Annotated in this window: 47 protein-coding genes, 1 pseudogene and 1 riboswitch (1 of these 49 running past the window's edge); of the genes and pseudogenes, 18 read left to right on the plus strand and 30 right to left on the minus strand. The window is 68.8% G+C overall.

Going from position 1 to position 57,104, the window contains the following annotated elements:
• The 6 genes from BM436_RS17315 to BM436_RS17340 form a co-directional block, all read right to left on the minus strand.
• Window positions 1-285, minus strand: a 285-nt coding sequence (locus BM436_RS17315) for a contractile injection system protein, VgrG/Pvc8 family (RefSeq protein ID WP_259741435.1), incomplete at its 3' end; no start/stop codon positions are given.
• A 267-nt stretch (window positions 286-552) separates the two neighbouring features.
• Window positions 553-765, minus strand: a complete 213-nt coding sequence (locus BM436_RS17320) for a hypothetical protein (protein WP_093556784.1) — start codon at window positions 763-765, stop codon at window positions 553-555.
• A gap of 39 nt (window positions 766-804) precedes the next feature.
• Entirely contained in the window at window positions 805-2,517 is a 1,713-nt protein-coding gene (locus tag BM436_RS17325) for a tetratricopeptide repeat-containing response regulator (RefSeq protein ID WP_229490436.1), read from the minus strand.
• 8 nt (window positions 2,518-2,525) lie between these two features.
• Entirely contained in the window at window positions 2,526-3,239 is a 714-nt protein-coding gene (locus BM436_RS17330; protein WP_093556785.1) for a sensor histidine kinase, read from the minus strand.
• Between the two features lie 45 nt (window positions 3,240-3,284).
• Window positions 3,285-5,276: an FAD-dependent 5-carboxymethylaminomethyl-2-thiouridine(34) oxidoreductase MnmC1 gene (gene mnmC1, locus BM436_RS17335; protein WP_093556786.1), complete on the minus strand. Its 1,992-nt coding sequence runs from the start codon at window positions 5,274-5,276 to the stop codon at window positions 3,285-3,287.
• Window positions 5,273-5,848 carry a DNA-3-methyladenine glycosylase I gene (locus tag BM436_RS17340; protein ID WP_093556787.1) on the minus strand — a complete coding sequence of 192 codons (576 nt, stop codon included), beginning with the start codon at window positions 5,846-5,848 and terminating at the stop codon, window positions 5,273-5,275. Before BM436_RS17340 ends, mnmC1 begins: the two co-directional genes overlap by 4 nt.
• A gap of 75 nt (window positions 5,849-5,923) precedes the next feature.
• On the opposite strand from BM436_RS17340, the gene BM436_RS17345 reads away from it, so the two are divergent.
• Window positions 5,924-6,388: an OsmC family protein gene (locus BM436_RS17345; RefSeq protein WP_093556788.1), complete on the plus strand. Its 465-nt coding sequence runs from the start codon at window positions 5,924-5,926 to the stop codon at window positions 6,386-6,388.
• A 196-nt stretch (window positions 6,389-6,584) separates the two neighbouring features.
• On the opposite strand, the gene BM436_RS17350 is transcribed toward BM436_RS17345, so the two are convergent.
• The 3 genes from BM436_RS17350 to BM436_RS17360 all read right to left on the minus strand — a co-directional run bounded on the left by BM436_RS17350 (window position 6,585) and on the right by BM436_RS17360 (window position 11,187).
• Window positions 6,585-9,395, minus strand: a complete 2,811-nt coding sequence (locus BM436_RS17350; RefSeq protein ID WP_093556789.1) for a sensor domain-containing diguanylate cyclase — start codon at window positions 9,393-9,395, stop codon at window positions 6,585-6,587.
• A gap of 70 nt (window positions 9,396-9,465) precedes the next feature.
• A complete protein-coding gene (locus tag BM436_RS17355) occupies window positions 9,466-10,410 on the minus strand; it encodes an AEC family transporter (RefSeq protein WP_093556790.1) in 945 nt (314 codons plus the stop codon).
• Between the two features lie 63 nt (window positions 10,411-10,473).
• On the minus strand, window positions 10,474-11,187 hold the full coding sequence (locus BM436_RS17360; protein ID WP_093556791.1) for a DUF4142 domain-containing protein: 714 nt from the start codon (window positions 11,185-11,187) through the stop codon (window positions 10,474-10,476).
• A 186-nt stretch (window positions 11,188-11,373) separates the two neighbouring features.
• Between BM436_RS17360 and BM436_RS17365 the strand changes: the two genes are divergently transcribed.
• From BM436_RS17365 to BM436_RS17375, 3 genes are read left to right on the plus strand one after another with little or no spacing between them, the layout of a single operon-like run.
• Window positions 11,374-11,727, plus strand: coding sequence for a COG4315 family predicted lipoprotein (locus BM436_RS17365; protein ID WP_093556792.1), 354 nt, complete (start codon window positions 11,374-11,376; stop codon window positions 11,725-11,727).
• Window positions 11,728-11,748: 21 nt separating this feature from the next.
• Complete coding sequence (locus tag BM436_RS17370) at window positions 11,749-12,246, plus strand: RNA polymerase sigma factor (RefSeq protein WP_093556793.1); 498 nt, start codon at window positions 11,749-11,751, stop codon at window positions 12,244-12,246.
• Window positions 12,243-13,016, plus strand: coding sequence for an anti-sigma factor family protein (locus BM436_RS17375; RefSeq protein ID WP_093556794.1), 774 nt, complete (start codon window positions 12,243-12,245; stop codon window positions 13,014-13,016). The genes BM436_RS17370 and BM436_RS17375 overlap by 4 nt, the downstream gene beginning before the upstream one ends.
• Before the next feature lie 46 nt (window positions 13,017-13,062).
• Here BM436_RS17375 and BM436_RS17380 read toward each other — a convergent pair whose 3' ends face one another.
• Complete coding sequence (locus tag BM436_RS17380) at window positions 13,063-13,560, minus strand: winged helix-turn-helix transcriptional regulator (protein ID WP_093556795.1); 498 nt, start codon at window positions 13,558-13,560, stop codon at window positions 13,063-13,065.
• Window positions 13,561-13,883: 323 nt separating this feature from the next.
• On the opposite strand from BM436_RS17380, the gene BM436_RS17385 reads away from it, so the two are divergent.
• Window positions 13,884-14,675 (plus strand): response regulator transcription factor, encoded by a 792-nt coding sequence (locus BM436_RS17385; RefSeq protein ID WP_093556796.1) that lies wholly within the window; start codon window positions 13,884-13,886, stop codon window positions 14,673-14,675.
• 34 nt (window positions 14,676-14,709) lie between these two features.
• Here BM436_RS17385 and pnuC read toward each other — a convergent pair whose 3' ends face one another.
• Entirely contained in the window at window positions 14,710-15,279 is a 570-nt protein-coding gene (gene pnuC, locus BM436_RS17390; protein WP_093556797.1) for a nicotinamide riboside transporter PnuC, read from the minus strand.
• A 167-nt stretch (window positions 15,280-15,446) separates the two neighbouring features.
• Here pnuC and BM436_RS17395 point away from each other — a divergent pair, with 167 nt between their 5' ends.
• The 4 genes and pseudogenes from BM436_RS17395 to BM436_RS17405 all read left to right on the plus strand — a co-directional run bounded on the left by BM436_RS17395 (window position 15,447) and on the right by BM436_RS17405 (window position 21,415).
• Complete coding sequence (locus BM436_RS17395) at window positions 15,447-16,478, plus strand: hypothetical protein (RefSeq protein ID WP_093556798.1); 1,032 nt, start codon at window positions 15,447-15,449, stop codon at window positions 16,476-16,478.
• Window positions 16,479-16,536: 58 nt separating this feature from the next.
• Window positions 16,537-20,019: a tetratricopeptide repeat protein gene (locus BM436_RS17400; protein ID WP_093556799.1), complete on the plus strand. Its 3,483-nt coding sequence runs from the start codon at window positions 16,537-16,539 to the stop codon at window positions 20,017-20,019.
• Window positions 20,010-20,320 (plus strand): annotated as a pseudogene (locus BM436_RS37895) (BlaI/MecI/CopY family transcriptional regulator); the annotation flags it as partial. The gene BM436_RS17400 and the pseudogene BM436_RS37895, both read left to right, overlap by 10 nt.
• Window positions 20,303-21,415 (plus strand): M56 family metallopeptidase, encoded by a 1,113-nt coding sequence (locus tag BM436_RS17405; RefSeq protein ID WP_229490448.1) that lies wholly within the window; start codon window positions 20,303-20,305, stop codon window positions 21,413-21,415. The pseudogene BM436_RS37895 and the gene BM436_RS17405, both read left to right, overlap by 18 nt.
• Before the next feature lie 20 nt (window positions 21,416-21,435).
• On the opposite strand, the gene BM436_RS17410 is transcribed toward BM436_RS17405, so the two are convergent.
• The 3 genes from BM436_RS17410 to BM436_RS17420 all read right to left on the minus strand — a co-directional run bounded on the left by BM436_RS17410 (window position 21,436) and on the right by BM436_RS17420 (window position 23,604).
• Window positions 21,436-21,723, minus strand: a complete 288-nt coding sequence (locus tag BM436_RS17410) for a HigA family addiction module antitoxin (RefSeq protein WP_093556800.1) — start codon at window positions 21,721-21,723, stop codon at window positions 21,436-21,438.
• Window positions 21,724-21,735: 12 nt separating this feature from the next.
• Window positions 21,736-22,014 carry a type II toxin-antitoxin system RelE/ParE family toxin gene (locus tag BM436_RS17415; RefSeq protein ID WP_093556924.1) on the minus strand — a complete coding sequence of 93 codons (279 nt, stop codon included), beginning with the start codon at window positions 22,012-22,014 and terminating at the stop codon, window positions 21,736-21,738.
• An 84-nt stretch (window positions 22,015-22,098) separates the two neighbouring features.
• The gene (locus BM436_RS17420; RefSeq protein WP_093556801.1) at window positions 22,099-23,604 is read right to left on the minus strand and encodes a tetratricopeptide repeat protein; all 1,506 of its coding nucleotides are present in this window, start codon (window positions 23,602-23,604) and stop codon (window positions 22,099-22,101) included.
• 104 nt (window positions 23,605-23,708) lie between these two features.
• Between BM436_RS17420 and BM436_RS17425 the strand changes: the two genes are divergently transcribed.
• From BM436_RS17425 to BM436_RS17435, 3 genes are read left to right on the plus strand one after another with little or no spacing between them, the layout of a single operon-like run.
• Window positions 23,709-24,947: an SDR family oxidoreductase gene (locus BM436_RS17425; RefSeq protein WP_093556802.1), complete on the plus strand. Its 1,239-nt coding sequence runs from the start codon at window positions 23,709-23,711 to the stop codon at window positions 24,945-24,947.
• Between the two features lies 1 nt (window position 24,948).
• Complete coding sequence (locus BM436_RS17430) at window positions 24,949-25,413, plus strand: DUF2269 family protein (protein WP_093556803.1); 465 nt, start codon at window positions 24,949-24,951, stop codon at window positions 25,411-25,413.
• Between the two features lie 37 nt (window positions 25,414-25,450).
• On the plus strand, window positions 25,451-25,837 hold the full coding sequence (locus tag BM436_RS17435; RefSeq protein WP_093556804.1) for a hypothetical protein: 387 nt from the start codon (window positions 25,451-25,453) through the stop codon (window positions 25,835-25,837).
• A gap of 18 nt (window positions 25,838-25,855) precedes the next feature.
• Here the strand turns inward: BM436_RS17435 and BM436_RS17440 are convergent, their stop codons facing one another.
• Window positions 25,856-27,547, minus strand: a complete 1,692-nt coding sequence (locus tag BM436_RS17440) for a magnesium transporter CorA family protein (RefSeq protein ID WP_371859648.1) — start codon at window positions 27,545-27,547, stop codon at window positions 25,856-25,858.
• Window positions 27,548-27,708: 161 nt separating this feature from the next.
• Between BM436_RS17440 and BM436_RS17445 the strand changes: the two genes are divergently transcribed.
• Window positions 27,709-29,073, plus strand: coding sequence for a family 43 glycosylhydrolase (locus BM436_RS17445; protein WP_093556805.1), 1,365 nt, complete (start codon window positions 27,709-27,711; stop codon window positions 29,071-29,073).
• A 162-nt stretch (window positions 29,074-29,235) separates the two neighbouring features.
• Window positions 29,236-30,921 (plus strand): serine hydrolase domain-containing protein, encoded by a 1,686-nt coding sequence (locus tag BM436_RS17450; RefSeq protein ID WP_177307293.1) that lies wholly within the window; start codon window positions 29,236-29,238, stop codon window positions 30,919-30,921.
• A 10-nt stretch (window positions 30,922-30,931) separates the two neighbouring features.
• Here BM436_RS17450 and BM436_RS17455 read toward each other — a convergent pair whose 3' ends face one another.
• From BM436_RS17455 to BM436_RS17465, 3 genes are read right to left on the minus strand one after another with little or no spacing between them, the layout of a single operon-like run.
• Window positions 30,932-32,668 (minus strand): glycoside hydrolase family 9 protein, encoded by a 1,737-nt coding sequence (locus BM436_RS17455; RefSeq protein WP_218164879.1) that lies wholly within the window; start codon window positions 32,666-32,668, stop codon window positions 30,932-30,934.
• Window positions 32,665-33,999, minus strand: a complete 1,335-nt coding sequence (locus tag BM436_RS17460) for an MFS transporter (RefSeq protein WP_093556807.1) — start codon at window positions 33,997-33,999, stop codon at window positions 32,665-32,667. The genes BM436_RS17455 and BM436_RS17460 overlap by 4 nt, the downstream gene beginning before the upstream one ends.
• Before the next feature lie 45 nt (window positions 34,000-34,044).
• A complete protein-coding gene (locus tag BM436_RS17465; RefSeq protein ID WP_093556808.1) occupies window positions 34,045-35,361 on the minus strand; it encodes a GH1 family beta-glucosidase in 1,317 nt (438 codons plus the stop codon).
• A gap of 269 nt (window positions 35,362-35,630) precedes the next feature.
• Here BM436_RS17465 and BM436_RS17470 point away from each other — a divergent pair, with 269 nt between their 5' ends.
• Both BM436_RS17470 and BM436_RS17475 read left to right on the plus strand, forming a co-directional pair.
• Window positions 35,631-36,644, plus strand: coding sequence for a LacI family DNA-binding transcriptional regulator (locus BM436_RS17470; protein WP_093556809.1), 1,014 nt, complete (start codon window positions 35,631-35,633; stop codon window positions 36,642-36,644).
• Between the two features lie 80 nt (window positions 36,645-36,724).
• Entirely contained in the window at window positions 36,725-39,733 is a 3,009-nt protein-coding gene (locus BM436_RS17475) for a DUF4214 domain-containing protein (protein WP_093556810.1), read from the plus strand.
• Window positions 39,734-39,762: 29 nt separating this feature from the next.
• Here BM436_RS17475 and BM436_RS17480 read toward each other — a convergent pair whose 3' ends face one another.
• From BM436_RS17480 to BM436_RS17495, 4 genes are all read right to left on the minus strand, one after another.
• Complete coding sequence (locus BM436_RS17480; protein ID WP_229490438.1) at window positions 39,763-40,137, minus strand: hypothetical protein; 375 nt, start codon at window positions 40,135-40,137, stop codon at window positions 39,763-39,765.
• A gap of 122 nt (window positions 40,138-40,259) precedes the next feature.
• Window positions 40,260-40,601, minus strand: a complete 342-nt coding sequence (locus BM436_RS17485) for a hypothetical protein (RefSeq protein WP_229490440.1) — start codon at window positions 40,599-40,601, stop codon at window positions 40,260-40,262.
• Window positions 40,598-41,071 carry a MotA/TolQ/ExbB proton channel family protein gene (locus BM436_RS17490; protein ID WP_093556812.1) on the minus strand — a complete coding sequence of 158 codons (474 nt, stop codon included), beginning with the start codon at window positions 41,069-41,071 and terminating at the stop codon, window positions 40,598-40,600. The genes BM436_RS17485 and BM436_RS17490 overlap by 4 nt, the downstream gene beginning before the upstream one ends.
• Window positions 41,068-45,429 (minus strand): cobaltochelatase subunit CobN, encoded by a 4,362-nt coding sequence (locus BM436_RS17495; protein WP_093556813.1) that lies wholly within the window; start codon window positions 45,427-45,429, stop codon window positions 41,068-41,070. The genes BM436_RS17490 and BM436_RS17495 overlap by 4 nt, the downstream gene beginning before the upstream one ends.
• A gap of 171 nt (window positions 45,430-45,600) precedes the next feature.
• Window positions 45,601-45,818: riboswitch (cobalamin riboswitch) on the minus strand.
• 131 nt (window positions 45,819-45,949) lie between these two features.
• On the opposite strand from BM436_RS17495, the gene BM436_RS17500 reads away from it, so the two are divergent.
• A complete protein-coding gene (locus tag BM436_RS17500; RefSeq protein ID WP_093556814.1) occupies window positions 45,950-47,239 on the plus strand; it encodes a type II toxin-antitoxin system HipA family toxin in 1,290 nt (429 codons plus the stop codon).
• Entirely contained in the window at window positions 47,240-47,536 is a 297-nt protein-coding gene (locus BM436_RS17505) for a helix-turn-helix domain-containing protein (RefSeq protein WP_093556815.1), read from the plus strand. It begins immediately after the preceding gene.
• Between the two features lie 41 nt (window positions 47,537-47,577).
• Here BM436_RS17505 and BM436_RS17510 read toward each other — a convergent pair whose 3' ends face one another.
• The 8 genes from BM436_RS17510 to BM436_RS17545 all read right to left on the minus strand — a co-directional run.
• Complete coding sequence (locus BM436_RS17510; protein WP_093556816.1) at window positions 47,578-48,357, minus strand: enoyl-CoA hydratase; 780 nt, start codon at window positions 48,355-48,357, stop codon at window positions 47,578-47,580.
• 77 nt (window positions 48,358-48,434) lie between these two features.
• Window positions 48,435-49,631: an acetyl-CoA C-acyltransferase gene (locus BM436_RS17515; RefSeq protein WP_093556817.1), complete on the minus strand. Its 1,197-nt coding sequence runs from the start codon at window positions 49,629-49,631 to the stop codon at window positions 48,435-48,437.
• Window positions 49,632-49,645: 14 nt separating this feature from the next.
• Window positions 49,646-52,045 (minus strand): 3-hydroxyacyl-CoA dehydrogenase/enoyl-CoA hydratase family protein, encoded by a 2,400-nt coding sequence (locus tag BM436_RS17520; RefSeq protein WP_093556818.1) that lies wholly within the window; start codon window positions 52,043-52,045, stop codon window positions 49,646-49,648.
• A 13-nt stretch (window positions 52,046-52,058) separates the two neighbouring features.
• On the minus strand, window positions 52,059-53,849 hold the full coding sequence (locus tag BM436_RS17525; protein ID WP_093556819.1) for an acyl-CoA dehydrogenase C-terminal domain-containing protein: 1,791 nt from the start codon (window positions 53,847-53,849) through the stop codon (window positions 52,059-52,061).
• An 87-nt stretch (window positions 53,850-53,936) separates the two neighbouring features.
• Window positions 53,937-54,527 carry a TetR/AcrR family transcriptional regulator gene (locus tag BM436_RS17530; protein WP_093556820.1) on the minus strand — a complete coding sequence of 197 codons (591 nt, stop codon included), beginning with the start codon at window positions 54,525-54,527 and terminating at the stop codon, window positions 53,937-53,939.
• A 287-nt stretch (window positions 54,528-54,814) separates the two neighbouring features.
• Entirely contained in the window at window positions 54,815-55,195 is a 381-nt protein-coding gene (locus BM436_RS17535) for an RNA-binding S4 domain-containing protein (RefSeq protein WP_093556821.1), read from the minus strand.
• Window positions 55,192-56,355 carry a cardiolipin synthase ClsB gene (clsB, locus tag BM436_RS17540; RefSeq protein WP_093556822.1) on the minus strand — a complete coding sequence of 388 codons (1,164 nt, stop codon included), beginning with the start codon at window positions 56,353-56,355 and terminating at the stop codon, window positions 55,192-55,194. The genes BM436_RS17535 and clsB overlap by 4 nt, the downstream gene beginning before the upstream one ends.
• A gap of 7 nt (window positions 56,356-56,362) precedes the next feature.
• Window positions 56,363-57,104, minus strand: the 3' portion of a protein-coding gene (locus BM436_RS17545) for an endonuclease/exonuclease/phosphatase family protein (RefSeq protein ID WP_093556823.1). The gene runs 68 nt beyond the window's last position; the window shows 742 of its 810 coding nt (coding positions 69-810); the start codon falls outside the window, past its right edge — the gene reads right to left on this strand; it ends in the stop codon at window positions 56,363-56,365.

The following is a 57,104-nucleotide window of genomic DNA, read 5'->3' on the forward strand; positions in this document are numbered from 1 at the left end:
GCCGTTGAAGTGGCGCAGCGTGCCGTCGTCGCGCACCAGCGAGACCGTCACCATCCGCGCCATCATGGCCTTGAGCGGGATGCGCGCGTCGTCCGACAGCACGCCGACCTCGAAGCGGAAGTCACGCGACATCGATTCCTCCGCGTCCAGCGTGTCGACCAGCATGACCGTCCCTTTAGGGCCGTCTCCCCGCGGGAAGGCCATGCGCAGCAGCCGGTTGCCCTGGCTCTCCAGGCCCAGGATGGATAGCGCCTCCAAGCCGGTGATCGTCCTGCCTGCGTCCATGGCTGCCCCCTTGGATTCCGTACAGCAAATCGTATCGAGTGCCCATTATTGAGGTTTTGCACGCTGGCAAGTTGCGTCGAATCAACAAGCAGCACCGGGCGGCGCTGTGCGCGGAACCGCCGGCAACGCGGCGGCCCGCACGCTGGAGGCGCAAGGTTGGGCGCGAAGGCGCGGGCGCAGGTGGGGAGCCTGCGCGGGGACGGCGAGATAACGACTTCCGCCGCTTAACTTGACGGCATTGGGGAGCGCCGCCGTGTTGCGCCGGCGTCAGGCCAGCCGCTGTATGCGGATCGCCTCGATCTGCCCGTCCTTCCGCTGCACCTTCACTATCTGGATCAATTCCTCGTCCGCCAGCGCCTTGGCGCTGTCGTACGCCGACTGGAAACTCTCGATGGTGTCGCCCTTGGCCGCCACCGGCCGTATCCAGGCCGCCGCGCCAACCTTCATTTTATCGTAGACCTCTTTCGCGATATCGCGCATGTGTCGCCCTCCTTTTTGTGATTTTAAAAACGACATCAACTACTCTTCGGTGTCAGCCTCGGCCTCGTCTTCGTCCTCGTTGTTGCCTTCCGCCTCGTCGTGCGCATGGCGCGACGGCATCAGCATGGCCAGCTGTTCGATCAGTTGAGCGAACCGTTGCTGGCCCGGCGCAATGCGGTCCACGTGCATCAGGACCCCATTGGCCTCGTCCATCAGCGGCTGGGAAAAGCCGTTCTTCTGCATGAACGAAATCAGTATCTGCGCCGAGTTGAAAAGGATGCGCATATTGTTCGGCAGCGCCTCGCGCGCCGTGCGCATCCAGTCCACCGCCTCGGACAGCTTGCCGGTCTTCCACAGCAGCACGCCCTTGTTCATCATGTCGGCCGCCTCCTTGCGCGAGGACTGGATCAGCTCCGCGCCCTCCTCGCTCATGCGCGCCTTGTCGAAGATGCCCTGCACCTCCTCCAGCAGCACCATGTTGTCGTGGTTGTTGCGGATCACGTAGCACAGCAGCTCCACCGGCGCGTCCTTGACGCCGACCGCGAACAGCAGCGTCGCCATCTCCATGCAGGTGGGCGTGTCGGGCCGCTCGGGGTCGTCGTTCAGCATTTCCTCCAGCTCGTCGCCGGACTTGCGCGCGCGCCGGTAGTCGCCGCTCTCGTGGTAGACCAGGCCCTCGGTGATCTTCGAGCGCAGCTGCACCATTTCGCCGGTGAACTCGCGCTGCGCGATGGTCAGCACCTGCAAGGCCTCCTTCGGATCGTTCTTCTGCCCGCACACGCGGGCCAGGCCGAAATAGGCGTCCACCGTCTTGAGCACCGAGTACTCGCCGATCTGGATGCACTTGCGGAAGGCGCGCTCGGCCAGCGGGATGTTGCCCAGCTTGAGCGCCATGTTGCCCAGGTTGCGCTGGCGCGTGACCGAGTTGGGCGACAGCTTGGCCGCCTTCTCCAGCACGTCGCAGGCCTCCTCCAGCTTGCCCATCAGCTGGTAGGCGTTGGCCAGCTGGTCGTAGGCGTCGATGTAGAAGCGGTTCTCGCCGATCACGCCCTGGAACATCTGGCGCGCCGTCTCGTGGTCGCCGTTGTTCATGCGGATCTTGGCCAAGCCGGTGCGGGCCCAGTTGTATTCGCGCTCGTCCAGCACCCGCTCGTAGACCTTGCGCGCCTTTTCCGGCTCGCCGGCCTTCAGCAGCAGCGTGGCCTTCATGCGCAGCAGGTCCACCTCGTGCAGCTTGTTGACGGCGATCTGCTCGTCGCACAGGCGCGCCGCGCGCAGGTAGTCCTTCTCCATGAAGGCCTGGTCGATCTCGGCGAAGATCTGCTTCTTCTGCCACGCGCGGTTCAGGCGCGTGAGCAGCACGCCCTCGGTGATCGGCTTGATGATGTAGGCGTCCGGCTGGTGCTCGGCGGCGCCCATCACGGACTCCACGCTCTTCTCGGCCGACACCATCAGCCACACGCTGCTGGGCGTGAGCAGGTTGCGGATGCGGCATTCCTCCAGCACCTGCTGGCCGTTCTTGCCCTCGCCCAGGTTGTAGTCGCACAGCACCACGTCGTACTGGGTCTTGCCCAGCATGATCATGGCCTCGCCGCCGCTGGCGGCCTGGTCGAAGTGCTTGGCGCCGATGTTGCGCAGCGTCTCGCGCAGCAGCTGGCGGATGCCGACGAAGTCGTCGACGATCAGGTAGCGCTTCTCGGTCCAGTCGATGGCGGCGACTTCGACGGCGGCGGGCTTGGCGAACATCTGCATGCCGCGCCTCAGGGCAAAGTCAGCACGAAGCAGCCGCCGCCCAGCGGGCCGCCGTTTTCCAGCCGGATCGCGCCGCCGCGCTGGCGGTGCTTGTGCATTTTCGCCACTTCGCTGGCGAAATACAGGCCCAGGCCGCTGCTGTTGGTCATGAAGTCGACGCCGCTGGTGGCGCCGTTCATGGCCGACACGCCGGCCTGCACCATCGCCTCCGGGAAGCCGGCGCCGTTGTCCTCGACCCGCACCTCCAGGTAGCCGTCCTTTTCCGCCACGGCGACGCGTATCGTGTCGTGCGTGTAGCGCACCGCGTTGTTGATCGCGTGCGCCAGCATGCCGATGATCAGGTCCTCGTCGAAGGTCCAGATCAGGTCGTCGGAGAACTCGGTTTGCAGCGTGATGCCCTTGGAGGCCAGCAGCACCTTCGACTGGCCGGCCACCTGCTGCACCAGCTCGGAGACGCGCTGCGGATGGGGGTCGAAGGGATAGGACGGCTTGCCGACCTGCTTGTACAGGGCCAGCAACTGCATCAGGTTGTCGTTGAGGCGCTTGGTCTGGTACAGCATCTGCGCCATGCGCGGATAAGCGGGGTGGTTGGCGTCCTGTTCATCCGCGTTGCCCAGCAGGCTCTCCAGCGTGCCGCTGAGGACGCTGATCGAGTTCTTCATGTCATGCGCGGTCGATGCCAGGAACAGAAACAGCTCGGGTGAACCCGCTTGGTCTTCCATAGGGTGTGTCTCCACGGGGCAATAAATACCGACCATCCATTATACCTATGCACGCTCTTTCCGGCGGGACTTGAGCAGGAAACGCGCGGGATCCAGCGCCGCCGCCAGCGTGGCCTCCAGCGGCGGCGGCTCGTTTTCCAGCCGCGCCGCCAGCAGCTCGGCGGCCAGCGGCGCCCAGATCAGGCCGCGCGAGGCGTAGCCCAGCAGGCAGTGCAGGCCGGGGTGGCGCGGCACGTCGCGCAGGCGCTCCACGCGGGAGGCGTGGGCGTGGTCGGGCAGCGCGCCCACCAGGGGCAGGCGGTCCGGCGCCATGCAGCGGAAGCCCACGCGGCCGGCCAGCGGCGGCTCGTCCGGCAGCGCGCCGGGCAGGATTTCCCGGGCGCGCTCGATGTTCTCGCGCTGGCTGGCGGGGCGCAGGGCCGGGTCGGTGTCGCTGTCGTAGGTGGCGCCGACGCTGGCGACGCCCTGCACGGGCGGCGTCATGTAGGCTTCGCGGCAGACCACCAGCGGCAGGCGGGGGAATTGTCGCTCGTCCAGGTGGGTGACCTGGCCGCGCATGGTGTAGAGCGGCAGATCGGCGCTTTGCGCGATCGCGCGCGCGCCGGCGCCGTTGGCCAGGATCAGCGTGGGAGCCGAGGCCAGCAGGGCGCCGCCGGCGGTGCGCACTTGCCACAGCCCGTTGTCGCGTTCCAGCAGCAGCGCCTCGGCGTTGTAAATGCGCGTCAGTTGCGTGCCGCAAGCGTCCAGCATGGCGCGGCAGATCGACGCCGGGTTGGCCCAGCCGCCCTGGCCGAACAGCCAGCCGCCATGGGGCGTGGGCGCGCCCAGCAGGCCGGCGGCCTCCGGCGCGTCCAGCCAGCGGACGTATTCGGGCGGGTAGTTCCAGGCCGCGACGATCTGGCGTTGCAGCTCGGCGTGGTCGGCGTCGCGGGCGAGTTGCAGGACGCCGCAGGCATGGCCGGCGATGGGCTGGGCAGGCGCGCCGCCCGGGCGGTCCGGATCGCGCGATGGGCCGGGGCCAGTTGGTTGGCCTTGGCTGGCACCCGCGTCGCCCGCGTCTCCGGCGCCGAGCGGGGCCGTCGGCAGCAGGCCGCCCAGGCTAGCCCAGTGGCGCATCGCGTACAGGTAGGCGGCGCGGCTGAGGCGCGTGGGGATGTTGTCGTCTTTCGACAGCAGTGGCATGAAGATGCCGGCGCGGTTGCCGGACGCTTCCTGCGCGGCTGCGGCGTGGCGCTCGATCAGCGTGACGCGCCAGCCGCGCGCGGCCAGACGCTCGCACGCGGCCGATCCCGCCATGCCGGCGCCGATGACGATGGCCTCCCTAAGCGGCTCCGGCGCGCGGGGCGGCTGCGGCTTGCGGCTGGTGAAGATGGCGTTGACCTCGTGCGCGCCGGGCTGAATCGCGGACGCAAGCGTGGCCGCAGGCGAGGACGCGGGCGTGGCCGCAGGTGTGGACGCGGACGTGGCCGTCGGCGTCGGCGTCGGCATGGGCGTGGCCGTCGGCGTCGGCGTTGGCGTTGGCGTTGGCGTTGGCGTTGGCGTCGGCGTCGGCGTCGGCGTTGGCGTTGGCGTTGGCGTTGGCGTTGGCGTTGGCGCGGCCGAGGTTGGAGGCTGCCACTCGAAACCGGCGGAACGCAGCGCTTTCAAATCCGCCTCGGACGCGCCGAGCAGCCGCAAGGTGGCGCCGGGCAGCGCCAGCTTCGCGAGCGCGCGCATGGGCGCGATGGGCCGCGGCAGATGGAAGGCGTCCACCCGCGCCTCAATCTGCGGCAGGGTCTCCTCGATGTCGCCCACCAGCAGATCCAGGGTGACGCGCCCATCGTCCAGCGCCAGACGGTGGAAGCCGGGCACGTTGACGGGCCAGACCGCGCGCAGGCCGGCGTCGGCGATGGCGGCGGCGTCCGGCAGCGCGGGCAGCAGCGCCAGGTAGTGCAAGGCGTGCGCCTGGTCCGGGCGGGCGGTCCAGGCCGCGCGGGTGGCCAGGAAATGCCCGCCGTCGCCGAAGGCGGTGTCGAGCAGGACGAAGCGGCGCGTCACGGCAGCTGGCACTCGGCGTGGCGGAAGCAGGCCGCGTCGTGGTCGTTGACCATGCCGATGCCCTGCATGTAGGCGTAGACGATGGTCGAACCCACGAATTTGAAGCCGCGCTTGGCCAGGTCCTTGGAGATGCGGTCCGACAGCGCCGTCTTGGCCATGCGGTCCTCTTGGCTGGCGATGTCGTTGACGATGGGCTTGCCGTCGACGTAGTCCCACAATAGCCGGTCCAGGCTGCCACCCTCGGCGCGCAGGCGCAGATAGGCCTGCGCGTTGGTGATGGCCGCCGCCACCTTGAGCCGGTTGCGCACGATGCCGGGATTGGCCAGCAGCTCGGCCACCTTGTCCGGGCCGTAGGCGGCGATCTTCTCCGCGTCCCAGTTGTCGAAGGCGGCGCGGTATCCGTCCCGCTTGTTCAGGATGGTCTCCCAGCTCAGTCCAGCCTGCGCGCCCTCCAGGTTCAGCATCTCGAACAGGCGCAGCTCGTCGTGGCAAGGCAGGCCCCACTCCTCGTCGTGGTAGGCGACGTAGCGCGGATTGGCGGGATTGGCCCAGTTGCAGCGGTGTATGGTCATGGCTATGCGGGAAGTGCGGCGGAGGCGAGCAGTCTACATTAAGATAGCGGCTCCAATACAGCCTGGGGGACCGTCATGGAATTCGAAGCGAAACTGGAATGGCAGCGCAACGGCCAGAACTTCCTCGACCAGCGCTACAGCCGCGCGCATGAATGGATATTCGACGGCGGCCTGCGGGTGCCGGCGTCCTCGTCGCCGCTGTCGGTGCCGCTGCCGATGTCGAACGCCGACAACGTCGACCCCGAGGAGGCGCTGGTGGCGGCCGCCTCCAGCTGCCACATGCTGTTCTTCCTGTCGCTGGCGGCCAGGCGCGGCCACGTGGTGGAAAGCTATAGCGACCACGCCATCGGCCTGCTGGAAAAAGACGGCGCCGGCCGCATGGCGATGACCAGCATCACGCTGCGCCCGGCCATCGTGTTCGCCGGCGCCGACTGGCCGGACGAGGACGAGATCGCCGCCATCCACCACGAGGCGCACGACAAGTGCTACATCGCCAACTCCCTGAAGGCCGAGATCGCCATCGAGCCCCCCGTTTCCTGACGCCAAAAAGCGCCCAGGGCTATTATTCCCACCCGGAAAAAATCGCCCAGGGCCATTTACGGCCCGCGGCGCCAGTTCCACAGCCCGCCCCCTATGGCGCGGCTAGTCCGCACGGGGTATTGCGGCGGCAAATAGCCCTGGGCGCTTTTTGCCGCGGGGGAAAATAGGCCCTGGGCGCTTGGGGACGGGCAGGCCGCTAGGCGAGGTCGCTGGAGAGGCCGACGCGGCGGCGCTCGCCGCGCAGCATGGGGGGATGGACCAGGTTGGTGACGACCCGGACCTCGCCGCCGGCGACGGTCCGCTCCAGTTGCTGCGTCATGCGCTGGAACAGGCCCTCGGCGCGCGTGGTCTCGGTGCCGTACAGCGCGGCCCAGGCGTTGCGCCCGGAGTGCTTGGCGATGTACAGTCCCAGGTCGGCCAGCTCGACCACCTGCGACCAGCTCAGCAACCGCGGCTGCAGCGGCAGGAAGGGGAAGCAGGCGAATCCGATCGAGCAGGTCTTGCTCAGGGTGGTGCCGTCCGGCAGCTGGAAGTCGCGGTTGGCCACCGCGCGCCGCACGCGCTCGGCCACCACCTTGGCCTCCTCGCGGTCGGTGGCGCGCGCCAGCACCAGGAACTCCTCGCCGCCCCACCGTATCAGGTGGTCGGACTCGCGGAACACCTCGCGCAGCCGCTCCTGCACCTGCACCAGCACGGCGTCGCCGGCGGCGTGGCCGTAGCGGTCGTTCACTTCCTTGAAGTGGTCCAGGTCGACCATGAAGAACACCAGGTCCTTGTCGGTGCAGGCGTCGCGATCGGCGTCCTGCAGCATCGGGTAGTCGTAGCGGCGCAGCGCCATGGCGACGTCGCCGTCCACGTGCTGCAGGAAGAAGCGGCGGTTGCGCAGCCCGGTCAGCTGGTCGGTGAGGCTGACCTCCTCCAGCGCCTTGTAGGCGCGCTCGAGCTCGACGTTCTTTTCCAGCAGCTGCGCCTGCGTCGCGGCGACCTGGCGGTAGGCGCTGGCGTTGTCGAGCGCGATGGCGCCATAGGCGCACAGGGTGCGGAAGATCAGCAGTTCCCGTTCGCCGTAGGCGTGCGCGTGCAGCGATTGCACCGTCATCGCGCCCAGCACGCGCTCGCCCACGCGCAGCGGGGCGAACAGCAGGCTCAGGGTCTGCAGCGTGCCGGGGATCAGGGCCGGCGTGTCGCCGTCCTCCTCCAGCTCGATCATGATCTCGCGCCGCTCGCGCACGCAGCGCGACGAATTGGCCTTGGGATCGTCCAGCGCGAAGCGCGTCGCCGGCAGCATGAAGCCGGCCTCCACGCCGAAGGCGCAGCGCAGCGTGCCGCCGTCCGGCTCCAGCAGGAAGATGGAGAAATGGGTGGCGTCCAGCAGGCCGTGCACGTGCCGGTCCAGCGCGCGGAACACGGCGGCGGCGTCCAGGTGGGCGGTGATCTCCTGGCCGATCGCGCTCAGGTGGGCCAGCGTGGCGTTGGTGCTCTGCAGCACCTCGGCGCGCTCGGCCTCGGCGGCCGCCAGCTGGCGGTGGTGCTCGCCCTCGGTCTGCGCGCGCTCGGTCTGGTATTGCACCTGCATGGCGATGGCGCGGTTGGTGGCCTCCTGGCTGTGCGTCTGGTCGCGCACGGCGCAGGCCTGCAGCGCGATCGCGTAGGCCCTGGCGTGGTCGCCCGTGGCGGCGTATTCGCGCGCGGCCGCGTCCAGCAGCGCGGCCGGCACCGGGTAGCCGTCCAGGGTGGCGGCCACCGTCATCGCCTGCTGCAGGTAGTGCAGCACCGGGTTCGGCGCCGCCATGTCCGGCGGCGCCGGCAGCGCGTGGCGCGAGTGGATCTGCGCCAGCACGCGCAGCGCGGCGATCTGGTTGTAGACGTCGTCGACGTCGCGCGCCAGCCGCAGCGCCGACAGCGCCGCCGCCAGCGCCTCCTCGGCGCGGTCCTGCTGCGACAGCGCGTGCGCCTGGCCGCGCCGCGCGCCGCTCTTGAAGTCGCTCTGTCCCAGCTGTTCGCCGCGCTCGCGCAGCAGCGTGAAGCTGCGCAGCGCCCCCGCCGCGTCGCCCAGGTCCAGGCACAGGTCGCCCTGGTATTCCAGCGCCACCGCGTAGGCGCGCGAACCGGACAGCGGCTCCAGCGTGCGCAGCGCCTCCGCCAGCAATTCCTTGGCCGCCTCGCGCTGGCCCAGGTGGCGCAGGGTTTCCGAGGTCTGCATCAGGCACAGGCCCACGCTCATCGGCCAGCCGGTGGGACGCGCCAGCGCCAGGGCGCGCTGCATCCATTCCAGCGCGGCGTCGTGCGCGTTCAGGCTGGTGAAGCCGTTGCCGATGTTGGTGGCGATGTTGATGGCGCGGCGCAGCTGGCCGGTGGCCATGGCCGCCTCGAAGGCCAGCATCAGCTGGCCGACGGCGCGGCCGAAGTCGGCCGCCTGGAAGGCGCTGACGCCGTGGTAGTCGGCCACCCAGCCGGCCACCGCCGGATGGGCGTCGGCGACATCGCCGAAGCGCTGGCCCCAGCGGGCGTTGGCCTCCTGCAGGTTGCGGAACACGCAGAACAGCGCGGCGGCGGCGTCGATCACGTCGGCGCGCACCAGGTCGCCACCGGCGCGCGCGTCGGCCGAGGCGATCGCCAGTTCGCCGTCGCTGACGGCGGAGTCGCCGCGGTCGGTGGCGATCCACGCCTGCAGCCAGTGCGCGTCGGCGCGGCCGAGCGCGTCGCCCTGGCGCTCGAACGCCAGCAGCGCCTGCGCCGCCAGCGCCTGCGCCTGGTCGAGCCGGCCGGCCAGCCATTGCGCCTCGGCCTCGATCAGCGCGAAGCGGGCGGCCAGCGGCGGGCCGTCCTCCCCGGGCGGGGCCGGCGGCATCAGGGCGGCCGCCTCCAGGCCCAGGGCGCGCGCGCGCGCGACGTCGCGCTGGCGCAGATGCCAGGCGAGCTCCGCCAGCCGCGCCAGCCGTGCAGCGCCTTGCAAAGAAGGCAACTCCAGGTCCCAACGCGCCAGCGCTTCATCGAGCGCGAACATTTCCAAAACCACATCCCTCAAGGCTTATTGCCGCAGCGCACTAATCGGCGCCCACGCATTATTCCACAGTTCAGCGGAATACTGCGACCGCCGCCGAGAATGTAAAAAAAGATAAACTAGTTGACACCAGGATAATCCTCGCGATGCGCCCGGTGTTGGCGCCGAAGCGTTCGGACAGCAGCGCCACGTTGCTGGCGCTGGGCAGGCAGGCCACCAGCACGATGACGGTCAAGGCGTCGCGCTCGAGCGGCAGGCCGAGCATGATGGCGCCGTGGCCCACGGTCCACATCAGCAGCGGATGCAGCACCAGCTTCTTCAGCGCCACCGGCACGTACTCGCGCAGCGGGGTCGGGTCCGCCGTGCTCATCTGGGACCGGGCCAGCACGGCGCCGATGGTGAACAGGGCCACCGGCGACGCGGCGTCGGCCAGCAGGCCCACCGTCTGCAGCATCGGTTTGGGCAGGGCCAGGCCGGCCGCCGACGTGATCGCGCCCAGCGCGATGGCCCAGGGCATGGGATTGGTCAGCACGCCCTTGAGGGCGCTGACCAGCGCCCTGCGCCAGTTGCCCACGCCCAGCCGCGACAGCGCGATGCACAGCGAGCTGGTGATCACCATGTCGACCACGATGGACAGGATCACCGGCCCCGACGAGCGCGGTCCGACCAGCGCCAGCAGCAGCGGCACGCCCATGAAACCGTTGTTGGGAAAGGCCGCCACCAGCGCGCCGAAGGCGGCGTTGTTCCAGTCGATGCGGTGGCTCAGCGTGGCGGCGGTGGTGATGGCCACCATCAGCAGCGCGACGCCCAGGTAGACGGTCAGCACGCCCACGTCCAGCAGCTGGGTGATGGGGGTGCCGGCGCCGAAGCGGTACAGCATGCACGGCAGCGCGAAAAACAGCACGAAGCTGTTCAGGCCGGGAATGGCCGACAGCGGCAGCATCTTGCGCCGCACGGCCACGTAGCCGCACAGGACCAGCGCGAAGAAGGGGAAGGTGACGGAAAGGATGGCGAGCATGGGCAACCATTGTACCCATGGCGCCGCCGCGCGTGCGGGCCGCGTCCGCCATCCCCCGCTTGCCTATTGCTTGACGGGCGACTTGCCGACCGGGTTTTGCGGATTGTCCGGATGGTCGGTGTTGCCGCTGGTCTTGTCGGCGGACGCCTTGGGCTTGGGCGTCTTGGCCGAGCTGGTGCCGGCGCCGCTGCCGCCGGTCGCGCTGGTTGCGCCCGAGGCGCCGCTGGTGTCCATCGCGTTGTCGGGAGTGGCGGCGGTGCGCGGGGCGCCGCTCTGCAGCGTGGCGGTCAAGGTCTCCACATGGCCCAGGTGCTGCGCCACGGTCGGCTCCAGCTTGGCGGCCAGCGCCTTCACGTCGGCGTCCTTGGCGTCGGTCTGCACCTTTTGCACGAAGGCGTGGGTGGCCTTGTGCGCCTTGGCGCCGGCCTCGGCGGTGTAAGTGCGGTCGAAGGCGTCGCCGGACAGGCGGTTCAGTTTCTTGGCCAGCGCCTTTTGCTTGGCGTCCGGCTCGGTCGGCAGCGTCACGTTCTTGCTCTGCGCCACGGCCTGCACCTCCTGCAGCCCCTTGCCATGGTCGTCGATCATTTTCTGGGCGAAGGCTTTCACCTCGTTGTTCTGCGACTTCTGCAGCGCGATCTTGCCGGCCTCGATCTCCGCCATGTTGGCTTGCGCCATCTGCGCCAGCATGCGCTGGTCGGCCTTGGCCAGCGTCTCCGCCTGGGCGCCCATGGCCCCCAGCATGGCCGCGATGGCGATCGCGAGTTTTGCCTTGTTCATATGGATCTCCTGTGTTGGTTGAACGTCACTACCAGGTCCCTGCTTTTGATCTATTCTTCTAATGTGCACAAAATTCTACGCGGGATGGAATAAAGGGGCCGCAGCTTACGTATACGCAATGGCAAGTCCCCCAAACCAACGGAATCAATCCAACCGTATTCAATCCAACCGTATATAGGAGCCGCCATGAGAATCTTCGCCACCGCCGCCGCCGTCCTGTCGCTCACCCTCGCCGGCAGCGCCCACGCGCAGCTGAAAAAAGTCGACGGCGTGCTGGTCGACGCCGCCGGCATGACCGTCTACACCTTCGACAAGGACAGCGCCGGCAAAAGCGCCTGCAGCGGCCCGTGCATCCAGAACTGGCCCGCCGTGCCGGCGCCGGACAAGGTGAGCGAACCGTATTCGGTGGTCACGCGCGACGACGGAAGCAAGCAGCTGGCCTACAAGGGCAAGCCGCTGTACCTGTTCGCCAAGGACGCCAAACCCGGCGAGCGCACCGGCGACAACTTCAAGGACGTGTGGCACGTCGTGAAGGACTAAACCGGAACCGAGGAGCGCATCGTGCAAGACGACGGCAACAGCCTGGTGGCGTGCATCCCCCGCTTGCGGCGCTACGCGCGCGCGCTGCTGGGCGACCGCGCCAGCGCCGACGACCTGGTGCAGGACACCATGGAGCGCGGCTGGCGCAAGCTGTCGTCTTGGCACCGGGACAGCGACATGCGGCCTTGGCTGTTCGGCATCATGCACAACCTGCATGTGGACCGGCTGCGCCAGCCGTCGCTGCAGACCGAGGAGCTGGGCGCCGAGCCGCAGCAGTCCACGCCGCACACGGACCGCCTGGAGATCCGCGACATGCAGGCCGCGCTGCAGCAGCTGCCGGCCGAGCAGCGCGAGGTGCTGCTGCTGGTGGCGCTGGAGGAGATGACGTACCAGGAGGTGGCCGCCGTGCTGCAGATCCCGCCCGGCACCGTGATGTCGCGCCTGTCGCGCGCGCGGGAGCGGCTGCGGCTGCTGATGCTGGGCCAGGCCCCGGTCACGACCTTGAAGGTGGTGAAATGAACCCCGTGACGGAAGCCGAGCTGCAGGCCTGGGTCGACGGCCGCCTGGCGCCGGCGCGCTGCGCCGACGTCGACAACTACCTGGAGCACCATCCGCAGGAGGCCGAGCGGCTGCACGCCTACCGCCGCCAGAACGTGGCGCTGCGCGCGCTGTACGGCCCGGTGCTGGACGAGACGATACCGCGCGGCATGCTGCGTCCGCGCGGCTGGGACCGCTGGGGCTGGCCGGCGCGGCGCTACGCCGCCGGCCTGGCGCTGATGTTCGGCGGCGCCGCGCTGGGCTGGGTGGCGCACGACAACCTGGCGCAGGACGCGGCCGTCGTGGCCCAGACGCGCGCGTCCGGCGGCCCCGGCCTGGCCTACCGCGCCGCGCTGGCGCACAGCGTGTACAGCCCCGAGGTGCGGCATCCGGTGGAGGTGGGCGCGGACCAGGAGGCGCACCTGGTGGCGTGGCTGTCGAAACGCCTGGGCACGCAACTGCGGCCGCCGCGGCTGACACCGCTGGGCTACGAACTGGTGGGCGGCAGGCTGCTGCCGGGCGACAGCGGGCCGGTGGCGCAGTTCATGTACGCCGACGCCACCGGACAGCGGCTGACGCTGTATGTGTCGTCCGGCCAGCACGGCGGCAAGGACACCGGCTTCCGCTACGCGCAGGAGGGCCAGGTGCGGGTGTTCTATTGGATAGACGGCAGCTACGGCTACGCGCTGTCGGGCGTCCTGGACAAGACCGAACTGACCAGGGTCGCCAACGCCGTCCACGAGCAACTGTGAAAAAACGGTGAAAAAAAAACGGACCCGCGGGTCCGTTTCGTCACACTCACTGCACGCCGCGGCGCCCCATCTCGTCCAGGCGCATGCGCATGATCTCGTTGGCGGCCGGGCCGGGCGCGAACATGTAGTCCTCGTCGTTGATGGCCAGGCCGGTGCGCGCGTCCACCAGCACCTGGTCGGCCGGCTTGCCGGTTTCGCGGCTCACCACCAGCAGGCTGGCGCCCTCGGGGGCCAGATGGTCGTTGCCCCAGGCCACGAAGGCCAGCAGCACGGGTTTGAAATCGCGGCCCGCCTTGGTCAGCACGTACTCGTAGCGGGGCGGCCGGGCGCTGTACTGGCGGCGCTCCATCAGTCCGCCCTCGACCAGACCGGCCAGGCGGCGCGTCAGCATGTTGGGGGCGATCTTCAGGCTCTTCTCGAACTCGTCGAAACGGGTCAGCCCGTAGAAGGCGTCACGCAGGATCAGGATGCTCCACCACTCCCCCACTTTTCCCAGGCTGCGGGCAATCGGGCAAGGCATGCGGCCAAAATCGGTATGTTTCATATGCTTCTCCTTAGTTCACGGTCGACCAGATCACGCGGTATGGGTGATCTGCGCAGGTAAGAGTTTCCCCCGTAAAAGGCATCAAAAGTCTATCCAAAAACCACAGCCTAGTTATTTGGTAGCTTCCGGCGCCTTGCGGCGGCGATCCGACCCGCTTCTGAATTACCGAGTTACAACTTACCGGGCCAATTATTGGCCATTCGCGCGCCGCGCGCTTTTGCCAAACGCGACAACACTTTTGCAAGCGGAGAAAGGCAGTAACTTTTTTTGAAAGATAGGCATAATAGGCAACAACGCGGTGTCAACTTTTTTTTCTGTCGGCCATGTATCTTTCCAGCGACGTTCAAGTACGCAGTATCCTGATCGTGGACGATTCCGCGTTCGAGCAGCGCATGCTGGTGGACTTGCTGAGCGAATTGCCCTACCGCGTCTCGGTGGCCTTCAACGGCCTGCAGGGCTACCAGCTGGCGCTGGCCAACCAGCCCGACCTGATCCTGCTGGACGTGCGCATGCCCAGCATGGACGGCTACACCTGCTGCCGCCTGCTCAAGGCCAACCCGGCCACGCAGGACATCCCCGTGATCTTCCTCAGCGGCGCCGACGCGGCCGAGGACCGCATCATGGGCCTGTCGATCGGCGGCGTCGATTTCGTCGCCAAGCCCTTCACCCCGGGCGAACTGGCCGCGCGCATCCACGTGCACCTGAACCTGATGCGCCGGGCGCCGGCCGCGCAGGCCGGCGCCGCCGCGCCGCCCGAGGCGCCCGCCGATCCGGACGCGGTGATCGTCAGCGCCGCCAAGCGCCTGATCGCCGACAACCTGGCGGCCCTGCCCAGCTTGTCCGAGATCGCCCGCAGCGTGGGCACCTACCGCGAAAAGCTGTCCCAGCTGTTCCGCGAGCGGACCGGCATGACGGTGTTCGCCTTCATCCGCGAGGAGCGCCTGCTGCGCGGCGAACAGCTGCTGCGCGACACCGAGATCGACGTCCAGGACATCGCGCTGCTGATCGGCTTCAACAACGCCGGCAACTTCGCCACCGCCTTCCGCGAACGCATGGGCGTGACGCCCAGCGTGTACCGCCAGCGCGCCGAGGCGGACGACGCGTCCCGCGGCTGAGCCCGCTCTTGCCCGCCCGCTCTTGCCCGCCCGGCTAGGCCGCCTGGCCGGCCGCCATGCGCCGGCGCCACCACCACCACGACACCAGCGCGTTGACGAAGTAGCCCGCGTACAGCAGCGCGGTGAGCCGCAAGCCGCGGCTGAGGTAGAGCGGCACCGAGATCGCGTTCACCAGCAGCCACACGGGCCAGGTCTCGACGCGCCGCGCCATCAGCAGCAGCTGCGCGAGGATGCTGAAGGCCAGCACCGTGGAATCGACGAAGGGCGCGTAGGCGTTGGTGTAGCGGTGCAGCATCAGCCCGTAGGCGGCCGCGCCCGCCACGCCGGCCAGCGTCATCCACGCCATCGTCGCCGCCCGCACCGAGGCGATGGGCAGCGGCGCCCCGCCGCCGCCGCGCGCCCACTGGCGCCAGCCGATCAGGCAGGTGGCGATGAAAAACAGCTGCAGCGCCACGTCGGCGTACAGCTGGACGCCGTAGAACAGCGCAGAGAACAGGCCGCAGCCCAGCACGCCCAGCCACCACGAATGGATGTTGTTGCGGCCGGCCAGGACGATGGCCAGCGTCATCACCGCGTTCGCGGCCAGTTCCAGATGGGATGCCAAGCGTGTTCCTTTGCGCGAGATCCGGCCCGGCACTGCGCCGGATGCGGTGAGCCATTCTCGGCCAGGGCATGGCCAAACGCAACTGATACCGAACTGAGACCGCGCTGCCCTGTCCGCGGCGTCCCGGGCGGCCGATACTGCGGGCTGACCACCTCCGCCGCCCCATCATGCACCTCGAACACGACGTCATCGCCTCCCCGCCCTGCCCCTCCCATGGCGGACGGCGCTTCAACGGCCACCTGCCGATGAACCAGATCATGCACGTGGGCGACTACATCGTGTCCGACAACGGCCTGTTCTTCGCCACGCTGCAGGGCGACGGCACCGTGCGCGTGTACCGGGGCATCGACGCCACCGACGAGCAGGGCCTGCTGTGGAGCAGCCGCAAGGGCGGCGACCGGGGCCGCTACTTCGCGCTGGTGCAAAGCGACGGCAATTTCTGCATCTACCAGGGCGCCGACCTGGCGCACAACTGCGGCTGGCACTGGGGCACGCAGATCACGGCCCAGGGCCGGCGCTTCTACGCCGCCATGCAGGACGACGGCAACTTCTCGATCCGCGCCGGCGCCGGGCCGGACGACAGCCGCGGCGTGGTGTGGGCCTCCACCGTCACCGACCGCGTGCTCAGCATCGAGGAGGTGCTGCACATCGAATACGACTTCGGCAACGCCTGCGTGCTGCGCACCAGCCCGGCCAGCCAGTACAGCGAAACGGTCGTCAACCCCGGCGCCGCCACCGCCGCGCGCACGCTGGCCGGCTCGGTGGCGGTGACGGAAACGTCGTCCTGGACCAACACCCCGGCCGCCGCGCTGGGGCCGGACGTGGAGTACCGCCACGGCGTGCCGGCCGTGTCCGGCGACAGCTTCGTGATGTCGGACGAGCCGGTCGAGTACGTGGCCAACTGCGCCATCACGCGCCTGACCGACTGGGCCTTCGACACGCCCTACAACGTGCCGCCGCGCGCCTCGGTGCGCGCCACCATCGCGCTGACGTACTCGACGGTGTCGGTGCCCTACGTGCTGGTCGGGCAATTGCGCTTCGAATCGGGCGCGCGGGTGGTGGGCGCCATCCGCGGCAACTACCTGGGCACCAACGCGCACAGCCTCACCGCCGGCTTCGTCCCGCACGACCCCGCGCCCAACCCCGCCAAGCGCATTTTGCGGCCCCTGCGGCCGCTGGCCGGGATCGTGGCGTATTGATATCAATGCGCAAGCCAGTGCGCGCCCGCCGTCCGGCCGGTGATATAGTGGCACGGCCATGCATCCCGACACGACGCAAGTTGACAACATTGAAACACCGCCGCCGCAGGACGGCCGCGTGCTGCTGGACGCCGCCCTGCTCAAGCGCCTGCGCAAGGCGCGCGGACTGAGCCAGGAGGCGCTGGCCGACCTGTGCTTCCAGCGCCAGCTGTGCGTGTCGATCGCGTCGATCAAGCGCGCCGAGACCGGCAAGATCGTGCTGTACCGCACCGCGCGCCACCTGGCGCAGGTGTTCAACGTGGCGCTGGACCAGATGATGGCCGGCGCCGGCCCGGCCGCCCCGGCCGACCCCGGCGCCACCGACGACGTCCCGCCCGCCGCCCTGCCCGCCCGCATCGCGGCCGCCCTGGCGGCGAACGCCCTGGACCACACTTTCCCCGTCGCGTCCCCGTCCACCGGCGCCGCCGTGCACGCGGCCTGGCCGGACGACGGCGTCGCCCAAGTCCGCCCGGCGGCGGCCGTGGCCGACGATGTGGTGCGCTACGTGGTCATGCTGCACGTGGAGCTGGCCACCCCGCCCCGGCCGGACAGCCTGGCCGTGCGCGACATCGCCGGCGTGGTCCAGCAGTTCGGCGGCCGCATGGTCGCGCTGCGGGACCGCCAGCTGTCCGCCGTGTTCGGCCTGCCGCAGGCCTACCGCAGCGACGCCGAGCGCTGCATGCGCTGCGCCATCGAACTGAACCGCCACCTGCTGACCCACGGCGGCCGCGCCATGGCGCTGCGGCTGGCGCGCTGGGAATACGGCGCCGCCGAGGGCCGCGCGCCGGACCTGCGCCTGCCCGGCGCCGGCGGCCGCCAAGCCCAGCCCCAGGCCCAGGCGCACACCGTGCTGCCCTTCCGCCTGCCGCTGTACGTGGCGCGCAACCTGCTGCCGCTGCTGGACCAACGCTTCCTGTTCGAGGAGTGCCCCGCCGGCCACGCCAGGGAGCTGGCCGGCTACCTGGCCTTCAGCAAGCCGGCCGCCAGCGACGCCAGCCGGCTGCCGCCGCTGATCGGCCGCTACGCCGAGACGCGCCAGTTCAAGGCGGTGGCCGAAAGCGTGGTCGAGAGCCAGTGCGGCCACGTCGTCTACCTGCGCGCCATGGCCGGCGTGGGCAAGAGCCGGCTGGCGCAGGAATTCGCCGACATCGCGCGCCAGCAGGGCATGCGCTGCCACCGCGCCGAGGTGCAGGACGCCGGCGCCGAGCACGGCTGGCGCGCGCCGCTCGAACAGCTGGCGCGCAGCCTGCTGGGCCTGGGCGCGCCGACGGCCTCGCCGGGGCCGCAGGCGCCCGCCAACTCGCAGGCCATCGCCGAGATGGTGGCGCGGCTCTACCTGCCGGCCGACACCGCGCTGTTCTACCACGTGCTGACGGGCGTGCGCCTGAGCGGGGAGCAGGAGGCGCTGTATTCGGCCATGAGCCATGAGGTGCGCGAACAGGGCTGGGCCCAGGCGCTGCGGGTGCTGGTGCTGCGCCTGGCCATGACGGAGCCGCAGTTGATCGCGCTGGAGGACGTGCACTGGGGCGACCCCTACCTGTTCGAGGCGCTGGGCCCCTTGCTGGCGCTGTCGCGCGAGGCGCCGGTGCTGTGGGTGGTCACGTCCCGGGTCGAGAACGATCCGCTGGAAACGGCGCTGCGCCAGCAGATGGACGACCTGGGCCTGACCGTGTTCGACCTGGCGCCGATGGCGGCGCGCGAGGCGGCGGCGCTGGCCGACCAGTTCGGCGACGTCGATCCGGCCTACCGCCGGCGCTGCGTCGAACGCGCGCAGGGCAACCCCCTGTTCCTGACCCAGCTGCTGGCCAGCCCCGGCCAGCACTTGCCGGACAGCCTGAAGCACCTGATCCAGGCCCGCCTGGACGGCCTGCCGCCGGCGCAGACGCGGGCGCTGCGCATGGCCGCCGTGCTGGGCGCCCGCTTCCAGCTGGACCTGCTGCGCGACGCGCTGGGCCAGCCGGACTACGCGCCGCGGGACGGCCGCGACAGCCTGCTGCGGCCGGCCGGCGGCGGCGAGTACGGCTTCGTGCACGACCTGGTCATGCACTGCATCTACGACACCATCGACCCCTCGCAGCTGCGCCAGCTGCACAAGGTGGCGGCCGAGGCCTGGCGCACGCGCGACGCCGCGCAGTGCGCGCACCACCTGTACCGCGCCAACGACGCCGGCGCGCTGGACATGATGCTGGCCGCCATCCGGGGCCGGCTGGAGCGGCACCAGTTCGAGGCCGCTCTGGACCTGACGGCGGCCTGCAACGCGGCCGACTCCACCAGCTTCAGCAGCTTCCCGCTGGCCCTGCTGCGCGCGCACGCCAGCGCCGGCATGGGCCACATGGGCAACGCGCGCCAGTACTACCGGCACGCGATGATGCTGGCCGGGCGCCCTGCCGACCGGATCGAGGCCGTGATCGGCCTGGCCGGCGCGCTCAACATCCTGGAGGAGCTGGAGGAGGAGGAGCGGCTGCTGGACGAGACCGTGCCGCTGGCGCTGGAGATCGGCGCAGAGGCGGCGCTGGGCAAGCTGCTCTACCTGAAGGGCAATATCTACTTCCCGCGCGGGAACTACGCCGAGTGCCGCCGCTACCACGAGGACGCGGCGCGCTACGCGCAGGCCAGCGACACCAGCGAGACCCAGGCGCGCGCGCTGAGCGGCGTGGGCGACTCGTACTACGCCCAGGGCCGCATGCGCAAGGCGCACGAGCTGTTCGGCCAGTGCCTGGCCATGTGCGAACGGCACCGCTACGTGCACATCGAGGCGTCCAACCGCGCCGCGCTGGGCTCGACCCGCATCTACCTCGGCGACGCCGCCGGCGCCGCGCGCGACGCGCTGGCCTCGGCCGCCATCGCGCGCCAGGTCGGCAACCAGCGCGCCGAGACCTTCGCCCGCATGACGGCCGGCTGGGCGCTTGTGGCCGACGGCCGGCTGGACCAGGCCTCGCAAGAGGTCGAACACGGCCTGGACCTGGCGCGCGCGCTGGGCAGCTCCCGCTTCGAAACTTTCCTGATGGAGAGCCAGGCCCGCGTCACCTGGCTGCGCGGCGACCACGCGCGGGCGGAGCGGCAGATCCTGGCCACCGCGCAGCAGATGGAGCGGCTGCGATTGCAGAACTTCATCGGCCCCTGGGTGCTGGGCACGCTGGCGCTGTTCACGCGCGACCCCGCCACGCGCAAGCGCGCGCTGCTGCAAGGCGCGGCCCACCTGACGCGCGACTGCCTGGCGCACAACGGCTACCGCTTCCACCTGAGCGCGGCCGAGGTCTCGCTGCTGGACGGCGACACCGTGGCGGCCGAGTTCTACGCGGACCAGCTGGCGGCCTACGCGGCGCAGGAAAGCTGCGCCTGGATCGCGCACCACACCGAGTTGATACGCGTGTACGCCCAATGGCTGCGCGCGCCGGGCGACGCGCCGCGGGCCCGCCTGCGCGCCCTGCATCGGCAATCCGCCGACTACGGCTACACCCAGGCCGCGCCGCGCCTGCACCTCGCCCTGCAATCGATGTAGACCCGCCCAAACCCGCGCCCGCCGAACTGGACCTGCTGCAAACGCTGTGGCCCCTGGGTTCTGCCACCGTCAAGCAGGTGCACGAGGCGATGCGGCTGGAGCGGCCGGACGTGGCCTACGGCACCGTGCTGCGGCTGATGCAGATCATGCACGGCAAGGGCCTGCTGATACGGGACGAAAGCCAGCGCTCTCACACCTACGCGCCGCCCAGGCCAAGGACGCGATGCAGACCAATATGCTGCAGTACCTGCTGCAGCGCGCCTTCGCCGGCTCGGCCAAGGCGCTGGTGCTGGCCGCGCTGCTGGCGTGCCTGGCCTGGCCCGCGCTGCAGCTGGCGCGGCGGCTGATGGACGCGTCGGCCGGCACCGATTCCAGCGCGCTGGCGGAGGCGCTGCCTTCCGCCGCCGGCATGCACGTGCTGGACGCCATGGGCCGCCACCTGGAATTGCTGGTGGGCACCTGGGCGCTCAGCATCGCCGTGCTGAGCCTGCGCGCCGGCGCCGGCCTGGCCTGGATCGCGCGCACCGCGCGCCATGGCGGGCCCGATCCGCACTGGCAGGAACGCCTGTCCCGGCTGGCGCTGCGCTTCGGCGTGCGGCGCCCCGTGCGGCTGCGCGTGTCGGACGCCCTGGCCAGCCCGGTCACGGCCGGCTGGTGGCGGCCCGTGGTGCTGGTGCCGGGCGCGCTGCTGACCGGCATGCCGCCCGACCTGCTGGAAGCGCTGCTGGCGCATGAATTGGCGCACGTGCGCCGCCACGACTACCTGGTCAACCTGCTTCAGAACGCGGTCGAGATCCTGCTGTTCTACCACCCCGCCGTGTGGTGGCTGTCCAGCCGTATCGCCGAGCGCGAACTGATCGCGGACGATATCGCGGCAAGCAAGCTCGGCGAACCGCGGCGCCTGGCCCTTGCCCTTTCGGAGCTGGAACGTCTCCAGTTCTCAACACAGCAACTGGCTCTCGCAGCCAATGGAGGAGATCTCATGGAACGCATCAAACGCCTGTTACGTCCCGAAGCGCAAGGCGCCAACTGGAAGGCCGCCATTCCCGCGCTCGGCCTGGCCGTCGCCTGTTTCGGCGGGCTCGCCAACGCCACGGCGGAAACCAAGGCCGTCAAGGCGGACGTCCGCGCCGTGGTCGACTTCAATTCATGCGCCAAGCCGAAATGGCCGGAGGCCTCGCTGAAAGCCGAGGAAACCGGCTCCGTCACGCTGAAGTTCCTGATCGGCGAGGACGGCAAGGTGGTCGATTCCACCGTCGACAAATCCAGCGGCCACCCGGCGCTGGACGAGGCGGCGCGCGAAGGCATCCGGCAGTGCGCCTTCAAGCCGGGCACCAGCAAGGGCAAGCCGGTGCGGTCCTGGATGAAGATGCGATACGTCTGGGAATTGAAGTAAGGCCCGGTCCGGGTCGACGTTCAGGCGATCGACGCGAACCGTTCAATGGCGGGCTGCGGACGACGTTCGGCATGCCACAAATCGTAGTCCGCCTGGGCCGCAAGCCATACCCGCGCCTTGCCCACGCCCGCCCGCTCCAGGCGTACAGCCAGATCCGGACTGATGGGCGCCCGGCCATGCATAATGCGAGACAGGGTTTCACGCGCCAGCCCCAGCCGGCGCGCGAACTCCGTTCCACTCATGTTCAATGCGGGCAGCACATCCTCCAGCAAAATTTCGCCCGGATGGGGAGGATTGAATTGAGTCATGACGCCCCCCTCTCAGTGGTAATCCAGATAGTCCAGCATTTCCACATCCGTCCCGGAAAATCGAAAAATCAATCGCCAGTTGCCGGTGACGGTGAGCGACCACCAGCCCTGCAGGCGCCCGTGTAATGGATGCAGGCGCCAGCCAGGAATATCGAGCTCATCTGGCGCTCTTGCCCGGGCAATGAATAGCAGCATGCGCGCCAACCGTTTGGCGTGCGCGGGCAAGATTCCCTTTGTCGAGCCTGTTTCGAAGAACGCCTGCAAGCCTTTGTGCCGGAAGCTCTTGATCATATCCATTGTGACGCATTACATCACACCTCGCAAGAAGCAAAGCACCACTGTGCGACGCTTGCGTCCGCCCCACGTTGAGTGAAGTCAAAGCTGCTTGGCAAGGACGGCGACGAGGCCGGGGATGTCCCGGCCCTCGTCCTGGCGCAGGGTGGCGGGGGCGAGGCTGTGGACGGTATAGCCGTGCGCCCGCGCCAGCGACCACAGATAGGCCTCGGAGTGGGCGTAGCGGCCGGAGGGCTGCAAGGCGTAGTCGCCCGCGTCCAGGCGCTCCACCGAGAAGGCGAACAGGCCGCCGCCCCGCAGCGCTTGCCGCGCGGCGCGGAACACCGGCTGCAAATCGCCAAGGTACACGAACACGTCGGCGGCCACCGCCAGGCCGAATGCGCCCGGGCTGTCGTGCAGGTATTCGACGACGTCGCCGCATGCCAGTTCGTCGTAGACGTCGCGGCGGCGCGCCAGCTCCAGCATCCGCGGCGACAGGTCCACGCCCGCCAGCGCGCGCGCATGGGGGCGCAGCAGCGGGCCGCAAAGGCCGGTGCCGCATCCCAGGTCGATCGCGTCGACCGGCGCCGCGCCGAGATGCGCTTGCAGCGCCTGCGCCAGCAACCGCGGCACGCGGTATTGCAGCACGTCCTGCAGGTGGTGGTCGAAATCGTCCGCGTACTGGTCGAACAGCGCCGCCACGTATTGCGGCGGCGGCGCTGCGGGCGCCTCCCGCTCGCCCAGCGCGGCCAGCTGGTAGGCGACCGACGCCGCGTCCGCCCCGCAGGCCAGCGCGTCGCGGTAGGCCGCCACCGCCTCGTCGTTGCGCTTCAGCGCGCGCAGCGCGTTGGCCCGGTGCAGCCGCGCCGGCGCGCTGCCGGGATCCAGGCGCAGCGCGTGCTCGTGGCGCTCCAGCGCCTCCTTGTATTCGCCCATGCGCTGCATCAGGGTCCCGTAGCCGCTCCACGCCTCCGCGTAGTCCGGATTGAGCTCGATGGCCTTGCGGTAGGCGTCCTTCGCCTCCTCGTGGCGTCCCTGGCTTTGCAAGGCGACCGCCGCGCCGCAGTAGGATTCGGCGTGGCCTGGACGCAGCGTCAGCGCCTGGCCGAAACTGTCCAGCGCCTCCCCGCCCCGTCCCAGCAGATGCAGCGCGACGCCGCGGTTGCACAGCGCCTCCGGGTAGGCGCCCCGCAGCGCCAGCGCCGCGTCGTAGCTGGCCAGCGCCTCCTCCGCGCGGCCCAGCCGGCGCAGCGCGTTGCCCCGGTTGGCCAGCGCCATCGGGTAGTCCGGTTGCAGGGCCAGCGCGCGCTCGTAGCTGGCCAGTGCCTCCTCGTGGCGCCGCATGTCCTGCAGGGCCGCGCCCAGGTTGCAGTGCGCCGCCGCCTTGCCGGCGTCGACGGCGATGGCCCGGCCGATCAGTTCGACCGCCGCCTCCGGCGCCCCGCCCTGCCGCGCCAGCACGCCCATCATGTGCAGCGCGTCGAAATTGGCCGGCTCGCGCCGCAGCACCTCCGCATACAGCGTCTGCGCTTGCGACAGATCGCCGCGCTGGTGCAGCGCCACGGCCTGTTGCAGCAATTGGCCGGCATGGGGGGAACTGGAGGTCATCGCGATCGCCAAAACGGGAAAAGCAGCACATTAACAGAACTGGCTTTGACTTGGCACGGCTTTCATTCTATTATTTCTGTAATGACAGAAATAACGGAAACAAGATGCGTATCCTGATACTCGGCGCCACCGGCCTGCTAGGAAGCCACATCGCGCGCGCGCTCGCCGCCGACGGGCACGCGGTGACGGGCGCCGGCCGCGAGCTTGATTTCACGGTCCTCGCGACCGCCGCGGCGTGGGCGCCGCACTTGGCCGGCATGGACGCGGTGGTGAACTGCGTCGGCGTTTTCCGCGCCCGCGAACCGGATGGCTACGAGCGCGTGCACCACACGGCGCCCGCCGCGCTGTTCGAAGCGTGCGAGCGCATGGGCCTACGCCGCGTGATCCACGTTTCCGCGCTGGGCAGCGGCGCGCGCGCGGCGACCGCCTATTGGCGCAGCAAAGGCGCGGGCGAGGACGCCTTGCGCGGGCATGACCTCGACTACACCATCGTCCAGCCATCCCTGGTCTACGGCGCGGACGGCGCCAGCAGCCGGCTGTTCCTGGCGCTGGCCACGATGCCCGCCGTGGCGCTGCCGGAGGCGCGCGGCGCACTGGTGCAGCCCGTGCACGTCGACGACTTGGCGGCGGCGGTGGCCGCGCTGCTGCGTCCGGAGCACGGCGGCATCAGGGAACTGGCCGCGGTCGGCCCGCGCGCGCTGGCCATCGGCGAGTATCTGGCGGACCTGCGGCGCGGCATGCGCGCAGGAACGGCGCTCACGTTGAAGCTGCCCATGGCGCTGGCCGGCCTGGCCGCGCGCCTCGCCGCGCTGCATCCCGCCAGCCCGCTGACGCCGGACGCGCTGGCGATGCTGGACGCGGGCGGGGCCGGGGCGAACACCGCCGATCCCGCCGGCATGGCCGCCCTGCTCGGCCGCCCGCCGCGCGATCCCGCCACCTTCGCCGCGCCGGCCGACAAGCCGCGCGCGGTGCTGGCCTGGACCCTGCCACTGGCGCGCGTCAGCCTGGCGGCCCTGTGGCTGTGGACCGCCTGGGTTTCCTGGTTCGGCTGGCCCCACAACGACAGCCTGGCGTGGCTGGCCGCCTGCGGCGTCCCCGCCGCGCTGCGCGTGCCGGCGCTGCTGGGCGCGAGCGCGCTGGACGCCGCCATCGGCTGCGCCCTGCTGCCGCGGCCGCGCCGCTGGCTGTGGCCTTTGCAACTGTGCCTGGTGGGCGGCTACACGGCGGCCATGACGCTCTGCCTGCCGGAATTCTGGCTGCATCCCTTCGGGCCGCTGAGCAAAAACATCCCGCTGCTGGCCTTGATGCTGGTGTTGTGGCGGCTGCACGACGAAAGGAATTGAGATGGACTATCTGGCGTTGAAATGGCTGCACATCCTGTCCGCCACGCTGATGTTCGGCACCGGCTTCGGCACCGCCTTCTACATGTTCGTCGCCAACCGCAGCGGCAACACGCAGGCCATCGCGGTCGTGACGAAATGGGTCGCGCGCGCGGACTGGTGGTTCACCACGCCGTCGGTCATCGTCCAGCCGCTGTCGGGCCTGTGGATGATCCACATGGCGGGCTATCCGATGTCGTCCACCTGGATCGCCTGGTCCATCGCGCTCTACCTGCTGGCGGGCGCCTGCTGGCTGCCCGTTGTGTGGCTGCAACTACGCATGCGCGACATGGCCGCCATCGCGGCGGACACGGGAGCCGCCCTGCCGCCGCGCTACTGGCGCTACGAGCGGATCTGGACCGCGCTGGGCTTCCCCGCCTTCGCCGCGCTGCTGGTGGTGTACTGGCTGATGGTGCACAAACCCGGCTGAACGCCGAAATGCGCGGCTTGCGCGTGGTCTGCACCGCTTGAGCCGCGACAAGCTGGCGATGCTGCGCAACAGCAAGGAGCAGGCCTTCTTCGCCGCGCCCATGGTCAACTTTCCCACCCTCGGGCGCGATTTCGTGGACTGGTTCTGCGGCAAAGCCGCCCTCCCCTTTCCCCTGCAAGCCGAGCGGGTATGGCCTTTGTTTGTCGAGGCGGGCCCCTGGAGCGGTACCGCAAAGCCATGCTGCTGGCGGGACTGCCGCCGGAGGAGGCGAAAGCCGACGTGCCCGGCGCGCAGCAGGCAGGCGCTGATCGCCCTGCACGAAAAAAAGCTGGTGTGGCGCGCGGCGCGCGGGGTCTACATCATCGAGGAGCAAAGCATCGTCGACCTGCTCGCCGCCGACGGACTGCTGGATGGCCTTGCCTAGCCTGGTGGCATATGCCCGTCAATCCTTCTCCGGCCGCCACACCGCCACCAGCGCCTTGGCCTTGGTCCACAAGGGCAGGCGCTCGTCGGACAGCACGTCGAGGAAGTCCGACAGCCGCTTCGACTTCACCATGGTGTAGGCCGTCAGCACGGTGGTGACGATGAAGGTGACGCCGAAAATCGTCAGGCGGCGATCCATCGGGGCGTCGGCCTCGGCCAGCAGGTTCATGCCGAGGAAGCCCGTGGTGACGGTGCCGATCAGGCCGAATATGGTCACCACCGTCAGCCGCACGACGGTGTTGGCCTGCCGCCGCAGGCTGTCCGCCTCCAGGTAGCCGTTCATGTCCTCGACCCGCACCTTGACCTCGGCGTGCAGCTTCTCCAGCCCCAGCTGGGTCGAGCACATGTCGTACAGCGCGCGCACCAGCGCCTGCTCGGAGATGTCCTTGAACCAGTAGCGGTGCGTGAAGCGCAGGAAGCCCTCGAAGGACGAGCGGATGCGGCGCTTGAAGCGGCGCACGCTGTTCGCGTCCACCACGTTCAGGCAGTTCAGCGCCTCGGCCAGCCGGTCCGAGAACATCAGCAGCGAGGACTTCTGCAGGTGCGCGATCATGAACACCAGGAAGTGCTGGTGCCGGAACTGCGCCAGCACGCCCCGGTCGCGGCAGCAAAAAAAGTCCGCGTTGGCGTCGCCCACCACGATCAGCGACAGGCCGCTGCACAGGTAGCGCGTGTTCGGCGCGGCGCCCTCGCCGGTCCAGAAACGGTCGTAGCACACCTGCCGCTCGAAGTCGCCCAGGTGCTGCCCTGAATACGGCAGCGCGCCGCCGTTCTGTCCCGTGACCAGGCCGAGGCGCACGAAGTCCTCGCGCGACAGCGCGCGCGGATCGTCGACCGCGAGGAAGGCCATCACCGGCATGCGGTAGTACTCGATCTGGCGGTAGCGCAGCGGGCCGGCCCGGTCGCTCAGGTCGTACACCAGCGGCTCGAGCAGGAATTGCCAGTGCGCGGCGATGCGCGGCGCGCGCTTTTCGCACACGTGCGCCAGAAAGGCGTCGCGCTGCTGGGCATCGGAGCGCGACAACACATCCCCTCGCGCGTCCAGCCACTCCACGCTGCTCATGCAGTGCAGCGCCTGCCCCTGCTCGTCCCAGCCGGCCGGGTAGCCGCGGCCGAAGCGGTACAGCAGTTCCTGGGCCTGCGCCAGTTCCAGGTCGCTGGCCGCCACCTCCACGTTGAGCATGACCACGTCCACGTCGAAGAAGAAGTACAGGTCGATGTGGACGATGTCCAGCAGCCGGGGCGCGTCGCCCGGCTTGGCGACCACGCGCGCCCGCGCCACGTCGTGGCGGCGGAACACGCGCATGCCGGCGCCGCCGGTCTCGGCGCGGCCGGCGCGCGCCTCGCCGTACAGGAAGCGCTGCACGAAGGGCAGGAAGGTGACGAACTCGTTGTAGTGGCGTTCGTGGAAGTTGGCGGCGTCGCCGTTGAATTCGTCGACCACCTCGCGCCACGGGTTCGCGCCCCCGTCGTCCGCCATGCCGCGCAGCAGTTCCCAGGGCCGCTGCGAAGTCTGGTCCGCGCCGGTGCCGGGCATCAGCCGCAAGGGCCACAGCAGCACCTGGCGCAGATGGCGGACGTGCGTTCCGGGCAATGCCGGGGCCGTTTCGGCGGACAGTTCGGCGGACGATTCGGCGGTGGTTTCGGTCATGCGATGGCTCCTGGTGTCCAGCCCATTCTAACGGAACCATGCTTCGCATCAATACCAAAGCTGACATCGTTCGCGACAAAAATATGATTGGAAGGCGAACGCCGTCCGTCCTACTCTTGCGTGGCGGTAAAAAAATAATGATTACAATAATGGAGACGACTATGAAGAAACTGCTGGCAATGCTTTGCCTGGCGGTGTGCGCCGTTTCGGCGTCCGCCGTCACTCTCTCGGGGCTGCAGAACGCGCACGACCCCGGCACCGTCACCAAGGACGGCGACACCTGGTTCAACTTCACCACCGGCACCGGCATCTGGTATTCGAAATCGACCGACCTCACCACCTGGTCGGGCGGCCCGGCGCCCGTGTTCACCACCTATCCGTCGTGGATCGGCAACAAGATCCCCAATTTCGGCGGCTCGTTCTGGGCGCCGGACGTGATCCACATGAACGGCTACTACTACCTGTACTACTCGGTGTCGAGCTGGGGCACGTCGGTGTCGGCGATCGGGGTGGCGCGTTCGGCCTCGCTGAAAAATCCGAGCTGGACCGACCTGGGCATCGTGGTCGAATCGTTCGGCGGCCAGAACGAGATCAACGCCATCGACCCGGCCCTGTTCCGCGACCACGACGGCAAGATCTACATGTCCTACGGCTCCTTCTTCGGCGGCATCGGCGTGGCGGAGATCAACCAGGGCACCGGCAAGCTGGCCGGCAACGTCACCAAGGTGCTGGGCGGCGGCTTCGCCGACATCGAGGCGCCCTACATCGTGCGCGAGGGCGGCTACTACTACCTGTTCGTCAACCGCGGCGCCTGCTGCAAGGACGTGAACAGCACCTACTACGTGGAAGTGCAGCGCGCCACCAGCCCGTTCGGCCCGTACAGCGGCACCCGCACCGTCCTGCCCAACGTGGACGGCAAATACAAGGGTCCCGGCCACATCGGCGTGCTGAAACAGGACGGCTGCAACTTCGTCTCCACCCACTACTACGACCTGAACGACGGCGGCACCGCCAAGCTGGACTTCCTGCGCATGACCTACAGCGGCGGCTGGCCCGTGTTGACGCGCAATTTCAGCAACTTCAACGGCTGCGGCGGCCTGAGCGACGCCCTGTATGTGGCGTCGTCGCGCCTGAGCGGCAAGGCGCTGGCGGTGGCGGGGGCGTCCAAGACCAACGGCGCGATGGTGCAGCAGCAGAGCTACACCGGCGCCAAGAACCAGCAGTGGTACGTGGTGGGCCATGGCGACGGCAACTACAGCTTCATCAACGCCAACAGCCTGCTCAGCCTGGACAACTATGGCAATTCGACCACCGCCGGCACCAATATCGCGCAGTGGGGCTACTGGGCGGGCAACGGGCAGCAGTGGAGCGTCTCCAGCCCGGCCACCGGCTACTACGCGGTGAAGAACCTGCTGAGCGGATTCGTGCTCGACGTGTCGGGCAAGAGCCTGGCCGAGGGGGCGCAGATCATCCAGTACACGCAGAACAACGGCACCAACCAGCAGTGGTCGCTGTCGCGGCCGTGAGCTGACGGTCGCGATATAGGGCGCGGCCGTTAGCGGCAGTCAACTGGCGGGCTTGAACCGGCAGTTCAAGCTGCCATTTCTACCATTCATCGCTGGCCTGTTGCTGGCGGTCGCCCCCGTCATTACAGTGCGCCCATGTTCAACCCACCCCGAGACCCGACCATGCCCGCACCCGCCCTGCCGCGCCTTCGCGCCCTGACATTTGCCCTGCTCACCCTGAGCGCCCCGCTGGCCATGCTGGGCGCAAACGCCGCCACAGCGTCCGCCGCGAGCGCCCCCACCGACGCGCTGGCCGCGAGCCTCGACGCCGCCCTGCGGCAGCACTTCAAACCGGACGCGCCGGGCGCCACCGTGATTGTCGTGCGCGACGGTCGCACCGTGCTGCGCCAAGGCTACGGCCTGGCCGACATCGGCACCGGCGCGGCGCTCGAACCGGCCATGTCGATGCGCATCGGCTCGGTCACCAAGCAGTTCACCGCGGTCGCGATCCTGATGCTGGCCGAGCAGGGCAAGCTGAAACTCGACGACGACCTGCGCCGCTACCTGCCCGAGTACCCAGCCCAGCCCACGCCGATCACCCTGCGCCACCTCCTGATCCACAGCTCCGGCATCGTCAACTACACGGGGCGCCCGGGCTTCGTGGCGCAGATGGAGCTGGATCTCACCCCGGCCCAACTGATCGACACGTTCAAGAACGAGCCGCTGCGGTTCCCTCCCGGGACGCGCTTCGAGTACAGCAATTCAAACTACTTCCTGCTGGGCGCCATCATCGAAAAGGTGTCCGGCATGCCGTACGCGAAGTTCGTCGAGCAGCGCATCTTCATCCCGGCCGGCATGGCCGACACGGCCTACGAAGGTTACGAACGGCGACCGGTCAAGCGCGCCGCCGGCCACGAGCACCAAGTCGCCCGCTTCGAACCCGCCAAGCCGCTCAGCCTCACCCAGCCGTATGCGTCCGGCGCCCTGGTCTCCACGGTGGACGACCTTGCGCGCTGGAGCGCGGCGCTGGATTCGGGCAAACTGCTCAGGCCCGCACGCCTTGCCGATGCCTTCACCGCCCAGCCGCTGGCCGATGGCAAACCAGGTCCGTATGGCTACGGCTGGTTCATCTCCACCTTCCAAGGCCACAAGACGGAACAGCACGGCGGCGCCATCAACGGCTACACTTCGTCGGTGCTGCGGGTACCGGACCAGAAGCTGTTCGTCGCCGTGCTGTCCAACACCCAGGGCGGCGCGGCCGCGCCGGAGTTTGTCGCCCAGCATGCGGCCGCCTTGGCGCTGGGTAAGAATCTGCCATACACGGCGGCCGAACTGGGCCAGTTCACCGGCGTCTACCGCATCGACGACCAGAGCAGCCATGTGGTCAAACGCACCGATGGCGGTCCGCTGACCATCCAGGCCACCGGCCGCCCCCGTGCCGCGCTGGCGCCGGTCGCGCAGAACGCCTTCCTGATCGGCGACAGCCAGATCCGCGTCGAGTTCCGGCGCGGCGCGGACGGCAAGGTCGACCAGGCGACCATCACCGACAACGGCAACGCGCTGGTGCACGCCCGCAGCGGCGACCTGCCCAAGCCCGGCGCGCTCAAGCTGCCGCAAGCCGCGCTGCAACGCTGGGTAGGCCGCTACGAGATCATGCCGGGTAAGTTCTTCGAAGTGCGCTTGCAGGGGGAGGTGCTGGCGGCGGGACCAGAGGGAAAAGGCGCGTTGCCGCTGCTGGCCTTGGCGGAGGACCGCTTCAGCGCGGAGGAGGCGGGCGCCGACCTGCGCTTCGGCATCGCCCAGGACGGCGCCGCCCAGGTGACGGTGGAACACGGCGGGCGCAGCTTCACCGGCAAGCGCCTGCCCTGAGGACGCGGGATCAGCGAGGACTCGGCGCGGACGCCGACGGCGTGAGTTCGTCCAGCGCGGCCGTCACGTACACCAGCGGCGCGTTCCAGTTGATGGTCACCTCGTTGCTGGCGTAGCTGCACAGATGGTCCAGGTAGGACAGCGCGGGCAAACCGCTGGTGTAACGCACCGGGCAATCCTTCCGGTCCTGCTGCTTGGGCTGCGGACCGCCCACCAGCCAGCCGGGCACCGGCGCCGCCACCCCATCCGCTTCGGACGGCCGGTGGTGCGGATGCAGCGGCGGACGCGCGCCGAAACCGGTGACGAAGGAATAGCCGGTGGCGTTGCGGCCCAACACGTAGTCTAGCCCGGACTGCGCCGCGTGCAGGTAGTCCGCCCGCCCGTTCAGGCGATAGCCCTGCAGCAGCATCATGGCCTGGTTCAGCGCCACGGCGTTGCTGCCCCAGACGAAGTCCGGCTCCGTCATCGCCACCTTGTAGGCGGACGCTTTCCACGCCGAGGCCAAGCCGGCCGCCAGCGCGTCGACGCGGGCGGCGATCAGCTTGCGGTCGGCCAGCGGCGTGAGGCGGTCGCGGTGCCGCGCCAGCGACATCCAGGCCAGGCCGCCGACGTCGGACCACGAGGGGGTGGCGGCCGGCAGCGACTCCGCCTTCACCGCGCGGTAGTAAGCGTCCTTGCCGGTGGTGATGTACAGCTCGGCGGCGGCCCACGCGCGCTCGTCGTCCAGGTGCTCGTCGCCGTAGTCGCCGGTGCTCACGCCGGGGGGATTCTTGAAGGTCGCGGCGGGATGGGCCCGCGCCCACAGCCACGCCGCCTCCGCCGCCGCCAGCATCCTGGCGGACAGGCCGGGACGCTGCCGCTCGTACGGCTTGAGCACGCGGCTGGCCACGGCCATGACGGCCGCGAAGTTCAGCGTGGCCGAGGTGCTTTTCTGGATCACGTAGCGCGGCGCCGTGGCCTGGTGCGGCATCACCATGCCGTCGAAGCCCAGGTTGGTGAGCTTGTGATAGACGCCGCCGTCGGCCGGCTCCTGCATCGTCAGCATCCACTCCAGGTTCCACAGCGCCTCGTTCAGCACGTCCGGCAGGCCGTTGCCCGATTCCGGGATGTTCAGGCGCTGGCGCTCGAAGTAGCGCGGGAAGTGCTCGTAGGCGGCCAGCAGCGTGTAGGTGCTGATGCCCGAGTTGGTGACGTATTTGTTGTAGTCGCCCGCGTCGTACCAGCCCTTGGCGCCGCTGATCACCGTGCCCTCCGGGCGCGCGGCCGAGGCGGCCGAGGCGTGCACCAGCACCCGGTCGTCCATGTGGCCGGCGGGACGGGCGTAGACCCCGGCGTGCTCGGGCAGCAGCGGCGCGCTGGCGCGGTTGAAGTAGAAGGCCTTCAGCGCGGCGGCGTTCAGGCCCGCGTAGGCCCGCGGTCGGATCGCGAAGCGGTCGGACGGCGGCTGGCCGGTCAGCTTGACGCGGTAGTCGCCGGGCGCGGTCAGCGCGGAGAAATCCGCCAGCCGCACGGTTTCGGCGGACGGCGCCCAGGCCAGCGGCGCGCCCAGCGCGCCCTTGAACACGGTCTTGCCGTCGTCGGCGCGCACCACTTCAAAAGACGTCGCCGCGCCATCGGCCACCACGGCGACCTTGCCGGCCATGGGCGGGAAGGCGAGCTGGTTGACGCGGATGGCGGGCGCCGGCTCGGCGGCGGCGGTCGTGGCGGCGGCCAGCGCCGCCAGCCAGGCCAGCGCCGGCGGCTTCACGCCGCCACCGCCTTGCCCGGCGCGCCGCCGCCGGCGGGCGCCTCCTCGTGGTGGAAGGGGGCGTACCAGGTGGCCACGAACGACGGGATGGTGGCGACCATCACGAACACGAAATAGCTCACATAGCCCAGCCACTCCTGCAGGTAGCCGCTGACGACGCCGGTGACCAGCCCGCACAAGCCCATGACGCCGGTGCCGAAGGCGTAATGGGTGGTGCTGTATTTGCCCGGCGCCAGCTGCTGCATCAGGTAGATCATGAAGCCGACCGCGCCGAAGCCGAAGAAGAACTTCTCGACGACGACGCCGGCGCCGATCAGGTACAGGTCGGCGGGCTGGTAGACCGCCATCAGCAGGAAGGTCGCGTTGGGGATGTTGACGGCGCAGCACAGCACGAACAGCGTGGCCTTCAGCCCCCGCTTGGCCACGTACAGCCCGCCCAGCAGGGATCCCAGCAGCACGGCGGCCAGGCCGTAGGTGCCGTAGATGATGCCCAACAGTTCATTGGACAGGCCCAGGCCGCCCTTGGACACGGGATCGACCATGAAGAACGGTCCGATCTTCTCCAGGAAGCCTATGCTCAGGCGGAACAGGAAGGCGAAGGCGATCATGCGCCAGATGCCGCGCTTCTGGAACAGGGTTACGAAGGCGTCCAGCAGGATGCGGCCGCCCTCGCCCACGCTGGTGGGCGTGTTCTCGGCGCGCGCGCCGTCCGGCATCACGCGCGCGTGCCAGAGCGCCATCAGCAGCGTCATGCCGCCCACCAGGAAGAAGATCACGCGCCAGGCGTCGATCCAGTCCGGCCCGAAGACGGCCGCGTCGTGGCCGAACACGCGGGTGTGCAGCAGGCCGCTCAGGTAGACCATGCCGCCCGAGGCCACGATGGGGCCGATGTTCCACGACAGGCTCTGGATGCCGCAGTACAGCGACTGCGCGCGCGAGTCCAGCGAGGTGACGTAGACGCCGTCGCTGGCGATGTCCTGCGTGGCGCCGACGAAGGACAGCGCGAAGAAGATCCCCATCAGGAACAGCATGTAGCCGGGCAGCGCCATGGCCAGCCCCACGCCGGCGAATCCCAGGCCGATCATGACCTGCGCGCACAGCACGAAGAACTTCTTGGTGCGGTACATTTCAACGAAGGGCGCGAACAGCGGCTTGATGGTGTAGGCCAGGATCAGCATGCTGGAATACTGCGCCGCCCTGCCGTTGTCCATGCCCAGGTTCTTGAACATGATGGCCGTCACGCTGGTCAGCATGACATAGCCCAGGGCCATCGTGAAATAGCCGGTGGGGACCCATAGCAGCGGCGAGGCGGGCGGGCGGGAAACGCTCATGGTGGCAATCCGTTGTATTTTTGGTGATGGGCCCTGCGGGGTGTCTCAGCCCCGGGCGGAAATGAACTCACGATACCAGAGCGCGCTGTGCTTGAGGGTGCGTTTCTGGGTCGCGTAGTCCACGTGGATGATGCCGAAGCGCTTGGCGTAGCCGGAATTCCATTCGAAGTTGTCGAGCAGGCTCCACAGGAAGTAGCCGCGCACGTCCACGCCCAGGTCCATGGCGGCCTTGAGCGCGTCCAGGTGGCTGCGCACGTAGTCGATGCGCGCCTGGTCGGGCACGCCGCCGCCGACGATGGTGTCCGGATTGGCCATGCCGTTCTCGGTGATGTAGATCGGCGGCAGCGGGTACTCCTCCTTGAGCTTGATCAGCAGCTCGGTCAGGCCCTGGGGATGGATTTCCCAGCCCATGTCGGTCAGGCCCAGCTTGGCCGGCGGCGGCACGGGCGGCGTGGCCGCGCTGCACCAGGAGCGGAAGTAGTAGTTGCAGCCGAGGAAATCGATGGGCTGGCGGATCGCGTCGAAGTCACCCTCGTGCACCACGGGCGCGTTGTCGCCGTGCGCGCGCAGCGCCAGTTCCGGGTAGCGCCCCTTGAAGATGGGGTCCATGAACCACTGCACCGAGCGGGCGTACTCCAGCTCCGCCATGGCGCGGTCGGCCGCCGAGTCGGTGGCCGGGTCGGCGGTCCACTGGTTCAGCACGATGCCCAGCTTGGCCGAGGTGTTGGCCGCGCGCATGGCGCTCATCGCCAGGCCGTGCGACAGCAGCAGGTGGTGCGAGACCTGGATCGCCTGTTTGGCGTCCGCCACGCCGGGCGCGAACTGCGCGTTGCCGTAGCCGAGGTTGGCCGTGCACCACGGCTCGTTGTGGGTGGCGATGGCCTCCAGCCGGTCGCCGAAGCGGCGCGCCACCTCGCCCGCGTACTCGGCGAAGCGGTGGGCGGTCTCGCGGTTGAGCCAACCGCCGTCGTCCTGCAGGCCCTGCGGCAGGTCCCAGTGGTACAGCGTCAGGTGCGCCTTGATGTTGTTGGCCGCCAGCTCGTCCAGCAGGCGGTCGTAGAAGGCGAAGCCGGCCTCGTTCCAGGCGCCCTTGCCGGTGGGCTGCACCCGCGCCCACGCCATCGAGAACCGGTAGGCGTCCACGTTCAGCGAGGAGATCAGGCCCACGTCCTCGCGGTAGCGGTGGTAGTGGTCGCACGCCACGGTGCCGTCGCTGTGGTCCTTGATGTTGGCGGGATCGGCGCAGAAGGTGTCCCAGATCGACGGACCCTTTCCATCGGCCGTGGCTCCGCCTTCGATCTGGAAGGCGCTGGTGGCGACGCCCCATGTGAAGTCCGGCGGGAAGTTGTTGGATTGGGTCATGATCGCTCTGCGGGCTGGAAATATGGGTATATGATTAAGAAATCGTTTTCACGATATCTGAAAACGATTTCATGTTACATTTCTAGGCGAAATAAAGTCAACTTAAATCTGCGTCGGGATGCCTGCGGAGGAATTCGCGCCACAGCGTCCGATATCCGCTGAAATCGGTATCATGGGCCTGCGGGGAGTTAACGTTCGCGTGATATACTCGCCGCGATTCCATTATGCCAACGCCAACACCATTTCCTCCGCTAGCGGCGCAACCACCCATGAAAAACGACCAGCGCAGCACCACCACCCTGCACGAGGTCGCCAACGCGGCCGGCGTGTCGCCGGCCACCGTGTCGCGCTTCCTGAACGGCACGGCCAAGGTTTCGGACGACAAGCGCAAGGTCATCGAGCGCGTGATCGGCGAACTGAACTATAAACCCAACCAGCTGGCGCAAAGCCTGAAGATGGGCAGCACGCGCACCATCGGGGTGCTGACGCAGTCGCTGGAAAGCGGCTACTTCAACAAGACCATGACCGGCATCGAGGACGCGATGAAGGAATCGGGCTACGCGCTGTTGATCATGAGCGGCCACTGGCACGCCGACGAGGAGGCCGAGCGGGTGGAACTGCTGATCGGGCGCCGCGTGGACGGCGTGGCCATCCTGACCGGCAATATGGACGACGCGCAGATCATGGGCTTCTCGCGGCGCGTGCCCATCGTGGCCTTCGGGCGCGACCTGCACGGCGAGCGCATCAACGGCTTCTGCCTGGACAACTACGGCGCCGCCTGCCAGGCGATGGAATACCTGATCGAGCAGGGCCACCGCCGCATCGCCTTCATCGCCGGCCCGGCCGACCACGTGGACGCGCGCGCGCGCCTGGCGGGCTACCGCGACACGCTGGCGCGGCACAAGCTGGAGGCCGATCCGGCGCTGGTGGTGCCGGGCGACTTTTCCGAATCGGGCGGCCTGCTGGCGCTGAACCAGCTGCTGGCCACCAGCCAGCGCTTCACCGCCCTGTTCGCCTGCAACGACCTGACCGCCTACGGCGCCCGCCTGGCGCTGTACCGCCGCGGCATCCGCGTGCCGGAGGACATCTCCATCGTCGGCTTCGACGACCTGGACAGCTCGATGTACACCACCCCGCCGCTGACCACCGTGCGCCAGCCGCTGTACGACGTCGGCCTGTGCATCGGCGGCATGATGCTGCGCATGCTGGGCCGGCCGCAGCCGGAGTTCCCGGCGCCGCCGCTGAGCTTGATGGTGCGGGAGTCGGTGCGGCGCATGGGCTAGGGCGCGGCGCCCGGCGGGCTGGATCGGGTTCGCGACCGACGATATAATTGCTTTCGACCAACTTTCGATACGCAATTGTCATGGCCACCACAGCAGACCTCTCCGCAGACCTCCAGACCGCCGGCGGCGTCGCCGTCGGCGCCACCGCCAGCTCGACCTTCGAGCAGGCGCGCGACACGGACTGGTTCAGGGTGCACCTGGATGCCGGCGTCACCTACAATTTCACCATGTACGGCGCCGCTTCCGGCATGGGCACCTTGCAGGGCGATCCCGAATACGGCGTCGCCATGCTGACCGTGTACGACACGGCGGGCCAGCGCGCCTCGCCATGGGGCGGGGTCACCGGCGCGGCCGGCCATCTGCCCGCGCTGCCGTTCACTCCAAGCGCCAGCGGCGACTACTTCGTCTCCGCCCAGGGGGCGCTGGAGGCGACTTACACGCTGGGCGTGGCGACCGGGACGCGCGACGACGTGGGCGACACGGCGCCCGGCGCGCGCGCGCTCGCCATCGGCGCCAGCGCGTCCGGCGCCATCGCCGCCGTCAACGATCACGACTGGTTCAAGGTTCGCCTGGAGGCGGGCAAGCTGTATAGCGCGGTCCTGCGCGACCAGGGCGACGGGGCGGCCGGCCAGCTGGACCTGCTGCTGCGCGACGGCCAGGGCAACCCGGTGGATGTGGCGCAGACGCCGGGCCCCCAGAGCAACAGCTACGCGTTGTCCGGCACGCCGTTTGCGTCGGGCGACTACTATCTCGACGTCTCCTCCTGGCTGGGAACCGGCGCCTACCAGTTGTCGGTGGCGCTGGTCACGGACGACTACAGCGCCGACAGCGCCACGATCGGCCGCCTGACGGTGGGCGCCAGCGCCAGCGGCAACATCGAGGCGCCGAACGACCGCGACTGGTTCCGCGTGGCGCTGGCGGAGAACCAGCCCTATGTCTTCGATCTCGGCGGCGGCGCGGGCGCCGCGCTGGCCCTGATCGGGCCGGACGGCGCGCGCCGCGACATCGCCAGCGGCGCCCTGGTCTACGCGAACGCGGCGGGCGACTACCACGTGGAGGTGCAAGGCCCCGCCGGCGCCTACACGCTGAGCGTCAACCCGCTACGCGACGACTACACGGACAATCCGGGCCAGGGCGCCGGCACGCTCACGGCAGGGGCCTCGCTGGCCGCCCGCTTCGACTACATCGGCGACGCGGACGCCTTCAGGATGGCGGTGCAGGCCGGGCACACCTACCGCGTCGCGTTCAGCACGGACAGCGCCGCCGGCCAGTCGCGGTACGACCTGGGCGCCACGCTGTCGGCGCTGGACGCGACCAGCCTCCAGACACCGGGCGGCCTCTCCGGGCAGGGCTCGACGGAGGCGGCGATCACCTTCAAGGCGCTGGGCGACGGCGAAGTGGCGCTGACCGCGCGCAATTCGGGCGCCCCCCAGGGCTATCGTGTGACCGCGACCGACGTCGGCACCGACGACGCCGGCGACGACGCCGCCCACGCCGCCGCGCTGGCGGCCGGCGCCAGCGTCTCGGCGGTGCTGGACCGCCCCTCCGACATCGACGTTTTCGCGCTGGCGCTGCAAGCGGGCGTGTCGTACGAGGTGCGCGCGGGCGGCGAGCTGGCCGGCCTCAACGCGCTGCTGGTGGCGCCGATCGCATCGGCCAGCTGGGGCGGCGGCGGGCACGCGAGCTACCTCGTGACACCCACCGCCGGAACGGCCAACCACGCCTACGTCAGGGGATTCCAGAGCGCGGGCGCCTACACGCTGCAAGCGCTGGCCGTGACGGACGATTACAGCGCCAACGCCGCCACCACCGGCAGGCTGGCGCCGGGCGGCGGCGCCAGCGGCGTGCTGCGCTCATACGACGACCGCGACTGGTTCGCGATCTCACTGGAGGCCGGCAAGTCCTATCGCATCGAACTGGACGCCGCCCGGCCCGTGAACCGCGACATGCTGCTGTCGCTGCTGGACGCCGGCGGCAACGAACTGGCAACGGGCAATTATTACAGCGGCATGAGGCTGACGTACACCGCCCAGGCCAGCGGCACCTACTACGCGCAGCTGGCCGGAACCGCCGGGCGAGGGGCGGGCTCGGAAACCTGGTCGTGGACGGCGGACTACGCCGACGGCGGCTACACGCTGCGCGCCACCGACCTCACGCCCGACGTGACGGCGCCACGCGCGCTGTCCATGTCCGACGCCGTGGCGGCGGTGGGCGGCGAGATCGTCGTCCGCTTCAGCGAAACGGTGGCGCGCGGCGGCGGTTCCATGGAAGTGCGTGACCAGGGCGGCAACACCGTGCTGTCGGTCCCGGCGGACAGCCAGGCCGTCGGCCTGTCGGGTGACACGCTGACCCTCAAGCTGTCCACCGCCCTGCTGCCCGGCGCCAGCTACAGCGTGGCGCTGTCGTCCGGCTTCGTCACCGACGCCGCCCGCAACGCCTTGGCCGGCGACCTGAGGTTCACCGTCAACGCCGCCGCCGCGGCCACCGCGCCGGGAGCCGGCGCCGATGTCTACGCGGGGCGCGGCGACGGCAGCGTGATCGACGGCGGCGCGGGCCTGGACAGCGTGGTGTACGGCGACGGCGTGACGATCGGCGTCGTCGCCGGCCGCCATACCGCCACCCCGTCGGCCGCCGGCGCCAGGGCGGACACGCTGGCCGGCATCGAACGCGTGTTCATCGCCGGCGGCAGCGACGCGATCGCGCTCGATGTCGACGGCGTCGGCGGCCGCGCCTACCGCCTGTACCAGAGCGCCTTCGACCGCACGCCGGATTCGGCGGGCGTGGGCTACTGGATGGCCGCGATGGAGCGCGGCGCCAGCCTGCTGCAGGTGGCGCGGGGCTTCGTCGCCAGCGAGGAGTTCCGCGGGCTGTACGGCCACAACCCCGGCGACGCGGACTTCGTCGGCCGCCTGTACCAGAATGTGCTGCACCGGCCTGGCGAGCAGGCCGGGGTCGACTACTGGACCGGCGTGCTGCGGCAGGGCGCCGACCGCGCCGAGGTGCTGGCGGCGTTCAGCGAGGGCGCGGAGAACAAGAGCGCCGTCGCCGCGCTGATCGCCAACGGCTTCCACTACACGCCTTACGGCTGAACGGCCCGGTGGACGGGGCGCGCCGACGGTCAGCGTTCGCCATGCTCCCTGCTGTAGCGGCGCTCCGCCTCGGTCAGGTGGCTCACCAGCAAGTGCGAGATGATGTTGATGCCGACGCCCGCGAACAGTGCCGGGAACAGGTACAGCGCCACCGAAAGCTCGGACGAGAACAGCAGGTCGTCCCGCAGCGACGGGGTCTTGGTGGCCATCTCGGCCAGGGTGCGCAGCAGCACCAGGTTGGCGCCGGCCAGCACCAGCAGGCCGATGCCGAAACCGAACACCGCCAGCCGGGACAAGGCCCGCTTCCACATCATGTAGCCGTAGATGGCCGCCGGCAGCAGCAGCGACAGCGCGACCAGCACGAAAAACTGCAGCTCCACAAACACCGATTCGCTCACCCTCATTCCGTACTCCCGTTATCGCCCGCGGGGCGATTATATGCAATCCGGGTGCGCGCACTGTGTCGCCCGCGGCGCCGTATGTAAGCAAACGCTACCAGCCGGCCCCGCGTGGATATCCACCATCGCTATGGCGCCGTTTTGGCTTCCTTGTTCTTGCCGGCCGGCTCGATCAGCACCAGCTGGCCGGTCTTGGGATCGCGGAAGACCTCGCCGACGCGGTCGTAGCCGCTGCCGTCCTGGCTCACGCCGGCCGCGGGGCGTTCGATCTGCCTGCCCTTCTCCACCGGCTTGGGCGCCTTCAGCGCGCCTTGCGCGCCGGCGATGGCGGCGATCAGGCCGCAGGCGAACACCAGCATCACGTCGACCAGGTTGACCAGGCTGGCGCGCGGATCCTCGTCGCTGTCGTCGAAGCGGGCGTCGAGGCGGGAATACAGGCGCATGCGCTGGCGCGCGGGCTGGCCGCTCACGCCACACGCTCCATGCCCGCGCCGCCGATGGCCGCGCGCTCCATGGCTTCCAGCGTCTCCTCGTACCAGCGGCGGCGCAGCTTGCCGATCACCAGGCCGCCGATGCCGGCGACCAGGCCCAGCACCGTGGCGTCGAAGGCCACCGTCACGGCGCTCGCGAGCTGGGCCGGGTCGCCCTGGCCGAGCGCGGCCAGGCCGGGCCCGAGCGGAATGATGGTGGCCATCAGGCCGAGCATCGGCGGTATCCGCGCCAGCAGGTCGGCGCGCTCCAGGCGGTGGCGGGCGACGGCCTGCACCCGCGCCACGTCGCCGGTGGCGCCCAGTTTGGCCAGGCCGTGGAAGCGCTCGCCGACGGCGATGCCGGCCTCCACCACCGCGACCGCGCAGCCGATCAGCAGGGTGGCCAGGGCCGGCGCGAGCAGCCAGCTGACCGCGTCGTGCAGCCAGGCGTAGGACAAGGTTTCGATCATGTGGAACTCCTTACAGGTTGGGATACGTGGCGTCCGCGCCAGAGGCCGAACGCGAACAGGGTGAGGCAGGCGGCCAGCGCGCCGAGCAGCTTGACCGCGCGCGCGGCGGCGGCCTCCGGCGGCTCGGCTTTCCGGTGCAATTCGTACACGCGCGGCGGCGCGGCGGCGGGGGCCGGCGCGCGTTCGGCGAGCGCCGCCGACATGGCGGCCCGCGTGGACGCGGCGGCCGGTTCCACGCGGCGCGCCAGGGTGGCCGCGCCGGCGTCGGGCGGAGCGGCGGCGGGCAGCGTCTCGCCGCGCGCCTTGGCCAGCGCCCGCGCGTCGGCGCCGTCCAGTCGCGGCGCCAGCCAATCCCACATCGGGTGATTGGGCGCGGCGTGGCCGCTGCCCGGCAGGCCGTTGCCGGCCACCAGCCGCGCCAGTTCGCCGCCCATGCGCTTGATAGTGGCGGGGTCGGTCTTCCAGAAACCCTTCTCGGCGGCCACCATGAACACGGCCAGCATGTGCGCCTTGACGTGCGCGTTGTGGCTCTGGCCGAGGAATTGCGGCAGGCCCAGCTTGTGCGCGTCGTCGAAGTACACCGACTTCACCTCGTCCCACGCCCAGTTCTTGACCAGGTCGGGACGCGTCACCTGCCAGCCCCACAGGTTCTCCAGGAATTCCTGGCCCATGGTGCGCGCGCCGGCGTAGCCATGGCCCATCAGCGGCTTGAGCCAGGCCGGATTGAGGAAGCGGCCGCGCAATTCGCCCAGCAGGGCCGAGGCCAGCGGTTCGACGTCGGCGCGGCCGGGCTGCGCGTGCTGCAGGATGAAGGCCTCCGGCACGCGGCCGGTGCGGCCCTCGATGGCCAGCGACAGGCCGCCCAGGTAGTCGAAGGCGTCGTTGTTGTCGAGCAGGCCGTACAGGTTGCTGGCGCGCCCGTGGTAGGTGCGCGCTATGCCGTCCAGCGCCACGTCGAAGGCGGCGTGGCTGGCCTCGCCGCTGGCGTCCAGCCCGTAGGCGTGGCCCATGCGGTTGCGGTAGGCGCGGCCGATCTCGTCGCGCTCGCGCCAGGCGCCGGAGCGCTCGGTCAGGCGGTTGACGCCGGCGCCGTAGGCGCCCGGCGCGTCGCCGAACACGCGCTGCGCGGCGGCCAGTCCCGCCTCGCCGGCGGACATGCCGGCACCGGCCAGCGCGCGCTGGCGCGCCAGCCATTCGCGCGCCACGCGGTTGCGCGCCGGGTCCTCGGAACCCCAGGCCGCGCCGGGCAGCGGCGCCAGCGCCGCCCGCAGGGCTTCCTTCAAGGCCGGGTCGCGCTCGGCCAGCGCGCCGGCCGACGCGGCCAGCGCCATGCGGCCGGCGCGGTCGATCAGGCGGATCAGGTTCGGGTACAGGTCGCGGAACAGGCCCGAGGTGGTGACCAGGGCGTCGCGCCGCGCCGCGCCGGGTTTCAGGCGCACGTCGGTGACGATGCCGCGCGCGTTCCACACCGGCTCGGCGCCCATCATGGCCAGCGCGAACGCCACCATCACGCCCTCGTCGCGCACCGCGTCGGAAGCCCACAGGATGATGCCCTCGCTGCCCTTGGCCGCCGTGTCGCGCGCGTCGGCCTTGGCGGCCATGCGCTCGCCCAGCTTGTAGCCCAGGCGGGTCGGCAGGATGTCGCCGTCGACGGCGTGGAAATTGCGTCCGGTGGGCAGCGCCTCCGGGGAGCGCAGCGGGTCGTTGCCCTTGCCCGGTTCGATGTAGTGGCCGTCCAGGCCGGCCAGCAGCGCCAGCATCTCGCGGCGCGGCGAATCGGCCAGCCTGGCGGCGATGTCCGGGCCATCGATGCCGCCCTTGCGCATCGAGTCCAGCATCAGGTCGATCGATTTCTGTTTCCAGGGGCGGCCGAATATATGCAGGCCGAAGGGCATGAACTTCTCCTGCAGCTTGGTGAGATAGTGGCCGACCTCGTGGGCCAGCAGGTCGTCGTCGGCCGCGTCGAAGCCGATGCCGCGCACGGCCAGCACGTCGGCCATCGAGGCCTCCAGTTCCTGCTTCAGGTTCAGCGCGTTGACGCGCTCGCGCATCAGCCGCGCGGCCTGCGCCTTGAGCGACTCCGAACTGGCGGCCTCGAAACTCTCGACCACTTGGCGCAGCGCCAGCAACTCGTCGTACAGCGGCGTGGTGGCCAGGGGCGGCGTCAGGTGGTCGACGATGACGGCCAGGCCGCGCCGCTTGGCCTGCGTGCCCTCCCCCACGCCGTCGACGATGTAGGGGTAGATGCCCGGCAGGTCGCCCGCGATCAGGCTGGGATAGTCGTCGGCGGCCAGGCCAACCGCCTTCCCGGGCAGGAATTCGTAGGTGGAGTGGCGGCCGACGTGCACCAGCGCGTCGGCCTTGAAGCGGTCGCGCAGCCAATGGTAGAAGGCCAGGTACTGGTGCGGCGGCGTGATGCTGGTGTTCGCGTGCAGCAGTTCCTCGTCCACCTCCCAGCCGCGCGGAGGCTGCGGGCCGATGAACACGTTGCCGAACACCAGGCCCGGCACCAGCAACTTGCCGCTGTCGACCATGATACGGCCCGGCGCCGCGCCCCAGCCTTTCAAGCCCTCGATGCCGTAGCCGCCCAGGCGCCGGCCGAGCGGCGCCAGCGCGGCGCAGCGGCCGGCCTTGCCCGCGTTCGCGCGCGCGTCCAGGCAGGCGTTGTAGCCGTCCGCCAGCGCGGCCAGGTCGCGGATCGCCGCCTCCCGTTTCGGGTGGTCGGCGCCCTCGACCAGGTGCTGCAATTCCTTGATGATGACGTCGGCCTGCTTGCGGCCCAGCAGGCGCTCGCCGCTGGCCTCCGCCTCCAGCACGTCGGCATGCAGGCGGCCCAGCAGGCCGCTGCTCATTTCGCCCCGCACCCGCGGCGACAGCGTGGCGAACCAGCGGGCATAGTCGGCGGCGGCCACGCTGTTGACCGTGCCGCTCAGTTCGCGCAGCGCGGCGCGGTCCTCCGGCAGGTTGACGCCATGCGCCATGATCATGTCCAGCAGCGCCTCCGGCGTTTCGGGCAGGGTGCCCACCGTGTAGCCGGCGTTCTTCATCGCGTGCAGCATGTCGAACAGCGAGGCCGGCACGTCCAGGTTGTCGGCGCCGATGTTCTGGCGGCCGGGCGGGTGGTTGTAATAGATCAGCGCGACCCGCTTGTCGCGGTTGGCCTTGGCGCGCAGCGCCAGCCAGCGGCCCACGCGTCCGGCCAGGCGGTCGGCCTCCTCCGCCAGCATCACCGGCGGCCGGTTCTCGATGCCGGTTAGCCTGTCGCGCCGCGCCTGGCCCAGCGCGGCCACCACGATGGGCTGGCCTATGCCCTGCAGTTCCGGCAGCGCGACGCGGTACTGCACCGAGTCCGGCGGCAGGCCGTCCGGCGACAGGCGCCATTGCACGGCGGTGCGGTCGGACAGGCGGATCGCCTTGAAGACCGGCACGTTGAGGCGCTTGAACGCCTCCGTGACGGCTTCGCGCCCCTCGGCGGCGCCCACCACGAAATCCTGCAGCACGATCAGCGCAGCCGGCTGGGCGGGCGCGATCAGTTCCGGCAGCCGTTCCAGCGCCTCGCGCGAGGCGCCGCCCCAGCGCGTCAGCACCTGCACGCACGGCTGGCCGCGCTGCTCGACGCGCTGGCAGACGGCGGCGGGAACGGCGCCGTCCATATTGGCCAGGTCCAGCACCACCACGGCCGGCTGCGCCTTCAACCCCAGTTGCGCCGCATTGCCCCAGGCCGCCGCGCCGCTCAGCTCGCGCTGTCCCACCCGCAGGCGCAGCGTCGGCTCGGGCAGCGGGCCGGCCAGCGCCACGGCCGGGTCGAGCAGGTGCGCGAACAGCGCGGCGGTGTTGTCGGCGCCGCCGGCCTGCCACAGCGTGCGCGCCGCCAGCCAGTGGCGCGCGGCGGGATGCGCTTGCGCCGCTTGCAGGGCCGCGTCCTTGGGCGTTTCCGTCGCCAGCTCGCGCAGCGTTTCGGGCGGGAAGTCGCGCAGCGCGCCCCGCCGGTCGCGGCTCATCAGGCTGAGGCTGGCCTCGCCGTTGAACGCCAGCACGGCCGCCTGCGCCCGCGCATGGCGGGGCAGCGCATCCTTCAGGCGGCGGGCCGGGTCGCCGAACAAGGACACCGCCAGGACGCTGTCCGCCTGCGCTATCCAGAGGCCGGCTTCGCGGTCGCTTGCGGCCATCCATTGGGCCGGCGTGCGCAGCACGATGCGGTCCCCGGGATGGCTGGCGAGGTGGCGGTGGGCCGCCTCGATCGCCGCCGGCGCGGCCCTTTCGGTCACGATCGCGAACAGGGTGGCGGCCCGGCCGGGCGCGCAAGCCAGGACGCACAGCAGGACGGTGAGAAGCCGAACAAGTTTGGAAGCGCTCAATTTGAACTTTGACCAGTGACTGCGCGCCGGGCGCGCATGATAAGCAGGCGCTCGCGTTCCTGCCACGGGACGCGCGGGCCGATCGCGCGCGGATGCGCGCACGACGGCGTGCGTTTCTCAAACAGGGGGAACAACGAACAACCAATCGCGAGACCACACCCCGGGTCTCGCGGCATCAAATCGTGACTGGCCGGTCTTCTGGCTTGCCCTCATCCTCATTCGACCTTGCCTTCCCGCGCGGGGCACAGTGGCGTGTGATCGAAATCGTCAGGCTTACAGCAGCGGGGGCTGCGCCGGACTGGCGCGAAATGAAAATCTCGCGCATCACCGGCTTCCCGTTTCACCCTCCGGCCGACAAGCGGGAGGGCACCATTCACGTAATTGCGCGTATTTTACATGCAATACCGAACAATAAGCATGGCAAGCTGGAAATCTTCGACCAGGCGCGCCGCGCTTTTACGCAGTTTAATATCGTGAATAGGGATGGACATCGCGGTAATGGTGATAGTACTCTGCGCATATGAACCCCACATGTACGCTGCAGGTCTTCATTGACAATGCCTGGCGCGATGCGGCAGCGCTCGACTTGACGGGCGATCCGGCGCGCGGGGTTGACGCGTCCACTTATCTGATCTACCTGCCCGGATATGCGATCCAATACTGGGAAAGGACCGACGCCGCGGCGCTGTCGGTGAACCTCCCGGTGGACTTGAGCAGCTACCCGGCAGGGGCTTGGCCTCCGTTTCTGGTTGACTTGCTGCCACAAGGATACGGCCGGGCTGAATTACTTCCCCTGATCGAACCACGCCAGTCCACCGGTCCGGCCTCCGACTGGCCTTTGCTGTGCGCGGGCGCTGGCAATCCTGTCGGGAACGTCCGGGTCAAGGAGGCATACGAGTGGGTGGCGGCGCGCAACGGCAGCGCGACGCGTGGCTTCACGATGGCGGAAGTCGCATCCCGCGCCGGCGACTTCAGCGAATTCCTGGCGCAGCATGGACTCTTTATCGCGGGCTCCTCCGGCATTCAAGGCGAATGGCCGAAGATCCTGCTCACGCGCGCGGACGACGGCCTGCTCTATCTCGACCACACGCTGCCCGACGAGCGGGCGCGCGAACACTTCATCGTCAAATTCGGACGGGGCAAGGACGAATCGTTGGCCAGCATCCTCAGGCTGGAGGCGCCCTACATGCTCCTTGCCAAAGGGCTGGGACTCAAGGTGCACGCCGACCTGACGTTGCGCGGGCGGGCGTTGTTCATACCGCGTTTCGACCGTTCGGTGGCGGATGGCCGAGTGGTGCGCCATGGCCAGGAGAGTATCGCTTCGCTTTGCGGCATGGGTGGATTCGGGGCCGCGCCCACGCACAATGAGGTCTGCGAAAGGCTGGGCGAGGTATGCACCGATCCGGCAGGCGAAGTGATCGAGTACATCAAACGCGATATCGCGAACATCGCCCTTGGCAACAAGGACAATCACGCCCGCAACACGGCGATTCAGCGCAGGCACGATGGCACCGTCTCCCTCACGCCGCTGTTCGATTTCGCTCCCATGTGGCTCCATCCCGATGGGATAGCAAGGCGCATCCGCTGGGTAGCCGACGATGGCGGCTCCCCCGACTGGGCCAGCGTCGTCGACCAGGCCTGCGCGGCGGCGAAGCTGGATCGGGGCGCCGTCCGCGCCGGCGTCCAGGCGATGGCGATGCCAATGGCGACACTGCTCGCGGATGCGCGCGCCTTGGGAATAGACGAGCAATTCCTGTCGCCCCTGGAAAAAAAGGTGGACATTGTCCGCGCCCAATTGGAGCGCCTGTAAATGGACAAGCGATTCAATCCGTTGACACCGGCGGAGGAACTGCAGGCGCGACGCGCCTTGGCCGATGAACTCGCGGCCGATCCCGCGATGCCGATTCCGATTGTGATCAGGAAGATCCGTACGACCTTGCGCCTCACCATCGCGGAGTACGCGAAGCTATGCGGGGTGTCCGCACGGACCTTGCAGGATGTCGAGCGCGAAGAATCCAGCCCGACCTTGGCCACCGCCGACAAGTTGCTGCGCCCGTTAGGACTGCGACTCGGGGCGGTGCCTAAACCTCGTCAAAGACAATCATAGTTTCAGGGCGTCGTCATCCCGGCAAGGGCCCGCTCAATCGTTCAAGCAAACTTGCTGAAATCCGGCTTGCGCTTCTCGAAGAAGGCGGTGAAGGCTTCCTTGGCTTCCGGCGCCAGCAGCATCTCGCCGAACAGCTTGCCCTCGGCGAGCATCACGGTCTGCATCGCGTCGGCCTTGGCGGACTTCATCAGGCGCTTGGTGTTGCGGATCGAGGTGGCGGGCAGCGCGACCAGCTTGGCCGCTTGCGCCTGCGCGTAGGCCAGCACGTCGGCGGCCGGCAGCACTTTCGACACCAGCCCCATGTCGTAGGCCTCCTGCGCCAGGAAGGGCTCGCCCAGCATCAGCTTCTCGGCCGCGCGTGCGTGGCCGGCGATTTGCGGCAGCAGGGCGCTGGACGCGAACTCGGGGCACAGGCCCAGTTGCGCGAACGGCACCGAGAACTTGGCGTTGTCGGCCGCGTAGACCAGGTCGCAGTGCAGCAGCAGGGTGGTGCCGATGCCGATGGCCGCGCCGGACACCGCCGCCACCACGGGCTTGCTGGCGCCGCTCAGCGCGCGCATGAACTGGAACACGGGGCGGTCGGTGAACACCGCGTCGGCGGCCGGCTGCGCCGTTTTCAGGAAGTCGTCCAGGTCGTTCCCGGCGGTGAAGATCTCCGGCTTGCCGGTGATCAGGATGGCGCGCACGGACACGTCCCGCTCGGCCTCGTTGATCGCGTCGGCCAGGGCCTGGTACATGGCCGTGGTGATGGCGTTCTTGCGCTCCAGGCGGTTGAATTCGAGCGTGAGGACGCCGTTCGCTTTGCTGCTCAGAATATCCATAAATCCAGTCTCCTTGTGATTGAAAAAAAGGCGCCGGGGTTGTGCCTCGGCGCCTTCGTTTTGGTATGCGGCGGTGCTTATACGCGTTCGATGATACCGGCCGCGCCCATGCCCGCGCCTACGCACATGGTGACCATGCCATATTTGAGGCTGTTGCGACGCAGGGCGTGCACCACGGTGGCGGCGCGGATGGCGCCGGTGGCGCCCAGCGGGTGGCCCAGGGCGATCGCGCCGCCCATCGGGTTGACCTTGCTGGTGTCCAGGTTCAGGTCGCGGATGACGGCCAGCGCCTGGGCGGCGAATGCTTCATTGAGTTCGATCCAGTCCAGCTGGTCCTGGGTGATGCCGGCGGCCGCGCAGGCCGCTGGAATCGCCACTTTCGGGCCGATGCCCATGATCTCCGGCGGCACGCCGCGCACGGCGAACGAGGAGAACTTGGCCAGCGGGGTCAGGTTGTGTTCGCGCAGGATCTTTTCGGACACCACGATCAGCGCGCCGGCGCCGTCGGACATCTGCGAGGAGGTGGCGGCGGTGACGGTGCCCTTGGCGGCGAAGACCGGCTTCAGCTTGCCCATGGTTTCCATGGTGGCGTCGGCGCGCGCGCCCTCGTCCTTGTCGACCACGCGCTTGCCGACCTTGATCTCGCCGGTGCGCAGGTCGGGGGTGCGGGTAATGATCTCGACCGGGGTGGTCTCGTCCTTGAAGTAGCCCGCTTCCTGCGCGGCGATCGCCTTGCGGTGCGATTCCAGGCCGAAGGCGTCCTGGTCTTCGCGCGAGATCTTCCATTGCTGGGCGACCTTCTCGGCGGTCAGGCCCATGCCGTAGGCCAGGCCCACGTTCTCGTCCTTGAAGGTGTCCATGTTGATCGACGGGTGGTGGCCCATCATCGGCACCATCGACATCGATTCGACGCCGCCGGCGATCATCACGTCGGCCTCGCCGACGCGGATGCGGTCGGCCGCCATGGCCAGGGCGGTGATGCCCGAGGCGCAGTAGCGGTTGACGGTGACGCCGCCCACGGTGTTCGGCAGGCCGGCCAGCACCACCGAGTTGCGGGCGATGTTGAAGCCCTGCTCCGCTTCCGGGAACGAGCAGCCGATGATGGCGTCGACGATCAGCGCCGGGTCCAGGCCCGGCACGGCGGCCATGGCGCCCTTGATCGCGGCGACCAGCAGGTCGTCCGGACGGGTGGTTTTGAACATGCCGCGCGGCGCCTTGCCGATCGGGGTGCGGGTCGCCGCGACGATGTATGCGTCTTGAAGTTGTTTGCTCATTGTGTGCTCTCGAATTAGTTCCGCACCGGCTTGCCGGTCTGCAGCATGCCCATGATGCGCTCTTGCGTCTTCGGATGGTTCAGCAGTTCCAGGAAGGCTTTACGCTCCAGGTCCAGCAGCCATTGCTCGCTCACCACGCTGCCCTGGTCGATGTCGCCGCCGGACACGATCTCGGCGATCATGTCCCCCAGTTTGAAGTCGTGCGCCGAGATGAAGCCGCCGTCGCGCATGTTGACCAGCTGGCCCTTGATGGTGGCCCAGCCGTAGCGGCCGGTCACGGTCACGGGGCGCTGCAGCGGCGCGCGGTAGCCCGCGTCGAACATGGAGCGCGCGGTCACCTTGGCCACGTGCAGCAGTTCGTACGGGTTGAACACGATCACATCGTCTTCCTTCAGGTAGCCCATGGCCTTCGCTTCCAGCGCGGACTTGGACACTTGCGCGGTGGCCGCGTTGGTGAAGCCGGCTTTCAGGAATTGCAGGATGTCGTTGCCCTTGGCTTCCCTGGCGGCGCGCACGGCCGCTTCCTTCAGGCCGCCGCCGGCCGGGATCAGGCCCACGCCCACTTCCACCAGGCCGATGTAGGACTCGATCGAGGCCACGCGCTTGGACGCGTGCAGCGCCAGCTCGCAGCCGCCGCCCAGGGCCAGGCCAGCCACCGCCGCCACGACGGGCACGTTGGAGTACTTCATGGCCATGAAGGTGTCTTGCAGTTCCTTGATGATGGGGTCGACCGCCTTCGCGCCGCCGGCCATGAAGGCCGGCAGTGCCGATTGCAGGTCGGCGCCGGCCGAGAAGGCGCCGCCGTCGGCCGCGTCCGCGCTCCAGATCACCAGGCCCTTGTAGCCTTGGGCGGCTTCTTCCAAACCTTTTTTCAAGCCCTTGATGACGCCGTCGCCGATCACGTGCATCTTGGTCTTCAGCGAGATCACCAGCACCTCGTCGCCGGAGTGCCACAGGCGCACCGAGTCGTCTTCGAACACGGTGGTGCCGGCCTTGGTGCCGTCCACGGCGCCGCTGCCGAACACCGGCGCGCGGAATTCCTGGCGCTTGTACACGTCCAGCGTCGAACGCGGCACGAAGCCCTTGGAGATGGCGGAGTACGAACCTTCAGGCGTATGCACGCCCTTCTCGGCGACCTGGCCTTCGAACACCCAGGCCGGCAGCGGCGCGCCGCACAGCGCCTGGCCGGCGTCGATGTCTTCCTTGACCCACTGGGCGATCTGGCCCCAGCCCGCCGCCTGCCACGTTTCGAACGGGCCGGTTTTCCAGCCGAAGCCCCAGCGCATGGCGAAGTCGATGTCGCGCGCGTTGTCGGCGATGCTTTCCAGGTGCAGCGCGATGTAGTGGAACACGTCGCGGAAGATCGCCCACAGGAACTGGCCTTGCGGGTTGGTCGACTCGCGCAGCGCCTTCATCTTCTTGACCGGATCCTTTTCCTTCAGGATGCGGGCGATGATGTCGGCCGCCTTGGCGCCACCGGGCACGTATTCACCGGTGGCGAAGTCCAGGCGCAGGATGTCCTTGCCGACCTTCTTGTAGAAGCCGCCGCCGGTCTTGGAACCGAGCGCGCCCTTTTCCACCAGCTTGCTCAGCACTTCGGGGGTCTTGTAGATGGCCGCGAACGGATCTTCCGGCAGGTAGTCCTGCATGGTCTTGATCACGTGGCCCATGGTGTCCAGGCCGACCACGTCCGCCGTGCGGAAGGTGCCGGAGCTGGCGCGGCCCAGCTTGGAGCCGGTCAGGTCGTCGACCACGTCCACCGACAGGCCGTACTTCTCGGCTTCGTGGATGGTGGCCAGGATGCCGAACACGCCGACACGGTTGGCGATGAAGTTCGGCGTGTCCTTGGCGCGCACGACGCCCTTGCCCAGGGTGGTGGTCAGGAACGCTTCCAGCTGGTCCAGGATCTCCGGCTTGGTCGACGTGGTCGGGATCAGTTCCACCAGGTGCATATAGCGCGGCGGGTTGAAGAAGTGCACGCCGCAAAAGCGCGCCTTCAGTTCGTCGCTGAAGCCCTCGGCCAGCTTGTTGATCGACAGACCCGAGGTGTTCGAGGCGAAAATCGCGTTCGGGGCGATGTGCGGGCCGACCTTCTTGTACAGGTCGTGCTTCCAGTCCATGCGCTCGGCGATGGCTTCGATGATCACGTCGCAGCCGGCCAGCAGGTCCAGGTTGTCCTCGTAGTTGGCGACCTGGATCAGTTCCGCGTCGGCCTTGTCGCCGAACGGCGCCGGCGACATCTTCTTCAGGTTCTCGATGGCGCGCAGGACGATGCCGTTCTTCGGCGTACCCTCCTTGCCTGGCAAATCAAACAGGACGACCGGCACCTTGGCGTTGACGCAGTGGGCGGCGATCTGCGCACCCATCACGCCCGCGCCCAGCACGGCTACTTTTTTCACGTTGAAGTTGCTCATGTTTTTCCTTTAATTAGAACAGGTCGGCGTCCAGGGCCATCAGGTTGGCTGCGCCCGAGCGCGCCTGGCGGATCAGGGTTGCGGTTTCCGGCTGCAGGCGGGCGAAGTAGAAGCGCGCCGTCGCCAGCTTGGCTTTGTAGAAGTTGTCGCCGCTGTCTTGCTTCTCCAGCGCGATCTTCGCCATCTGCGCGAAGAAGTAGCTGTACACCATGTGGCCCACGACGCGCAGGTAAGGCACGGCGGCGGCGCCCACCTCGTCCTGGTTCTGGAAGGCCTTCATGCCGATTTCCATGGTCAGCTTGCCGACCTTGTCGCCCAGGTCGCCCAGCGGGGTGACGAATTCGGACATGGCCTCGTCGGTGCCGTTTTCCTCGACGAAGGCCTTGACCTTCTCGCCGAACTTGCGCAGCTTGGCGCCGTTGTCCATCAGGATCTTGCGGCCCAGCAGGTCCAGCGCCTGGATGGTGTTGGTGCCTTCGTAGATCAGGTTGATGCGCGCGTCGCGCACGTACTGCTCCATGCCCCATTCGGAGATGTAGCCGTGGCCGCCGAACACCTGCATCGCCTCCGAGGTGGCGATCCAGCCGTTGTCGGTGATGAAGGCCTTGACGATCGGGGTCAAGAGCGCGACCTCGTCGGCGGCTTCCTTGCGCACTTCCTCGTCCGGGTGGTTCAGTTCGCGGTCGATCTGCAGCGCGACGTAGGAGGTGAAGGCGCGGCCGCCCTCGGCGTAGGCCTTGGCGGTCAGCAGCATGCGGCGCACGTCCGGGTGCACGATGATCGGGTCGGCCGGGCCTTCCGGGTTCTTCACGCCGGACAGGCTGCGCATCTGCAGGCGGTCCTTGGCGTACACCAGCGCGTTCTGGTAGGCCACCTCGGTCAGGCCCAGCGACTGCATGCCCACGCCCAGGCGGGCCGCGTTCATGAACACGAACATGGCGTTCAGGCCCTTGTTCGGCTGGCCGATGATCCAGCCCTTCACGCCGTCCAGGTTCATCTGGCAGGTCGAGTTGCCGTGGATGCCCATCTTCTCTTCGATGGCGCCGCAGGTGATCGGGTTGCGCTCGCCGATGCCGCCGTCGGCGGTCGGCAGGAACTTCGGCACCAGGAACAGCGAAATGCCTTTCGAGCCTTCGGGCGCGTCCGGCACGCGGGCCAGCACCAGGTGCAGGATGTTTTCCGACATGTCGTGCTCGCCGGCCGAGATGAAGATCTTGGCGCCGGTGATGTTCCACGAGCCGTCCGCGTTCGGGATGGCCTTGGTGCGCAGCATGCCCAGGTCGGTGCCGCAGTGCGGTTCGGTCAGGCACATGGTGCCGGTCCATTCGCCGGAGACCAGTTTCGGCAGGTACAGGCGCTTCTGCTCGTCGGTGCCGTGTTCCTTCAGGCACTCGTAGGCGCCGTGCGACAGTCCGGGGTACATGGTCCAGGCCTGGTTCGACGAGTTCAGCATCTCGTAGAAGGAGTTGTTCAGCACGATGGGCAGGCCCTGGCCGCCGAATTCGGGGTCGCACGCCAGCGCGGCCCAGCCGCCTTCGACGTATTGCTTGTAAGCCTCTTTGAATCCTTTCGGAGTGGTCACCGACTTGGTGGCCGCGTCATGGTGGCAGCCTTCGCGGTCGCCCGAGTGGTTCAGGGGGAACAGCACCTCGGAGGTGAACTTCGCGCCCTCTTCCAGCACCTGGTTGATGATGTCGGCGTCGGTGTCGGCGTGGGCCGGCAGTTCCTTCAGCTGCTCTTCAACCTTCAAGAACTCGTGCAGCACGAACTGCATATCCCGGATTGGTGCGACGTATTGACCCATGATTATCTCCTGACGGCTAATTACAAATTAAGTGAAGGCTGGCTGCGGTTCGCCCGCGGCTGCCGTGCGGCCGCCCGACTGCTGCGGCTACGAATTCCTGTATGTCTCAATCAAACGCTCAAAGCCCGCCTTCGCCCGCTCGACCGTCCCCGGGGTACGGAGAAAGCGCGCATCGTGATGCACCGCCAGGATCAGGCCGTACATCTCGTACACCAGCTGCTGCGCGTCGGTGCCCGGCTTCAAATCGCCGGTCTCGATCGACTGCTGCACACCGCGCAGCAGGGCGCCCTGCCAGGCCGACACCATCGACACCAGTTCCTCGCGGATCGGTCCCGGGCGGTCGTCGTATTCGACGGCGCCGCTGATGTAGATGCAGCCGGAGGCGATCTCCTCGCTGACGCGCGAAATCCAGTGCGCGAACATGGCCCGCAGGCGGGGCAAACCGCGCGGTTCCTTGATGCTGGGGAAGAACACCTCCTGCTCGAAACGGTGGTGATACAGTTTCAAGACTTCCAGCTGCAAGTCCTCGCGCGAACCGAAGTGCGCGAACACCCCCGATTTGCTCATGTTCATCTTGTCCGCGAGCAAGCCGATGGTCAGGCCTTCCAAACCGTCCCGGCTGGCCAGTTCCAGCGCCGTGTCCAGGATGGCTGCGCGAGTTAATTCGCCCTTGCGCATAAATTTGATTGAAGTATTAATAGTTGCCACTCAAAGTAGTAATCCAAGTCGGAGAGCTTATTTTCCACCACTTGGATTTGCTTCGTGTGAAAAGAATTGCGAACGCTCGTACTATTATCCACGGGCGGATAAAAGTCAAACGGCTTCGTTAGAGGCGGGACACTATTGGTGCGTCGCAACACGCGGCGGGCGGAATTAGTGCAGTCGTGCGTTTTCCGCAACGCCCGCCGCCGCCGGAAAAACACCCCGGGGTTGAAAATTAACCCTGGGGTGTTTTTTCGGGCGGCCTATTCGTCGTGGAAGCGGCCGAGCTCGCGGCGGTCGCGCTTGGTGGGACGGCCCTTGAAGTCGGCGCCGGGTTCGCGGAACAGTTTGCGGCGCTCCTGCTCCGCGGCGCGGCGGGCCACGCTGGCCTCGCTTTCCTCGTAGAGCAGGCGGGCCACGGGCGCGCCTTCGCGCTTGTCGGAAATCCCCAACACCAGCACTTCCCACTCGTCGGAGCCGTTGTCGATGGCCAGCCTGTCGCCCAGTTTGACGGCGCGCGCGGTTTTCACCTTGTCGCCGCCCACCTTGACCTTGCCGCTTTCCACGGCGTCGGCGGCCAGCGAGCGGGTCTTGAAGAAGCGGGCCGCCCACAGCCATTTGTCGATGCGCACATTGTCTTTCACGCGTATTTCCCCACCGCGAAAATCCGCATCAGCAGCTTGTAGACGACGAAGGCGGCCTCGTAGCCGACGCGGCGGAACACGCCCACGTGGGCGTATTCGTGTTCATGGATGACGACGCCGTCGGCGATCGCCTGTTCGATGTGGCGGCGCAGGCTGCGCGCGAAGTCGGCGTCCTTGATGACGACGTTGGCCTCCTGGTTCAGGAACAGGCTCAGGCCGTCGACATTGCTGGAGCCGACCGTGGCCCAGTTGTCGTCGATGACGGCCACCTTGGCGTGCAGCTGGGTCTTGTGGTACTCGACCACCTTGACGCCGGCGGCCAGCAGCTTGGGATAGAAGGAATGGGCCACCGCGTCCTGCAGCCAGATCTCGCCCACGCCGATCAGCAGCACCACTTCCACGCCGCGCTGGGCGGCCTTGGCCAGCGCGTGGCGGAACTTGCGCCCCGGCGCGAAATAGGGGTTGGCGATCAGCACGCTCTTGCGCGCCCGGCCCAGCGCCTGCAGGTAGGCGCGCTGGATGGTGGCGCGGTTGCGCAGGTTGTCGCGCACCACGAAGCCGGCTTGCACCGTGCTCTGGCGGGCGATCTTGTTGACCTTGCGCATCTCGTTGTACAGGCCGATGCGCTTGATCAGGCTCATCTTGCCCAGGCGCTGCCACTGCGTCTGCGCCTCCTGGTGGATGGAGTGCACCAGCGGCCCGCGCACGGCCACCGCGAAGTCCCAGCGCGGGGCGGACAGGCAGATGCTGTGGTCGTAGTCGCAGAACATGTCGTCGTTGATGTTGATGCCGCCGACGAAGGCCACGTCGCGGTCCACCACGCAGATCTTGCGGTGGGTGCGCGTGACGCCGCGCTTGAACCAGGGATTGAAGATGCGGTGCTCGGCGCCCGCCTCGCGCAGCATGGCGTCGATGCGCGCGGCCTGCGTGTGGCCGGTGCCGAACCAGTCGGTGATGACGCGCACCACCACGCCGCGCCGGGCGGCGGCGGTCAGCGCCGAGAGCACCGACTGGCCCGTCTCGTCGCCGGCGAAGATGTAGGTCTCGAAATAGACTTCGTACTGCGCCGCGTTGATCGCCTCCACCAGGGCGGGAAAGTAATCCGTGCCGCAGTACAACAGCCTGACTTCGTTGTCAGCGATGAAATTAACCGAGCGCATACGCCCTTCAGTTCAGTTGCAGGGTCGCCACGATGGGCGAGTGGTCCGATAGTTTAGCCCATGCCGCGCCATGCAGCACTTGCGCCGCCTCCACCTGGAAACCGCGCACATAGATGCGGTCCAGGCGGAAGAAGGGCAAGGCCGCCGGGAAGGTGCGGGCGGGACTGAGGGCGGCCTTGCGCCGCGCCAGGGTACGGACCAGGTCGCCCAGCGCGGAGTTCGAGCCGATCTCGTCGAAGACCTCGACCACGCCCAGGGCCTTGCGCAGGGTGGCGCTGAGGGTGTTGCGCCAGTCGTTGAAATCGCCGGCGATGATCACCGGCTCGTTGTTGGGCGCGGTGGACGAGACCGCCTCTATCAGCGCCTGCACCTGGCGGGTGCGCCCGCCCTCGAACAGGCCCAGGTGCACCACGTAGCAGTGCACCGGCACGTGTTCCGTCTCGATCACGCAGTGCAGGATGCCGCGCGCCTCGTAGGCGTGGTCCGAGATGTCGGTGTTGCTCCAATGCGCGATGGGGAAGTTGCTCAGCAGCGCGTTGCCGTGGTGGCCGTGGTCGTAGACCGCGTTCATGCCGTAGGCCACGTGGCGGCCGTCGTCGGCGAAGAACTCGTGCTGCGCCGCCTGCGGCCAGTGGCGGTGGCCGTTGGTCTCGCAGCCGAACTTCTCGGCGATGCGGTCGTGCTTGCCCTGCACTTCCTGCAGGAACACGACATCGGCATCGAATTGCGCGATGGCCTGCTTGAGCGCG

This window comes from Pseudoduganella namucuonensis, from assembly GCF_900116645.1.
In the GTDB taxonomy this organism is placed as follows: Bacteria; Pseudomonadota; Gammaproteobacteria; order Burkholderiales; family Burkholderiaceae_D; genus Rugamonas; species Rugamonas namucuonensis.

What these genes read in the sequence shown, in the direction of transcription:
- BM436_RS17395 (WP_093556798.1), top strand. Translation starts at nt 15,447, where the DNA reads ATGCACCTCGAACACGACGTCATCGCCTCCCCGCCCTGCCCCTCCCAT.
- BM436_RS17375 (WP_093556794.1), top strand. Translation starts at nt 12,243, where the DNA reads ATGAACCCCGTGACGGAAGCCGAGCTGCAGGCCTGGGTCGACGGCCGC.
- BM436_RS17465 (WP_093556808.1), bottom strand. Translation starts at nt 35,361, where the DNA reads ATGACCCAATCCAACAACTTCCCGCCGGACTTCACATGGGGCGTCGCC.
- BM436_RS17505 (WP_093556815.1), top strand. Translation starts at nt 47,240, where the DNA reads ATGGACAAGCGATTCAATCCGTTGACACCGGCGGAGGAACTGCAGGCG.
- BM436_RS17450 (WP_177307293.1), top strand. Translation starts at nt 29,236, where the DNA reads ATGCCCGCACCCGCCCTGCCGCGCCTTCGCGCCCTGACATTTGCCCTG.
- BM436_RS17420 (WP_093556801.1), bottom strand. Translation starts at nt 23,604, where the DNA reads ATGACCTCCAGTTCCCCCCATGCCGGCCAATTGCTGCAACAGGCCGTG.
- BM436_RS17340 (WP_093556787.1), bottom strand. Translation starts at nt 5,848, where the DNA reads ATGACCATACACCGCTGCAACTGGGCCAATCCCGCCAATCCGCGCTAC.
- BM436_RS17425 (WP_093556802.1), top strand. Translation starts at nt 23,709, where the DNA reads ATGCGTATCCTGATACTCGGCGCCACCGGCCTGCTAGGAAGCCACATC.
- BM436_RS17415 (WP_093556924.1), bottom strand. Translation starts at nt 22,014, where the DNA reads ATGATCAAGAGCTTCCGGCACAAAGGCTTGCAGGCGTTCTTCGAAACA.
- BM436_RS17400 (WP_093556799.1), top strand. Translation starts at nt 16,537, where the DNA reads ATGCATCCCGACACGACGCAAGTTGACAACATTGAAACACCGCCGCCG.
- BM436_RS17515 (WP_093556817.1), bottom strand. Translation starts at nt 49,631, where the DNA reads ATGAGCAAACAACTTCAAGACGCATACATCGTCGCGGCGACCCGCACC.
- BM436_RS17480 (WP_229490438.1), bottom strand. Translation starts at nt 40,137, where the DNA reads ATGAGGGTGAGCGAATCGGTGTTTGTGGAGCTGCAGTTTTTCGTGCTG.
- BM436_RS17345 (WP_093556788.1), top strand. Translation starts at nt 5,924, where the DNA reads ATGGAATTCGAAGCGAAACTGGAATGGCAGCGCAACGGCCAGAACTTC.
- BM436_RS17440 (WP_371859648.1), bottom strand. Translation starts at nt 27,547, where the DNA reads ATGACCGAAACCACCGCCGAATCGTCCGCCGAACTGTCCGCCGAAACG.
- BM436_RS17325 (WP_229490436.1), bottom strand. Translation starts at nt 2,517, where the DNA reads ATGCAGATGTTCGCCAAGCCCGCCGCCGTCGAAGTCGCCGCCATCGAC.
- BM436_RS17445 (WP_093556805.1), top strand. Translation starts at nt 27,709, where the DNA reads ATGAAGAAACTGCTGGCAATGCTTTGCCTGGCGGTGTGCGCCGTTTCG.
- BM436_RS17365 (WP_093556792.1), top strand. Translation starts at nt 11,374, where the DNA reads ATGAGAATCTTCGCCACCGCCGCCGCCGTCCTGTCGCTCACCCTCGCC.
- BM436_RS17510 (WP_093556816.1), bottom strand. Translation starts at nt 48,357, where the DNA reads ATGGATATTCTGAGCAGCAAAGCGAACGGCGTCCTCACGCTCGAATTC.
- BM436_RS17530 (WP_093556820.1), bottom strand. Translation starts at nt 54,527, where the DNA reads ATGCGCAAGGGCGAATTAACTCGCGCAGCCATCCTGGACACGGCGCTG.
- BM436_RS17500 (WP_093556814.1), top strand. Translation starts at nt 45,950, where the DNA reads ATGAACCCCACATGTACGCTGCAGGTCTTCATTGACAATGCCTGGCGC.
- BM436_RS17520 (WP_093556818.1), bottom strand. Translation starts at nt 52,045, where the DNA reads ATGAGCAACTTCAACGTGAAAAAAGTAGCCGTGCTGGGCGCGGGCGTG.
- BM436_RS17470 (WP_093556809.1), top strand. Translation starts at nt 35,631, where the DNA reads ATGAAAAACGACCAGCGCAGCACCACCACCCTGCACGAGGTCGCCAAC.
- BM436_RS17525 (WP_093556819.1), bottom strand. Translation starts at nt 53,849, where the DNA reads ATGGGTCAATACGTCGCACCAATCCGGGATATGCAGTTCGTGCTGCAC.
- BM436_RS17380 (WP_093556795.1), bottom strand. Translation starts at nt 13,560, where the DNA reads ATGAAACATACCGATTTTGGCCGCATGCCTTGCCCGATTGCCCGCAGC.
- BM436_RS17350 (WP_093556789.1), bottom strand. Translation starts at nt 9,395, where the DNA reads ATGTTCGCGCTCGATGAAGCGCTGGCGCGTTGGGACCTGGAGTTGCCT.
- BM436_RS17490 (WP_093556812.1), bottom strand. Translation starts at nt 41,071, where the DNA reads ATGATCGAAACCTTGTCCTACGCCTGGCTGCACGACGCGGTCAGCTGG.
- BM436_RS17320 (WP_093556784.1), bottom strand. Translation starts at nt 765, where the DNA reads ATGCGCGATATCGCGAAAGAGGTCTACGATAAAATGAAGGTTGGCGCG.
- BM436_RS17410 (WP_093556800.1), bottom strand. Translation starts at nt 21,723, where the DNA reads ATGACTCAATTCAATCCTCCCCATCCGGGCGAAATTTTGCTGGAGGAT.
- BM436_RS17430 (WP_093556803.1), top strand. Translation starts at nt 24,949, where the DNA reads ATGGACTATCTGGCGTTGAAATGGCTGCACATCCTGTCCGCCACGCTG.
- BM436_RS17385 (WP_093556796.1), top strand. Translation starts at nt 13,884, where the DNA reads ATGTATCTTTCCAGCGACGTTCAAGTACGCAGTATCCTGATCGTGGAC.
- clsB (WP_093556822.1), bottom strand. Translation starts at nt 56,355, where the DNA reads ATGCGCTCGGTTAATTTCATCGCTGACAACGAAGTCAGGCTGTTGTAC.
- BM436_RS17360 (WP_093556791.1), bottom strand. Translation starts at nt 11,187, where the DNA reads ATGAACAAGGCAAAACTCGCGATCGCCATCGCGGCCATGCTGGGGGCC.
- BM436_RS17355 (WP_093556790.1), bottom strand. Translation starts at nt 10,410, where the DNA reads ATGCTCGCCATCCTTTCCGTCACCTTCCCCTTCTTCGCGCTGGTCCTG.
- BM436_RS17475 (WP_093556810.1), top strand. Translation starts at nt 36,725, where the DNA reads ATGGCCACCACAGCAGACCTCTCCGCAGACCTCCAGACCGCCGGCGGC.
- BM436_RS17460 (WP_093556807.1), bottom strand. Translation starts at nt 33,999, where the DNA reads ATGAGCGTTTCCCGCCCGCCCGCCTCGCCGCTGCTATGGGTCCCCACC.
- BM436_RS17330 (WP_093556785.1), bottom strand. Translation starts at nt 3,239, where the DNA reads ATGGAAGACCAAGCGGGTTCACCCGAGCTGTTTCTGTTCCTGGCATCG.